General features: G+C 68.7%; 56 protein-coding genes. 33 read left to right on the top strand and 23 right to left on the bottom strand.

Features of this window, described 5'->3' with window-relative positions; translation table 11 throughout:
- On the bottom strand, positions 1-556 hold a 556-nt coding region (locus WFM69_RS18770; protein ID WP_337007292.1), incomplete at its 3' end, for an ABC transporter substrate-binding protein.
- 91 nt (positions 557-647) lie between these two features.
- Between WFM69_RS18770 and WFM69_RS18765 the strand changes: the two genes are divergently transcribed.
- From WFM69_RS18765 to WFM69_RS18735, 7 genes are all read left to right on the top strand, one after another.
- Positions 648-1,181 carry a hypothetical protein gene (locus WFM69_RS18765; protein WP_337007290.1) on the top strand — a complete coding sequence of 178 codons (534 nt, stop codon included), beginning with the start codon at positions 648-650 and terminating at the stop codon, positions 1,179-1,181.
- On the top strand, positions 1,178-2,113 hold the full coding sequence (locus tag WFM69_RS18760; protein ID WP_337007288.1) for a hypothetical protein: 936 nt from the start codon (positions 1,178-1,180) through the stop codon (positions 2,111-2,113). Before WFM69_RS18765 ends, WFM69_RS18760 begins: the two co-directional genes overlap by 4 nt.
- Before the next feature lie 2 nt (positions 2,114-2,115).
- Positions 2,116-2,394, top strand: coding sequence for a hypothetical protein (locus tag WFM69_RS18755; protein ID WP_337007286.1), 279 nt, complete (start codon positions 2,116-2,118; stop codon positions 2,392-2,394).
- Positions 2,395-2,569: 175 nt separating this feature from the next.
- On the top strand, positions 2,570-3,229 hold the full coding sequence (locus tag WFM69_RS18750; RefSeq protein WP_337007284.1) for a type IV toxin-antitoxin system AbiEi family antitoxin domain-containing protein: 660 nt from the start codon (positions 2,570-2,572) through the stop codon (positions 3,227-3,229).
- Entirely contained in the window at positions 3,222-4,283 is a 1,062-nt protein-coding gene (locus tag WFM69_RS18745) for a nucleotidyl transferase AbiEii/AbiGii toxin family protein (protein WP_337007282.1), read from the top strand. Before WFM69_RS18750 ends, WFM69_RS18745 begins: the two co-directional genes overlap by 8 nt.
- A gap of 87 nt (positions 4,284-4,370) precedes the next feature.
- Positions 4,371-4,727 carry a DUF3846 domain-containing protein gene (locus WFM69_RS18740; protein ID WP_337007280.1) on the top strand — a complete coding sequence of 119 codons (357 nt, stop codon included), beginning with the start codon at positions 4,371-4,373 and terminating at the stop codon, positions 4,725-4,727.
- Positions 4,724-5,158, top strand: coding sequence for a hypothetical protein (locus WFM69_RS18735; protein ID WP_337007278.1), 435 nt, complete (start codon positions 4,724-4,726; stop codon positions 5,156-5,158). The genes WFM69_RS18740 and WFM69_RS18735 overlap by 4 nt, the downstream gene beginning before the upstream one ends.
- A gap of 7 nt (positions 5,159-5,165) precedes the next feature.
- On the opposite strand, the gene WFM69_RS18730 is transcribed toward WFM69_RS18735, so the two are convergent.
- The 16 genes from WFM69_RS18730 to WFM69_RS18655 all read right to left on the bottom strand — a co-directional run bounded on the left by WFM69_RS18730 (position 5,166) and on the right by WFM69_RS18655 (position 20,113).
- Complete coding sequence (locus WFM69_RS18730) at positions 5,166-5,768, bottom strand: hypothetical protein (protein ID WP_337007276.1); 603 nt, start codon at positions 5,766-5,768, stop codon at positions 5,166-5,168.
- A gap of 2 nt (positions 5,769-5,770) precedes the next feature.
- Complete coding sequence (locus WFM69_RS18725) at positions 5,771-6,307, bottom strand: hypothetical protein (protein WP_337007274.1); 537 nt, start codon at positions 6,305-6,307, stop codon at positions 5,771-5,773.
- Positions 6,307-7,116 (bottom strand): hypothetical protein, encoded by an 810-nt coding sequence (locus WFM69_RS18720; RefSeq protein ID WP_337007272.1) that lies wholly within the window; start codon positions 7,114-7,116, stop codon positions 6,307-6,309. Before WFM69_RS18720 ends, WFM69_RS18725 begins: the two co-directional genes overlap by 1 nt.
- Entirely contained in the window at positions 7,113-7,655 is a 543-nt protein-coding gene (locus tag WFM69_RS18715) for a DUF6611 family protein (RefSeq protein ID WP_337007270.1), read from the bottom strand. The genes WFM69_RS18720 and WFM69_RS18715 overlap by 4 nt, the downstream gene beginning before the upstream one ends.
- Entirely contained in the window at positions 7,655-7,819 is a 165-nt protein-coding gene (locus WFM69_RS18710; RefSeq protein WP_270367103.1) for a hypothetical protein, read from the bottom strand. The genes WFM69_RS18715 and WFM69_RS18710 overlap by 1 nt, the downstream gene beginning before the upstream one ends.
- Positions 7,819-8,388, bottom strand: coding sequence for a hypothetical protein (locus WFM69_RS18705; RefSeq protein WP_270367102.1), 570 nt, complete (start codon positions 8,386-8,388; stop codon positions 7,819-7,821). The genes WFM69_RS18710 and WFM69_RS18705 overlap by 1 nt, the downstream gene beginning before the upstream one ends.
- A gap of 4 nt (positions 8,389-8,392) precedes the next feature.
- Positions 8,393-8,686, bottom strand: a complete 294-nt coding sequence (locus WFM69_RS18700; RefSeq protein WP_337007266.1) for a hypothetical protein — start codon at positions 8,684-8,686, stop codon at positions 8,393-8,395.
- 97 nt (positions 8,687-8,783) lie between these two features.
- Entirely contained in the window at positions 8,784-11,225 is a 2,442-nt protein-coding gene (locus tag WFM69_RS18695; protein ID WP_337007264.1) for a DNA translocase FtsK, read from the bottom strand.
- 299 nt (positions 11,226-11,524) lie between these two features.
- Positions 11,525-12,040, bottom strand: coding sequence for a hypothetical protein (locus WFM69_RS18690; RefSeq protein ID WP_337007262.1), 516 nt, complete (start codon positions 12,038-12,040; stop codon positions 11,525-11,527).
- Positions 12,041-12,218: 178 nt separating this feature from the next.
- Positions 12,219-13,388: a M23 family metallopeptidase gene (locus WFM69_RS18685; protein ID WP_337007260.1), complete on the bottom strand. Its 1,170-nt coding sequence runs from the start codon at positions 13,386-13,388 to the stop codon at positions 12,219-12,221.
- Positions 13,388-15,391, bottom strand: a complete 2,004-nt coding sequence (locus WFM69_RS18680) for a hypothetical protein (RefSeq protein WP_337007258.1) — start codon at positions 15,389-15,391, stop codon at positions 13,388-13,390. Before WFM69_RS18680 ends, WFM69_RS18685 begins: the two co-directional genes overlap by 1 nt.
- Positions 15,388-17,955 carry an ATP-binding protein gene (locus tag WFM69_RS18675; protein WP_337007256.1) on the bottom strand — a complete coding sequence of 856 codons (2,568 nt, stop codon included), beginning with the start codon at positions 17,953-17,955 and terminating at the stop codon, positions 15,388-15,390. The genes WFM69_RS18680 and WFM69_RS18675 overlap by 4 nt, the downstream gene beginning before the upstream one ends.
- Positions 17,956-17,960: 5 nt before the next feature.
- Positions 17,961-18,560: a hypothetical protein gene (locus tag WFM69_RS18670; RefSeq protein WP_337007254.1), complete on the bottom strand. Its 600-nt coding sequence runs from the start codon at positions 18,558-18,560 to the stop codon at positions 17,961-17,963.
- Positions 18,561-18,593: 33 nt separating this feature from the next.
- Positions 18,594-18,827 carry a hypothetical protein gene (locus WFM69_RS18665; protein WP_298866736.1) on the bottom strand — a complete coding sequence of 78 codons (234 nt, stop codon included), beginning with the start codon at positions 18,825-18,827 and terminating at the stop codon, positions 18,594-18,596.
- A 23-nt stretch (positions 18,828-18,850) separates the two neighbouring features.
- On the bottom strand, positions 18,851-19,876 hold the full coding sequence (locus WFM69_RS18660; protein ID WP_337007253.1) for a conjugal transfer protein: 1,026 nt from the start codon (positions 19,874-19,876) through the stop codon (positions 18,851-18,853).
- 3 nt (positions 19,877-19,879) lie between these two features.
- Positions 19,880-20,113: a hypothetical protein gene (locus WFM69_RS18655; RefSeq protein WP_139340552.1), complete on the bottom strand. Its 234-nt coding sequence runs from the start codon at positions 20,111-20,113 to the stop codon at positions 19,880-19,882.
- Between the two features lie 281 nt (positions 20,114-20,394).
- Here WFM69_RS18655 and WFM69_RS18650 point away from each other — a divergent pair, with 281 nt between their 5' ends.
- Positions 20,395-21,168, top strand: a complete 774-nt coding sequence (locus WFM69_RS18650) for a hypothetical protein (RefSeq protein WP_077049463.1) — start codon at positions 20,395-20,397, stop codon at positions 21,166-21,168.
- Positions 21,169-21,343: 175 nt separating this feature from the next.
- Here WFM69_RS18650 and WFM69_RS18645 read toward each other — a convergent pair whose 3' ends face one another.
- Together WFM69_RS18645 and WFM69_RS18640 are read right to left on the bottom strand one after the other, a co-directional pair.
- Positions 21,344-21,802: a hypothetical protein gene (locus WFM69_RS18645; protein WP_337007252.1), complete on the bottom strand. Its 459-nt coding sequence runs from the start codon at positions 21,800-21,802 to the stop codon at positions 21,344-21,346.
- Positions 21,799-22,797: a ParA family protein gene (locus WFM69_RS18640; RefSeq protein ID WP_270367081.1), complete on the bottom strand. Its 999-nt coding sequence runs from the start codon at positions 22,795-22,797 to the stop codon at positions 21,799-21,801. Before WFM69_RS18640 ends, WFM69_RS18645 begins: the two co-directional genes overlap by 4 nt.
- A 529-nt stretch (positions 22,798-23,326) precedes the next feature.
- On the opposite strand from WFM69_RS18640, the gene WFM69_RS18635 reads away from it, so the two are divergent.
- The 19 genes from WFM69_RS18635 (at position 23,327) to WFM69_RS18545 (ending at position 38,443) form a co-directional block, all read left to right on the top strand.
- A complete protein-coding gene (locus WFM69_RS18635) occupies positions 23,327-23,785 on the top strand; it encodes a hypothetical protein (RefSeq protein WP_337007251.1) in 459 nt (152 codons plus the stop codon).
- A 29-nt stretch (positions 23,786-23,814) separates the two neighbouring features.
- Positions 23,815-24,498, top strand: a complete 684-nt coding sequence (locus tag WFM69_RS18630) for an SAF domain-containing protein (RefSeq protein ID WP_077049465.1) — start codon at positions 23,815-23,817, stop codon at positions 24,496-24,498.
- A 2-nt stretch (positions 24,499-24,500) separates the two neighbouring features.
- Positions 24,501-25,301 carry a hypothetical protein gene (locus tag WFM69_RS18625; RefSeq protein ID WP_337007250.1) on the top strand — a complete coding sequence of 267 codons (801 nt, stop codon included), beginning with the start codon at positions 24,501-24,503 and terminating at the stop codon, positions 25,299-25,301.
- Positions 25,298-26,890 carry a CpaF family protein gene (locus tag WFM69_RS18620; RefSeq protein ID WP_337007249.1) on the top strand — a complete coding sequence of 531 codons (1,593 nt, stop codon included), beginning with the start codon at positions 25,298-25,300 and terminating at the stop codon, positions 26,888-26,890. The genes WFM69_RS18625 and WFM69_RS18620 overlap by 4 nt, the downstream gene beginning before the upstream one ends.
- Positions 26,887-27,765 carry a type II secretion system F family protein gene (locus WFM69_RS18615; RefSeq protein WP_337007248.1) on the top strand — a complete coding sequence of 293 codons (879 nt, stop codon included), beginning with the start codon at positions 26,887-26,889 and terminating at the stop codon, positions 27,763-27,765. The genes WFM69_RS18620 and WFM69_RS18615 overlap by 4 nt, the downstream gene beginning before the upstream one ends.
- The gene (locus tag WFM69_RS18610) at positions 27,762-28,646 is read left to right on the top strand and encodes a type II secretion system F family protein (RefSeq protein WP_077049468.1); all 885 of its coding nucleotides are present in this window, start codon (positions 27,762-27,764) and stop codon (positions 28,644-28,646) included. The genes WFM69_RS18615 and WFM69_RS18610 overlap by 4 nt, the downstream gene beginning before the upstream one ends.
- Positions 28,647-28,706: 60 nt before the next feature.
- A complete protein-coding gene (locus WFM69_RS18605) occupies positions 28,707-28,898 on the top strand; it encodes a hypothetical protein (RefSeq protein ID WP_077049469.1) in 192 nt (63 codons plus the stop codon).
- Positions 28,899-28,903: 5 nt separating this feature from the next.
- On the top strand, positions 28,904-29,314 hold the full coding sequence (locus WFM69_RS18600; RefSeq protein WP_337007247.1) for a TadE/TadG family type IV pilus assembly protein: 411 nt from the start codon (positions 28,904-28,906) through the stop codon (positions 29,312-29,314).
- Positions 29,311-29,763 (top strand): TadE/TadG family type IV pilus assembly protein, encoded by a 453-nt coding sequence (locus tag WFM69_RS18595; protein ID WP_337007246.1) that lies wholly within the window; start codon positions 29,311-29,313, stop codon positions 29,761-29,763. Before WFM69_RS18600 ends, WFM69_RS18595 begins: the two co-directional genes overlap by 4 nt.
- Entirely contained in the window at positions 29,760-30,182 is a 423-nt protein-coding gene (locus tag WFM69_RS18590) for a pilus assembly protein TadG-related protein (protein ID WP_337007245.1), read from the top strand. The genes WFM69_RS18595 and WFM69_RS18590 overlap by 4 nt, the downstream gene beginning before the upstream one ends.
- Before the next feature lie 9 nt (positions 30,183-30,191).
- Positions 30,192-30,812 (top strand): hypothetical protein, encoded by a 621-nt coding sequence (locus WFM69_RS18585; protein WP_337007244.1) that lies wholly within the window; start codon positions 30,192-30,194, stop codon positions 30,810-30,812.
- Entirely contained in the window at positions 30,806-31,837 is a 1,032-nt protein-coding gene (locus tag WFM69_RS18580; RefSeq protein ID WP_337007243.1) for a hypothetical protein, read from the top strand. Before WFM69_RS18585 ends, WFM69_RS18580 begins: the two co-directional genes overlap by 7 nt.
- A gap of 11 nt (positions 31,838-31,848) precedes the next feature.
- Positions 31,849-35,154, top strand: coding sequence for a LysM peptidoglycan-binding domain-containing protein (locus WFM69_RS18575; RefSeq protein ID WP_337007242.1), 3,306 nt, complete (start codon positions 31,849-31,851; stop codon positions 35,152-35,154).
- A gap of 7 nt (positions 35,155-35,161) precedes the next feature.
- Positions 35,162-35,755 (top strand): prepilin peptidase, encoded by a 594-nt coding sequence (locus WFM69_RS18570; protein ID WP_337007241.1) that lies wholly within the window; start codon positions 35,162-35,164, stop codon positions 35,753-35,755.
- Between the two features lie 15 nt (positions 35,756-35,770).
- Entirely contained in the window at positions 35,771-36,142 is a 372-nt protein-coding gene (locus WFM69_RS18565; protein WP_337007240.1) for a hypothetical protein, read from the top strand.
- Between the two features lie 4 nt (positions 36,143-36,146).
- The gene (locus WFM69_RS18560; RefSeq protein WP_337007239.1) at positions 36,147-36,365 is read left to right on the top strand and encodes a hypothetical protein; all 219 of its coding nucleotides are present in this window, start codon (positions 36,147-36,149) and stop codon (positions 36,363-36,365) included.
- Positions 36,362-36,763 carry a hypothetical protein gene (locus WFM69_RS18555; protein WP_337007238.1) on the top strand — a complete coding sequence of 134 codons (402 nt, stop codon included), beginning with the start codon at positions 36,362-36,364 and terminating at the stop codon, positions 36,761-36,763. The genes WFM69_RS18560 and WFM69_RS18555 overlap by 4 nt, the downstream gene beginning before the upstream one ends.
- A gap of 111 nt (positions 36,764-36,874) precedes the next feature.
- On the top strand, positions 36,875-37,702 hold the full coding sequence (locus WFM69_RS18550; protein WP_337007237.1) for a hypothetical protein: 828 nt from the start codon (positions 36,875-36,877) through the stop codon (positions 37,700-37,702).
- A 33-nt stretch (positions 37,703-37,735) separates the two neighbouring features.
- Positions 37,736-38,443 (top strand): SOS response-associated peptidase, encoded by a 708-nt coding sequence (locus WFM69_RS18545; RefSeq protein ID WP_337007235.1) that lies wholly within the window; start codon positions 37,736-37,738, stop codon positions 38,441-38,443.
- 14 nt (positions 38,444-38,457) lie between these two features.
- On the opposite strand, the gene WFM69_RS18540 is transcribed toward WFM69_RS18545, so the two are convergent.
- Positions 38,458-39,999, bottom strand: a complete 1,542-nt coding sequence (locus tag WFM69_RS18540) for a hypothetical protein (RefSeq protein ID WP_337007233.1) — start codon at positions 39,997-39,999, stop codon at positions 38,458-38,460.
- A gap of 425 nt (positions 40,000-40,424) precedes the next feature.
- Between WFM69_RS18540 and WFM69_RS18535 the strand changes: the two genes are divergently transcribed.
- The 5 genes from WFM69_RS18535 to nrdH all read left to right on the top strand — a co-directional run bounded on the left by WFM69_RS18535 (position 40,425) and on the right by nrdH (position 47,093).
- A complete protein-coding gene (locus WFM69_RS18535; RefSeq protein ID WP_337007231.1) occupies positions 40,425-40,727 on the top strand; it encodes a hypothetical protein in 303 nt (100 codons plus the stop codon).
- A gap of 230 nt (positions 40,728-40,957) precedes the next feature.
- Entirely contained in the window at positions 40,958-45,904 is a 4,947-nt protein-coding gene (locus WFM69_RS18530) for a telomere-associated protein (protein WP_337007229.1), read from the top strand.
- Between the two features lie 19 nt (positions 45,905-45,923).
- Positions 45,924-46,580 carry a helix-turn-helix domain-containing protein gene (locus WFM69_RS18525; RefSeq protein WP_337007227.1) on the top strand — a complete coding sequence of 219 codons (657 nt, stop codon included), beginning with the start codon at positions 45,924-45,926 and terminating at the stop codon, positions 46,578-46,580.
- Between the two features lie 40 nt (positions 46,581-46,620).
- Complete coding sequence (locus WFM69_RS18520) at positions 46,621-46,854, top strand: hypothetical protein (RefSeq protein WP_337007225.1); 234 nt, start codon at positions 46,621-46,623, stop codon at positions 46,852-46,854.
- Between the two features lie 5 nt (positions 46,855-46,859).
- Positions 46,860-47,093: a glutaredoxin-like protein NrdH gene (gene nrdH, locus WFM69_RS18515; protein ID WP_077049486.1), complete on the top strand. Its 234-nt coding sequence runs from the start codon at positions 46,860-46,862 to the stop codon at positions 47,091-47,093.
- Positions 47,094-47,127: 34 nt separating this feature from the next.
- Here nrdH and WFM69_RS18510 read toward each other — a convergent pair whose 3' ends face one another.
- The 3 genes from WFM69_RS18510 to WFM69_RS18500 are packed head-to-tail and all read right to left on the bottom strand — an operon-like array spanning position 47,128 to position 48,450.
- Complete coding sequence (locus WFM69_RS18510) at positions 47,128-47,805, bottom strand: hypothetical protein (protein ID WP_337007220.1); 678 nt, start codon at positions 47,803-47,805, stop codon at positions 47,128-47,130.
- Entirely contained in the window at positions 47,795-48,010 is a 216-nt protein-coding gene (locus WFM69_RS18505; RefSeq protein ID WP_337007218.1) for a hypothetical protein, read from the bottom strand. The genes WFM69_RS18510 and WFM69_RS18505 overlap by 11 nt, the downstream gene beginning before the upstream one ends.
- The gene (locus tag WFM69_RS18500) at positions 48,010-48,450 is read right to left on the bottom strand and encodes a hypothetical protein (RefSeq protein WP_337007216.1); all 441 of its coding nucleotides are present in this window, start codon (positions 48,448-48,450) and stop codon (positions 48,010-48,012) included. Before WFM69_RS18500 ends, WFM69_RS18505 begins: the two co-directional genes overlap by 1 nt.
- A 153-nt stretch (positions 48,451-48,603) precedes the next feature.
- Between WFM69_RS18500 and WFM69_RS18495 the strand changes: the two genes are divergently transcribed.
- Positions 48,604-48,864 (top strand): hypothetical protein, encoded by a 261-nt coding sequence (locus tag WFM69_RS18495; protein ID WP_337007213.1) that lies wholly within the window; start codon positions 48,604-48,606, stop codon positions 48,862-48,864.
- Positions 48,865-49,180: the final 316 nt, after the last annotated feature.

Raw genomic sequence — 49,180 nt, 5'->3', positions numbered from 1 at the left:
CGGGGAAGCGCACGAGCTCGGTGTCGGTGAAGTTCTTCACCGCGTACGCCTCCTGCAGAGTGCCCTGCACGACGCCGAGACGCTTGCCAGCCAGGCTGTCCTCGTCGGTGATGCCGCTGTCGGGGCTCGCCATCACGGTGAGGTAGCCGGCGAGGTAGCCGTCGGAGAAGTCGACCGTCTCCTTGCGCTCGTCGGTGATGCCGATGGCGGCGACGCCGACGTCGAACTGGCCGTTCGCGACGGCGGCGAGCAGGCCGGAGAAGTCCTGACCGGTGAAGACCACCTTCTCGATGCCGATGCGGTGGGCGACGTCGGTGAACAGCTCGACGTCGAAGCCGGTGAACTCGCCGGACTCGTCGGTGAACGTGTACGGCTTGGCGTCGCCGAGGCTCGCCACGCGGATCTCGCCCGGGGTGATCAGGCCGTACGGGTTGTCGGTCGCCTCGTCGCTGGTGTCGCCTCCGGAGGCGGCGGGCGAGCAGGCGGCGAGCGCGATCGCGGCGGTGGCCGCGACGGCGGCGAGGGCCGTGCGACGGAGTGTGGAGCGGATGCTCATGGTGTTCCTCTCTGAACTCTGTTGACTATCTCGTATTTGTTGCCTATATTGGTACATGTCAAGTCAACTATAAATTGAGAGGGGTTCCGCCATGGCTATCCTCCTGGCACCCAAGGACACCATCGACCTCATCGTCACCGCCGCGGTGCTCGGCACCCGCAGGGACGACGACGCAGACCACACCCGGCAGCTCGTGCAGCGCGCGGACCAGATCGGTCAGCAGCTGTGGGAGGCGAACTACGCCTCAGCGAGCTATGCCCGCGGGATGGAGCTGCCGGCGCCGGCGTACAGCTGGGAGCCGGTCTTCGACCTCATCTGGCAGGCGTCGACCGACCAGTCCGACTACTCGCTCACACCGCAGCAGACGCTGCAGGTGGAGCGCTGCCGGCTGTTCCTGAGCGAGAACTCCCGCGAACACCCCGACTGGGACGACTCCGCGGCGCGGCTGTTCCTCGAGCAGCTCGGCGCGGCCGTCGAGTCCCGACTGCGCGGGTGGCCCACCGGCCCCGGAGAGGATCCCGGCGTGCTCGAGTTCCGTGGGCTCAGCAACGCGCTGCCGCGGTGGACGCGCAGCTCCGGGTTCCCGCAGCTCACCTCGTCGACGACGCAGGAGCAGGCATCGTGACTGCGCTCCCCCAGCACAGGGCGAACGAGGCCCAGCAGCTCGCGCTGCAGTCCTGGATCCGCAAGACCGGCACCACGGCGATCTTCCTGATCACCGCGGCGGTGAGCATCCTGCTCGCGCTCGTCTTCGGCACCGACATCTGGCGCATCGTGCTCGCCGGCATCCTGCTTCGTCATCCTGATCGCCTGCCTCGCGCTGATCATCATCAGCGCGACGAGCTTCTTCCGGGACGACCCATGACGGCGCTCACCCTCACGCACACCGCGACGGCAGGCACGCTCCTGGACGGCGCCGAGAGGAACGGCCGCACCTCGGAGATCCTGCACGCGACCGGATGGCGGTGGTCAACCCGGCTCGCGAATTGGTATGTCCCCCGATCGCGTGATCGGGCGCCGAGCCGTCATCTGATCGCCCGGACTGTGCAGCTGCTCGAGGAAGCCGGATTCACGGTGGCGGTCAAGATAGACGAGGCCCCGCACGCTGCCGACGACGTCGACCATCGCGCGGCGGCGACGGCGGCCGCGGATGCCTCCCGCGTCGAACCGCAGACCGTCGCTCATCGGGTCGTGATGCTCGAGACGCAGCGGCGGAAGACCTCCCGTGCGATCGCGGGCTACCGCGACCACCTCGGCCGCGAGTTCCCGCCGGCGGCCGGCGATCAGCTGATCCGCCTGAAGGACGAGCTCGCTCACGTCGACGAGGATCTCGCGCACTGGACACGGGTACGCGCGCAGCAGGTCGCCGACGGCGCTGCACTCACCCTCAGCCGCGACGACGTCGCCCGCGGAGATCTCGTCGAGTATCGCGGCGAGTGGTTCCCGGTCCTGCGCGTCAATGCGAAGTCGGTCTCTGTCCCAGGTGGCGCCGGCGGCTCCTGGGCGGAGACGGTCCCCTATCACCAGATCAGCGGGCACCGGCCGAAGCAGGTGTGATCATGCACGTCACCATCCGATGGGAGACACGACAGGAGCACACCGCCTCCGTCGACGTCGACGAGCTCGCGATCGCGACGTGGGCGCTTCGCTCGCTGCCGATCGGGACGCTGGCCTCTGACGACGAGTCTCGGCCGCCGACGCTCGAGGAGCTGCAGTCGGCGATGGCGCGGAACGGGCATCTGCGGATCCGGCTCACGCAGCTGTACGTGATCGCTCATGGCGGCGGTGAGCCCGACCCCGCGACCCGTCGTGACGGAACGCCCACCGAACAGAGTTGACCCCCGAGAGGATGCAGCGCCTCTCGGGGGTCTTGGTAATGAATGGGCTCTCAAAGTGTCTCATATGTCTTACGGGTCCTCAAGCCCCCGCTGCCGATCCGGCGCCCGCTGACGACTCCCAGCTCCCTGAACTGAGCTACAGCATTTGTTACCCTTTTACGGTACAATTGCCGACATGGCTGGAAAGACGATCGCGGAGCTCGGTGAGCTCGCTGCAGAGCGGTGGGGCATGTTCACCACCGCTCAGGCGGCGCGCGCCGGCGTCTCACGCAAGACCCTCTCGGGTCTGAGCTCCTCCGGGGCGATCCATCGCGTCGCGCAAGGCGTCTACCGGATGGCCGGCGCGCCGGAGCCCGAGCACGAGTTCATCTACGCGCCATGGCTCGCCCTCGGCGGCGCGACGCTGCCGCCGGCCGAGAACGGCGTGCCGGCGGTCGTGGTGGCCGGCGAGAGCGCGGCGATCGCGCACGGCATCGGCGACTGGTTCCCCGGCGTCGTCGACGTGATGACGCCGGCGCGGCGCACCACTCGACTTCCGGACGTCCGGCTGTGCACCCGTCGCCTCTCCCCCGACGAGGTCGTGTTCCGCAACGGGCTGCCCACGCTCACCGTCGAGCGCACGATCGCTGATCTCCTCGAGCAGTGGGCAGATCAGTCTCTCGTCGTCGACGCGCTGCGCCAGGCCGCCGAGCAGGGCAAGCTGCTCTCGCCTCGTCGGCTCGCGGAGTTTCTCGAGCCGATCGCGGCCGCGCACGGCGCCGAGTCCGGCGCCGTGTTCGCCGCGCAGCTGATGGAGGAAGCCGGCCTGGTGACCGGGGCGGCGTCGCGTGGCTGACGAGGGCGGCTACCGCAGCTGGCAGGGCATCGCGCAGGCGATCAAGTCGGAGGCTGGCCGTGCGGCGAAGGCGGGCGAGAGCAGCCTCAACGTGAACGAGCAGATCGTGCAGGCGAACCACGACAGGTTCCTCTCCCGCGTCTTCGCCGACGGCGCCGACTCCGAATGGCTGCTCAAGGGCGGGACCGCGATGCTCGCGCGCGTGCCGAAGGCCCGGGCCACGAAGGACCTGGACCTGGCAGCGACCAATGCCGCCGATCTCGACGCCGCCCAGGAGGCGCTGCAGCGCGCGGCTTCCCGAGATCTCGGCGACCACATCCGGTTCCAGCTGACCGGCGCCCGGGAGACGGGACTGGGACAGAACCAGCCCGGAGTCGAGACCCGCCGGCTGGTGTTCACCGCACAGGACGCCGGCACCGGCCGAAAGCTGTTCGACGTGCCGATCGACGTCGTCGTGGGCCCTCCCCCGATCGGGACCGTGGAGACCGCGGATCCGTCGAACCGGCTGCAGCTGGGGCGCCCGATCCAGACGCACCCCTACCGTCTGTTCCCGATCGCCGATCAGATCGCGGAGAAGGTGACCGCGACGATGGACACCTACGCCGGCCGCCCCAGCAGCCGGGTGAAGGACCTCGTCGACCTGGTCACGATCGCCAACACCCAGACCGTCAACCTGCGGGAGCTGCAGATGGCGATCGACGCCAAGCGCGCCCTCTCCCGCACCCCGGCGTTCGACGAGTTCGCCGTGCCCTCCGACTGGGAGCGCAGCTATCGCCCGCTCGCGATGAAGACGCCGGCCGCGCGCGACGTCGACGCACAGCAGGCCGTCGCGCTGGCCAAGCAGCTCGTCGACCCGGCGCTCGTCGACGAGCCCGTGGCCGCCGACACCACATGGGTGCCCGGCCGCGGCTGGACCGATGACCCCGACGCCATCGCCGAGGGCCGGCCTGACCCCGCGCCGCCGGGTGGCGACGTGCACGTGACCAGCCACGTCCGAGGCGGCCATCCGGTCACCGAGCACTGGCGTGGGGCGCGCGGCTCCGGGCAGAGCTGACCGCGGATTCTCCAACCGGGTTGACAGTCGAATCAACTATCCCTATATTGGTTCACGTCAAGTCAACTACCGGATAGGAGTTTCATCATGAAGGTCATCAAGCTCAGCACAGACGGCACGGTCGAGCAGCTCACCATCGACGACGAGCACAAGCTCACCGGCCTGCAGCAGCTCGTCGGCGGAGACGTGCAGTCGATCGCTCTCACCGAGAAGGTCGACCTCGTCATGCACGAGGAGGCGAAGTTCATCCGCGGGCACAAGGCCAACCCGGTCGCGGGCCGACTGCTGCGGCACTTCGACATCCCGCTGCTGCCCGGCGATTACATCGCCGGCGACACGGTCCTCGTCGGGGTCGACGGTCCGGACTGGATCTCGGTGCCCGACTCCACCGCGGGAACCATCGAGTTCCTCGGCTACCAGATCACCCAGAAGGACGACGCATGAGCATCGACACGACAGCGCTGAGGTCGCGGCTTCGCGGCCTCAGCGCCACCCTCAAGAAGATCGACGACCAGCAGCGGGCGCTCCGCGAGGAGCAGCTCGAGCAGCTGCGGGTCGCACTCACCCACCGGGGCACCGTCGGCGAGGTCGCGCAGGCGAGCGGGCTGAGCCGCGCGTACCTGCACAAGATCGAGCTGCACCTGCAGCGCGGATCCGTCAACGACCCGGCGACGCATGACAAGGCGATCGCACGCGCGGGCGTAATCCGCGACCAGATCGCGCAGCTCGAGCAGGATGCCGGCGACGCTCGAGCGGAACGGGATCAGGTGATGCGTGAGCTCGGGCCGGCGATGAGCACGGCGGAGATCGCGGCGGATGCCGGGATCTCCGGCGAGCGGGCCCGGCTGATCCTGCAGCAGCCCGCCAAGGCGTAGACGAGGTTCAGTTCTCGCAGGCGCGTTCGGCAGCGTCCAACTGCAGCATCGCCGTCACGATGACGCGCTGCGCCCCGTCGAGCAGCTCGAGCACGTCGTCTCGGGACATGGTTCCGCCGAGCGCCGCGGCAGCGCGGCGCAGTTCGTCGGCCAGGTGGAAGAGGCGTGAGCTCTGGGCAAGGCCGGACAGTGCCGCGGCGCGGGCAGCTTGCCGGTCGGCGGACTGCGCGAGGTCGGCGACCGTCTCACGCAGGGAGGAGTGCTCCTGGCGGCGGCGTTCCTGCTCGAGCTCCGTGGGGTGGGTCTGCCGCCACGGCTCGAGGGTGTCGTCGGTGAGGATCATCAGTTCCCATCTTGAGTGATCGGGCTTGGGACGGACCAGGTCATGCACGGCGATCTGCACCAGGTGCCGGGCGCAGAAGAACAGCTCGCAGCCGTCGTCGACGCCATGAGCGGTGCAGCGGAAGTCGCGGCCACGGTTGATCTCCGCGGCGCAGGTGGGCCAGTCGCAGTAGGCCGGGACGCGCGAGCCGGCCCAGCGGTCAGCGGACCAGTCTCGATAGATCTCATCGCTCACGGCCGCGGCGGCCGAGTGGTGAAGGGCGGACACGATCATCTCGCCGGCTCGAAGGTCAGGGCGCCGGCCGTGCGCATGGTCTGGGCCAGCGCCGCGGCCTCGGCGAGGACGTCGACCGCGACGCCGACGGCGCTGGTGTGCTCGACCTCGGCGACCAGCTGCTGCAGCGTGCGGTCGCCGTCGACCAGACGCAGGATGCGGCCACCCATCGCGGACACGACCGTCTCCTCGCCGGCGTCGCCGAACCTCACGGTGCAGTTGGCGCCGAGGTGCTCGGCCAGGGTCAACTGGCGGCGAGCGACGGGGACGACCGGCAGCCCGTCTGAGATCGGGCACACCGCCACGATGCTGCTGTCGTGCAGCGCGCCGAGGAGGTCACGGTCGGTCTCGGTGAGATCTCGGTAGAGGGCCCGGATGTCGAGCGCAGTGAGGTACTCGTCGACGTCCGGGCTGATCGTGTACTCGTGCTTCGTCGCGCCGGGGCGATCGCCGATCGTGAGTCGGATCCCGGCAGCGGTGCGGGTGGTGTAGCCGAGGGGCACGACCCGCATCGGCTCCGTGAACGTCGTCATCAGAACAGCGCTTCCGCTTCGACGCGCTCCTCCACCACCGGGCGCATGAGGGTCTGGAATCGGCGGTTGCGGATGCTGCCGGCGGTGCGGAGCTCAGCTCGGATCGCTGTCATCACCAGATCGTCGGTCTCGTCGAGGATCGTGCGAGCGCGCTGTGCAGCACTCGTAATGATGGCAGCGGCGTCGGCCGTGGCCGACCCTTCGGCGGCGCGGCGGATGACGATCTCCTCCGCGGTACGCGAGATCACCTCGAACCAGGTGCGCCGCTGGTCGTCGCCCAGGAAATCGGTGGCGGTGAGCGACGGGTTGGCAAGTTGCACGGTGAGGAGGTCGAACGCCTGGTCGGAGGCCGAGGGGCCCCCGACGAGTGAGATGCTTCGGGTCCAGCGCAGATCGCCACCGTCGAGTAGCCCCAGCCGAAGGTCGACGGACTCAGCGCCGATTCGGTGCGCGACAATGGCCTGCGCGACCAGATCGCGGATGATCACAGTGCGGTTGCGATGTTCGGACGGGTCGGTGCGAACAACGCGCATGAGGGTGCGGATCAGACCGACGATCGCTCCGGCGATAGCGCCTAGCCAGAGGAAGCCGGCCCACGATCCCCAGACCGCGTCGATGGAGGTGAACGGTATGGGGCCGGCGAGGTTCACGACCAGGATGAGCACCCCAGCCGCGACTGCGCCGAGGATCGCGAAGCCGACGGTGAAGAGACCGACGTACAGCAAGGCTGCGAGGGATGCCGCCGTGATGCGGCCGGTAAAGCGAGTGCGTGGGTGGATGTCCAGCCAGGTCTGAATGCGGTCGATCATGAGTTGCTCCCTGCTCGGTTCGTGATGGTGGAGAGGTCGTCGTAGAGGCGCGCCCACTCGGCCTCGTGGTCGACCGGGCTGAGGTCCGCGGACTCGAGTGCGATGAGTCGGTTCGCGTACTCCTCGAGGAGATCCATGTCGCCTGATACCTGCGGGCCGCGCCGGGACGACCGGACTCCGACACGGATGCCGTGAGCATCGGCGAGTGTCGGCCTGGCCAGCAGCCACGCACCGACAACAAGCGCAGCTGTGACGAAGACGCCAAACCCGATGCACCATCCGAGTCCGCCGGAACGGATGAGCTCCGGAGTGAGGACCGCCGCGATGATCGTGACAACAGGCCACATCCCTCGGGCAATGAGCCAGCTATAGACGCTGACCTTCACACGCTCCGCTGTGGTCGTGCCCGGCCGGAAGATGAGCAGCCGGACGGTGGTACTCCCCGCCTGGGCCATGAGGATGTCGAAGTCAATACGGCCGCTGCGGAAAGCGGCGATCGGCTCGGCTGGACGGGGGACGCGGTTGTGATAGGTGACCATCAGCGCACCGCCCCTGCGAGCGCGAGCTGTGCCTCGTCCGACCGGCGAGCGGCTTTGCAGTCCTCGCAGGTGACGGTGTCCCAGCTGTGGTCGATCGCGGAGTCCCGCCGGCCGCACGCGGCGCGGCTGCCCTCCATGGGCCCGTGGATCTTGCTGTCGCTCATCAGTGCTCTCCTCGGTGAATGGCGACCTGGTCGCCGGTCTGGGCGTCGTAGAAGGTGGCAATGCCGGCGGTAACCGCGGCGGCGCGGGCGGCGCCGGCGTCTGTGTAGCGGTCGGGGCCGGAGTCGGTCAGGACGTAGAACCCGAGTGCCGGCGTCTCGGTGATCTCGGCAGGCGGTGCAGGGTGGCGGAGCCGGCGCAGCGCCTTGTCGGCTTCGCGCGCCTCGTCGACGGCGGATCCTCCGCGGGCGTGGGCGAGGGCTCGCTTCTGGTCGACGCGCGTGATCCGCCCGGCGGCGAGGCGGGTGCGCAGCTCGTCGACGTCGACCGCGGAAGGGTCATCGGCGGCGGTGATCGTGACGCGCAGGTCGGACTGGCCTCGAGGCGAGGAGTCGTAGGCGGCGAGCTTGCGAGCGACCTTCTCCTCCGCCAACTGCAGACGCTGCTGGGCGTCGACGTCGCCGGGGTGCTGGGTCGCCTCGCGCTGCGCCGCAGTGCGGCGCTCTTCAGCGGCCTGCAGTTCCTTGATCGTGTCGGCGCTGCAGCGGGCTCCGGGGCGCGGGTCGCACATCGAGTTACCGCCCTTCACGGCGGCGGCGGGAGCGGGCGATCGCGATCGACCCGGCCACGAACAGCACGAAGATGCCGGCGAGGATCAAGGTTCGCCAGATGTCGAGGCCGACGCCGTCCATGAGTGGGATCAGCACGGCATCGCCGCGGACAAGGAGACCCCACTGGACGGCGAGCTCGCGAGCCGGGGCGACGAAGGTGCCGAGGGAGAACAGGCCCATGCCAGACACTCCGGTGAGGAGCATCAGGAGGGCGATCCAGTCGTCTGTGGTGTCAGGCTGCTGCTGCGTGGTGGCCATGATCCGTTCTTCCTCTTGGTGGTGAGGTCGCGTGGTGCGACTCACCACCCATAGGTGCGCGGATCGGCTCAGATCGGACAGCAGGTTTCGTCTTTTTTCAGGAGAGGATCGCGGAGACGCTCTCGGCCTCGGGGACGGTCATCGTCCGGCCGTCGCCGTCCTCGGTGATGTAGGAGATCGAGAGGCAGTCGGGCGCGTTGGTATCGACGTCGATGGCGTCGATCGTGGCGCGGCAGGAGATCCCGTCGACGTCGACGAGGATGTCCATTCCCACTTCCAGCTCTGCGACCGCGACGTCAAACGTCTGGATGTCGGCGCCGCCGCGGTCGGTGATCTCCTCTGCCTCTGTCGGCACGAATCGCACGTTCTCGGATGGGCGGGGGCGGCGTCGCTTCGCCGGCGGATCAGCGGGCACCGGCGTTCCGATGGGTGCCGCAGGTTCGGCAGCTGGTCGTGGTGCTTCGCCGCGCAGCTGGGCGAGAACGCTGGGGAGCTCGTCGGGGCCGACGAGGACCTCGCGCCCCTTCGACCCTCGAGCGCGGCCGAGGATCTTCTGCTCCTCGAGCAGCTCCGTGATCCGGGTGGCCTTGGCGAATCCGACGCGGAGCTTGCGCTGCAGCATGGCGGTAGATCCGAACTGTGACGTGATGATGAGCTCGGCCGCGGCGAGCAGCAGCTCGAGGTCTTCGCCAGTGGCGACCGGTTCGGTGCTCTCCTGGTCGTCGACGTCCTGGTCGGTGTCCTGGTCACCGGCGTCGATCTGGTCGTCGAGCTCGTCGACGTCGTCGAGTTCGTCATCCTCGAGCTGGTCGTCGACGGCCACACGTGTGCGGGGGTCCACGAACCCGGGATCGTCGGGAAGCAGGATGCCGAGACCGTGGAGGATCTCGCGGTCGGCGTCGTTGATGCCAGGCGCCAGCTTCGGGGTCCAGTAGATCTGCGCGTGCTCGGGTTGCATACCCATGCCGACGCTGACCCAGGCGCGGCCGGGTCGGTTCTCGAGGCCGGAGACGGCGGCGAGGCTGCCAAAGGTCATCATGGACGTGGACTGCTCGAGGTTGCGCAGCGCGATGCGGACCGCGAACTGGGAGCGACTCGAGGTGCTCAGCCAGGACGATGCGGCCTGCTGCGAGGCGAGGATCACGTGCACCCGGCCCTCGCGGCCGAGGCGGAGGATCGAGCCGAACGCGGTCATCACCGGGTGGGTGCTGCCGGTGGGTGCCTTCTCGAGGCCGAACCGCATCATCCAGTCGAGCTTGCCGTCGCCGGATCGCCACCAGTCGTTGAGCATGTCGACCATCTCCTCGCCCTCGTCGACGACGAGGATGAGCGGGTTGAGCTCTGCGCGCAGGTGCGGGCCGTTCTTTTCGAGGTACTCGTACCGGTCGTCCATCTTCTGCTTGACGCCGAGGATGTAGTCGACGATCGCGGACTCTCGGGTGGCGGCGCGCTTCGCGCCGGGGATCAGGTCGAGGTTGAACAGGCCGAGCCTCTTCGGGTCGATCGGCCAGACCTCGGCGGCGATCGCTTCCTCGTCACGGACCCATTGTCCGAAGGCGTTGCGGCGGAGCCCGTTCGGGAGGGCGGTGAGGATCGACAGCAGCAGGACGGTCTTGCCACCGCCGGTGCCGCCGACGATGAGCACGTGCGGAAGCGGGTCGTCGAGGTTCCAGATGCAGGGGGTGCCGTCGCGGAACTGCCCGAACGCGACCTTCATCGGCTCGGCCTCATCGCGGGCCGGGTGCGGGATGACATCAGGGAACGGGACGAGCGGCGCGGACACGGCGCGCTCCTGGGTGAAGTCGAACTCGGTGTCGAAGGGCTGGCCGACGCCGAACTGGATCGCGTCGGTCAATCTCCTCTGGATGAACTTCGTGCTGATGCGGGAGGTCTGCGACGGCGGCCACCGCAGCTGGATCTCGGAGATCTCGTCCTCGGCGTCTCGGGTGATCTCCTTGACGGTCATTCCGGGCACGATCGACTGGACGATGCTCTCCATCTTCGAGTGGTCCCGGTCCGGGGCGGCGGAGTCCTCCGTCGTGTCGAGCTCGAGGGTGACGACGCAGGTCTTCGAGTTGTTCTTCTTGATCCGGTAGGGGATGCCCATCCGGTTCGTGACCTGGCCGACGAGGGACTCGAGGAACTTTGGGTCGGCGTCGACGACGTCGGCGGGGTAGGTCACTCTGATGCGTGTCGGGTATCCGATCCATCCGCCCTTCCATCGGGACGGGCGGACCAGGTCGCGGGTCGGGGCGGCCGCCCGGACGACGGCGTTGACGGCCTCGATCATCTTGTCGATGGAGCGGCCGCGCATCCACCGTCGCACACCGAAGACGATCACCAGAGCGGCGACCGCCACCGTGGCGGCGATCGTGATCGGGATCATCTTGTCGTTGCCGGTGACACCGTAGATCCCGATCACGATGACCGCGGCGCCGAGGATCAGAGCGAGTCTGCCTGGCCAGATCCATGGACGCCGCGGCAGCGCTCGGACGGCGATCTCCTCGACCACTTCGGGCCGGATCTCGGTGCGCAACATCGTCTCCTCGCATCCCGACGCCAACGTGGCGCCTCATAGATGCATAGGTATCGCCAACCCGGCTAGATCGGACACGCCAACGAGAAATCAGGGCTTGCCTACTTGGCACCTACTTGACAACTGTGTTACGCTCGCCTGCGTTCGAAGATAAGCGGAGCGAGCGAATCCCAGCAGCAAGAGAGATAGAAGCGAGACGCCTCCCAAACGTTCAAGGGTCGCCAGGTTCACGCCAACTTGCTGCATACCTCGCATCTGCCAGGCGTAGGCCCTCTCGCCTCGTCTGAGACGGGGATCCCCGGCTACTTCTCGGAGCGCCGCTTCTGCCAGATCTTCGACATGGTCTCGCCCTGCTGACGGGCGACGGCCGGGTCGACGCCACGCGCACCAGGCGGCGCCGGCGGGAACGCCTGCCCGTCATTGAACGCTCGCTCGAGCCGGGCGGCTTCCGCCTCGAGGAGCTCCGCGGCGCGGGCGGACACGGACGCCGCAGCGTCCGGCTGCGTGCGGGTGCCCGCCCAGGCGGAGACGAATCTCTCGTGTACGGCGAGGGGCAGGTAGTACGTGTGGCTTTCCCCGTTGACGCCGCGAGCTCGCGGCCCGAGGGGGGCAGTCGCGATCGGGAACGGCTGCCCGTCGTTGTGCTCGCGCTCGAGTCGGTCGGTCTCGCTCTCGAGCACGGAGGACACCACGGCGCTCAGTGTCGGGTGCTCACGGGTCGCCCACCATCCGGCCTTCAGGCGCGCGTGCAGGCCCTTGGGTAGGTAGTAGGTCTTGCCGGCTTTGGCAGCGGCTTGAGGGGAGCCATCGGCGGGCATCCGTGCACGGCCTCCTTGCAGGGAGTCTGGAAATTTTCGGATCGGACGAGTCGGGTTTCGTCTTTTTTCCGTGAGGATGTCCAGGATACCGAGCCGCCCGCGGATCCCTATGATTCCGCGGGCGGGGGTGGTGTCATCGAGAAATTTCGAGAGCCTCGACACGCCGATTTCCAGAGGCTCACGGCCGTCGGCAGCTGTCTGGTGGGCAGACCTCGATGCCGTAGAGACGGAGGAACTCTTCGGGGTTGACGTAGCCGGCGTACATCGCCGGGGCGCCGAGATCCGTCGCTTCCTGCAGTGCTGCGACGGCGGAGTTGGTGGTGCCGTTCTTGTTGATGCGCAGGTCGAGGTGGCAGCCTCCACTGGGCTGCACGTTCCCGGTGACGCCGATCTGCTGGCCGGCTTGGATCTCGTCGCCGACGTCGACGAGACGCTGGCTCTTGTACATGTGCAGGTAGCTCACGATGAAGCCGTCCGGGTGGCGGATGGATAGCCACAGCTCGGTGCTGACGGTGACCGTGCCGGGGAGGATGGCGTAGACCGGGTCGTTGCAGTTGTTGGGCCAGTGCTGCAGGTCGATCGCGGTGTGCCAGGTGGACGCGCCGGGGACGTCGATGTCGCGGGGTCCGTATCCCGATGTCATGTTGTAGCCGGGAGAGAGCGGGTAGGCGGCCTGCCCGATGATCTGGCCGCCGTCGCAGCTGATCGAGCCCGACATGCTGTTGATGATCGTCTCGGCGGCGCCTTCCCACTGGTCGTAGGCGTCGGGAAACGCGCTCACCTGGACCTTCTGCGCGGCCTGGCCGGGAGGCATCGTGTCCCAGCCCTTGATGTCGAGCAGGCCCCGAGGAGATCCCGCGTTGGGGCCGTTGGGGCCGCCGAAGAACGCGCGGATCGAGTAGTTGGCGTCCATGAGGTCCGCGAGCTTTCCCCAGTGGGGGCGCTGCTGGAACATGTTGACCGAGTCGTGGTCGCTGCCGACGCCTTCGTGTGGGTAGTCGAGCGATGCGGGGACCGTGGAGTTCGCGAGCATCCGCAGCTTCGACTCCTGCAACGCGGTCATCAGCGCGATCTTGATGCCGGCGGCGGAGACCCCGCTCTGTGTGCCGACGGTGATGATCTTCGCGGCGTTGGCGAGCTGCTTCTCGTCGAGAGTGAGGGAGTCGCCGCCGGTGGTGGTGACGGTCAGCGCGGTGCCGGCGTCTCCGACCGTGCAGGCTCCGGTGCCGGCGTTCGCGGATGCGGCCTGTCCGCCGATGATGGCGAGCAGGCCGAACGCGACCCCGCCGATCACGAGCACCGGGACCAGGACGATGGCCGCGATGATCGAGAGGAGGCGGGGGGTCATCAGGCGGCCTTCGCGTCGGCGAGCCGCGCGCGGAAGGCCTCACTGCGGGCGGTGCGGGCAGAGTCCGGTGGGAGCGAAGTCACATCGGCGACGCCGTCGACGATCGGGGCAGGGCGCACGATGTGGCCGGTGCCGGACTCGTCGACGACGATCCGACGAGACGGGACGACGAAGCTGGCCGGCTGCGCGGGCTGGGTCTGAGGGTGCGGCTTGGGACCGGCTATCGAGCTCAGCGCCCGGTTGCCGGCCTTGGAGGCGACACGACCGCCGACCTCGAGCGCCGCGGCGCCGACCAGGCCGGGGACGCCGCCTGCGGCGCCCTTGGCGAGCCTGGTGGCCGTGAACGCGACATCCGCGGTCTTACCGACCTTGCCAGCTGCACCCGGTCCGACGGCACGGGGTGCACCCCCGGAGCTACCGGAGGGCAGTGGTGTCGGGGCGGGGCCTCCGGTGGGCGGCGGGGTCATCGGGGTCATGGGCGTGGCGGGTCCGCCGGCGTTCGCGCCGCCGGGGCCGAAGAAGTTGATCGAGCGGCCGTCGACGGCTGTGCTGCGGTCGGGGCGGCGCAGCGCGGCCGCGGCGACCGTGGCGCCCATCGACATGATCGCGAGGGCCTTGGTGCCGTCACGCTGGCTGCCGCTGCTGCCGCTGGACAGGCCGACGCGGGAGAGGTGGTCGGCGAGGCTCTGCCCGACCTTCTTGGCTCGGATCTTGGCGCGGATGAGCATCACGATGAGCACCAGCAGGAAGATGCTGGCGAGCATCATCACGGCGGTGATCGGGACGCCCATGCCGTTGAGGCCGGTGAGGAACGCGACCATGAGCCGCAGCGAGGCGGCCATCAGGACGATCAGGAAGACGATCGTCGCGGCGCCGACGAACATGCCGCCGAGCGAGCTCCACAGGGCGTGCCGGTTCACCGGCAGGATGCCCCAGTAGACGTTCCACATCGTCTTCAGAGCATCGAAGAGGGTCTTGATCGCGGTACTGAAGAACAGCACGAGCAGCGCGATCGGGAAGCCGAAGATGACCATGCCGCCGGGGGCGATCATGAGCGCCGAGATCACCTGTCCGAAGTTCGGGTGCTCGACGAAGTTCTTCGCGGACTCGTCGCAGGCGCTGACCGCGTCGCGGACGTCGTTGCCGTTGCTGATGACGGGGGCCTTGGTGAGCATGGTCTCGTCGAACTTCGCAGCGCACTCGCCCTGCAGCGTGTGGCCGAAGGTGAGGGCCTGCGCCGGGATCTTCACGAACACGTCGACGAGCTGCATGCTGACCGTCTCGGAGAGCACGTCCTCGGTGTTGAAGTCGACCGTGTCGAGGTCGTCGGTGGCGACGGCCGCGGCGAGGGTGTTGCCCCAACTGCGTGCGGTGTCGAGCGCGCCGCCGGCGCCGGTGAGGGTCGCAACGGGGTTGGCGAGCATCCCGACCGCGAGGAAGGCGAGGAAGGCGGAGACGAGCATTTCGACCCACCCGGAGGCGACCTTCTTGCCGGTGAGGATCGCGAGACCGGCGATGCCGGCGGTGATCGACAGGGCGAACGGGATCCAGTTCAGGCGGCCGAGGGCGCTCTGCAGCAGCTCGGCGAGGGCGTTGAACGGGACGGTGAGCAGCTGCAGCCACTCGAAGCTGATCACCCAGTTGCACAGCCAGATCATCCAGGCGAAGGCGCCGATGTGCCCTGTCCAGATGAAGTCGAGCGGTGCGGTGACGATCGCCTTCCCGAAGTCGAACACTCCCCCGCGGTCCAGCGGCAGCACGATGTAGTTCGCGAGCGGGATGCCGGAGCTGTCGTGGATGGAGCCGCCGGGCAGGAACGGCGCGACGATGCCGTTTCCGCCGTCGGCGGCGTGTGCTGCGACGTTGCCGAAGATCATCAGCAGCAGGTCGAGCGCGAGCACGGTGAGGATGCGCCGCCACCACTTGTGCTCGGCGAACCAGACCCGCGACGACCACAGAAGCCGGGAGACGAGATCGAGCGAGGACAGCGCGTAACGGATCATGCGGCAACCGCCTCGCTCGGGGTCGAGAGGACGGCCGCGCGCCGCTCGGGGCTCTCCGGGAGGGTCTTCTGGAAGATGCCCATCCGGCCGGCGACGTCGAGCATGAGGCCCTCGCCGCGACGGTGCGGGGGCACCTTGCCGGTCGACGGGTCCAGCGGGCTCAGGTTCTTGGTGACCAGGTCGAGCATGGCCTCGTCGTTCTCGAGGCCGTCGGAGAACCAGTGCAGGGCGCGGCGTGCGAGGTTCCGGTCGCGCTGACGCATCAGGTAGCGGGTGGCGATTAGGCCGCGGGCGCGCTCATCGCCGAAGTCCTCGGGGTCGTGGGAGCCGACTGCCGCGAAGGCGTTGTGCTTGCGGTCGTCGCGGTAGAAGTCGGTGAGCTCGGCGGCACCCTCGGGGCTGGCCGTGATCGCGTGGCACTCGTCGAAGAACGCGCCGGTGAGGGTGCTCTTGTCCCGGAAGCACAGCTGCTTCACGACCGCGGTCAGCATCGCGTAGACGGCGCGGCCGAATCGCTTCTCGATCGGCATCTCCTGGAACAGGTGCTTCTGCTCGAGCTCCATGCTCTTCGGCAGCGTCAGGCCGGCGGTGAGGAACACGATGCCGGTCGCGCGGGTGTCGACCGGGGGCAGGGCGTCGTTGAAGAGCACCTCGCCGATGTCCTTGCTGGCGATGACCTTGATGAGCATGCGCAGCTCGTTGGCCTCGGGAGATCCCGACAGGTCGCGCTCGAGGTGCTGCAGCAGCTTGCGGGTGCTGGTGATGCCGTGGCCGGCGAGGTACTCGCCTTCGAGGAGGCTGGACAGGAACACGCCCTGCTCGCTGAGGACGGGGATACCGAGCATCGCCGCGAACAGGCTCTGCAGGATGCGGGCGCCCTGGCGGGGGCCGAACATGAGCAGCGGGTCGATGTTCCACTCGGGGCGGACCAGGGTGCCGTCCTCGTCCTCGAACTCGAGCAGGTTCGCGATGACGGTGTGGTCGGGGCGCAGCGCCTTGGCGAACGTGCCGTACTCGTGGGCGACGGTCCGGTCGATCGCGTAGCCGCGGCCGCCGCGGTCGACGGTGGTGCCGAACTCGCACTTGAGGAGCACGGATTTGCCGGCGCCCTTCTCGGCCACGACTCCGAACGACCCGCTGATGTCGGACTTGTTGTTGCCTTCGATGTCGCGGAAGATCTGGCCGCGGCGGCCGTTGGTGATGTTCACGCCGAACCGGGTGCCGCGGATGTCGCCGAGCTCGCTCGAGACGATCGGGGTGCCGGAGGCGAGCTCACGGCCCGTGGTGATCTGCGCGAGCTCGCGCACGAGCCGGGTGGTGGGGACGCCGGGCTGCATCGCCCACCAGAGCTCTTCCTGGCCGCCCAGAGGAGCCTCGAGGAGGAAGTCGTGGGCCTTGTACTGGTCGGCGAGAACTCGGGCGCGCAGCTTGGCTTCCTCGGGCGTGGTGCCGGCAACGGCGAAGATCACCGTCACCTGGGCCTCGACCTCCTTGTCAGAGTGGTTGAGGCTCTCGTGGTACGCCTTCAGGGTCTCGGCGACCTCTGCCAGGTCGTTGCCGGTGCCGGTGATGCTGTTGGTGCCCTCCTGCTGCGAGACCTGATCCTTGAGGGCGTCCTCGGCGCGCTTGTTGCGCTTGCGGACCTCGGCCGCCGGCGAGATCTGCAACCGCAGCGCGAAGTCGACATCCATCGGGAGGTTGTCGACGGCGCTGATCCACTCGACGCCCGGGGTGCGCCATCCGGCCTTCGGGCCGGTGACGATCGCCTGCAGCACCTGGTAGCTGGCCTCGTCGGCGTAGGGACTCTGCACCTTGAGGTACTTCCGCTTGAACGGGAGGAACTGCTGACCCTTGGCCAGGTCGCTCTGCCCGCCCTCGTCGAGCCACGGGTTGGGCATGCCTGCGGGCAGCTGGAACTGGGTGAGGTCGGTCTCGAACAGGCGTGCGTCCTCCTTGGCTGCGGAGGGCAGCGGGACGGAGCCGTCGACGGCGAGGCCGCGCTGCTGGTTGTGCAGCGCGATCCAGATGCTCTCAGCAGGCGTCGCAGGTGTGGCCTCGAAGATCGCGGGGATGCGCTCAGCGATCTCGTTCGCCATCCGGCGTGCCGCGGCGACCTCGGCCTCGCGGGGCAGCACGCGCGGGAGCGCCCCGATGTCGCGGACCTTGTTGTCGGCGGCGCGGATCATCGACCACGCGCGGTCCTTGATGTTGGCGGAGGACATCGGCACGGACAGCCAGAAGGCCCGCTCCCCCATCGGAACCTGCTCGAGCGCGTCGAGGGTCCGCTCGACCTCGTCGACCCAGTCCTTGGTGTCTTCGTTGATCTTGACGCCCTCGAGCATCCGCTCGACGATCGTGACTGGGTCGAGGTCTGCGCACAGCCCCAGGAGCAGAGCCTCGCCGCGCAGCTCCTGGAACAGGGCCTGGTGATGCAGCTTGGTCATCGACTTCATCTGACGGGTGCCGAAGCCGCCGGAGAGCGGCTTCAGCCGCCACGACGCCCAGGTGATCCCGGACCGGGTCCACATCAGGTGATCCGCCATGGCGGTAGTGGGGATACGCACGATCTCTACTCCTTCTTCGATCCGCGGGCCTGGGCGAGCAGTCGCTCGACGCCGGTGACCGGCGTGCGAGCCGAGGTGGCGCCTGCGGGCACGAGCTCGGCGGCCGGGGCGAGGGTCTCCTCAACGGTGGCGATCGCCACAGTGGGGGTGACCGGTACCGGCGTGACGGTGGTCGTGGGGGTGGTGGTGACCGGCGTCGAGGCGACGCTGATCGTGGTGGTGCCGCCGGCGAAGTGCGGCGGGCGGAGCTTGACGGTCTGCTCCTGGTACTTGCCGGCTGCAGGACTGAACACGGCGCCGAACGCTCCGAGTACGAGGCTGGCTACGTTGCGGCGGGTGGTGGGGAGGCGACCGGCGCCCCAGGCGCCTCCCCAAGCCACCAGCAGCACGATGGGGATGTCGACGAGGATCGTCCCCATCCCCCACAGCCCTCGGGTCACCAGACCGAGGGCGAGCAGGACGGCTGCGACGATGCCCTGAGTGACCGTGTATGGCCCGCCGGGGATCTTCGTGCCGTCGTGCAGGCGGCCGATGAGGCGCGGAAACTTGCGGCTGCGCGTGTAGAACCGCGCGACCTCGGTCTGCTGCTGCTTCTCATCGCTCATGGCCGTCCTCCCGTCGTCGTAGCTACGTGTCGGCTAGTTCGCGGTCTGGACGGTGTTGCCGAGCATCCCGGAGACCCAGTCGAGGCCGCCGGCGACGAAGAAGATCACGGCGGCGGCCATGATCCCCGTGAGGAGGGTGGTGCCGACGGCCCAGCGGACCTTGGAGGCGACGACGAAGAAGACGATCGCCGCGCCCAGTCCGACGACGCCGCGGAAGGCGACGCCGGCCTGGCTGACCAGGTTGTTGATGGTGTCGAAGATGTTCATTGCAGTGTTCCTTTCAGGTGACGTCACCGGGACGGCGACGGGGTCGGTGCGGGAGTCTCGGCGGAGGTGGACTTCGGGATCTCCGCCGGGGCCGGGTCGATCGCGGAGACTTCCCAGCGCGTAGCGCGGGCGGTCAACGTGAGGGCATAGGTCGAGGTGACGGACTGCTTCGTCTGCGTGGTGAGCGTCACGGTGGCGAGCACTCTCAGCTGCGTGCCGTCCTTCGGCGTCTTCGGCGCGTCGGTGTCGACGCGGAGGTCGACGGCCTCGACCGTCATGTAGGGAGCCGGAGTGATCGGTGAGATCTCTGATCCCGGGGACACATAGACACTCAGGTCGCCCTTGCCTGTGGTGTAGGCGCCCAGGAACGCCATCACGGCCTGCGCGGCGGGGTCGGCCGACGGCAGCGGCTTGGCATAGGCCAGCTGCACGGTGCCGGTCGACGTCGGCGCCGCCACCGGCACGGGCAGGCCCACCGGGCGCATACCGGCGTCGGTGACGACGATCGGGACCTGGAAGTACCGGCGCGGCCAGATCTCGATCGTCTCGGCGTTCTGCGTGGGGTCGAGTCCGAGATCCTTCACGCTCGCCGAGACGACGACCGTGACGATGTCGCTGTCCTTGTTCGGCTCGATCGTCGCGACGGCCAGATCGCGGTACTCGGCTGGCGCCTCGGACAGGCCACGCAGGGTGTTCACGTCGACGTAGTCGCCCAGCTGGCCGGGGTGGTCCTTCCACGCTCCGAGCCACTCCGACACGAACCCGGCGGCGTAGGCACCGGCCTCCTGCTGCGAGACGGTGAGCCCATCGGACGAGACGACCGGGGCCGCGGCGACCGGACGGGACATCGCCTGCCACGACATGAACAGGCTGAACGGGGCGCAGACGATCGCGGCGAGCATCAGGATCGAGATCACGTGCGCGCCGGTCTGACGCCCCTGGGTCCACGTCGAGCCCTGCGGTGCGACCTCGGTCTTAGCCGGCTTCGGCTCACCCTTGGGCTTCTTCGCCTTGGGTGCGCTGCTCGGGTTGTTCGTCCAGAAGCCCATGAGTCAGACCCCCTCGTCCGCGCTCACCCGAAGGCTCACGATTCGGCCCGCGGCCGCGTTGACCTCGTCCATCGAGGACGGGTCCAGCGCCCGACGCATCCGCTCCTGCGCGGCCTGGTCGAGCGGTCGGTCGGCGAGGACGGCTGCGGCATGCGGGATGTCCTCGATCGCGCGGATCACCCTCGCGGTGTCCCGGACGAAGCTCTCCGGAAACTGCTCCTCCGCTGCCTGTGCCATGGCTATCTCCTCGGTCCCAAAGGTCTGATCGGCGGGCCGGTCGGCACGCTCACAGACCATGGGTGCGGAAATCAGCCCAGATCGGACAAGAGCTCAGAGATTTTTCTTCCGTCTTTTTTGGGACGCACCTTGAAACCGGCTCGCATCAGGTGTTTTCAAGCGCGTTCGAGAGGCGTTTCCAGGCCCTCGAACGACGCGGCCGCGAAATCGTTCAAGGATTCACACCAGAGCTCGTGAGGAGCGTGCCCTGTGTCCATGCATCGACACAGGGAGCTCCGCTCATGTCCACCACCACCCCCACGCAGACCGGTCTGCTGGAAGCACTCCGCACCGAATGGTCGGGATCTCTCACCGACCGCGAACACGACTTCGCCGGCATCGGCATCCGCACCTGCAGCGAGCTCGAGCTCGAGCTGAAGGCCGCCGCCGGCCGCGAGCAGGACCGTCTGCTGCACGCACTGCTGACCGCCGGCCACGACGGCGACGCCCTCGCCGAGCGAGTGGTGCTGCAGCACATGCTCCCCAAGGCCGTGCACCTCGCTCGCACCTGCCGCGGCCTCCGTGCTCTCACCCTCAGCGACCACACCCCCGTCGACGCGGTCTCGACGGCGATCGGGGCGATGTGGGAGTCGATCCGCCGCTACCCGCTCAACCGGGTCGAGAAGGTCAAGGCGAACATCGGCATGGACGCGCTGCTCATCGTGAACAAGTCGATGAGCCCCGGCGACCCCAGCGAGCACGTCACCGAGGACGTCTACCTCGAGCAGGCGCTGCAGGAGCAGGGCAAGTCCGCGACGATCGAGCCCGAGTGGGGCGACGACACGTTCCACGACCTCGTCACGGTCCTCACCTGGGCGATCGACACCGAGGCGCTCACCCCCGACGACGTCCGCCTCCTCGCCCGGTTCGACCTCGGCGAGCTGCACGAGCGCGACGAGCTGGCCGAGGACCTCGGCATCGGGCGGGCGAGCCTGACCCGCCGGGTCTACCGGATCCGCGTCAAGCTCATGGAAGCTGTGCAGGCCCACATCCGGGAGAACGGCACCTGGGAGTAAAGCCGCAGACGGCGCTCTGAGGGCCTCAAAACCCCCCGGACGGCCCATGGCAGCCAGACGCCCCTGTTAGGCGCTCCACGGCCCCGCAGCGCCCCTCCCCCGATGCATAGACGAACGAAGGGCCCTCCACCGGATCAGGTGGAGGGCCCTTCGTTCGTGGGAGGACAGGAGCCGGTCAGAGGCCGACCGAACGGCGCAGGTCGGCTTCCGTGGTGCCCTGCAGTTCGTCGACGCGCGAGAGCAGCAGGTCGATGGCGACACGGATCAGCGTGTTCTCCGTGATCCTGGGCGCCGGTCCGGTCTTGGCCTTGTTCAGCCGTCGGGCGTGGGCGGTCAGCTCGCCGATCTGCCCCTCGCGCAGTCGCGTCTCCTTGCGCTCGAGGGCGAGGTAGCCGGCCTCGTCCTCCTCGACGGATGCCGCGGCCGATCGACGCGGGGTCTTCGGCTGGCTGGGCGCCGGCGCCGGCGGCGCTGCGACCTCCGCGACCGGAGTGGGCTCGACGCCTGCCGGCTCGACCTCGGCCGGCTCGTCGACGGGAGTCTCCTCGGTCTGGCGGTTACGGGCGAGCATCCGCTTCGGGTCGACGCGGCGGGTCGCGAGGTTCGCGATGCCGCGGGATGTGGTGTCGCTCATGCGCTTGCTCCTTCCAGCTCGACGCTCTCCGCCTCGAGGAGGCGGTCGTTGATCTCCTGTGCGATCGTCTGCAGGTCGTCGGCGACGGATCCGGCGGTCGCGCTGGTCAGCTGCTTGTTCTTCAGCTCGCCGCTGCGGATCTTCCACCAGGCGATGCCGGCCTTCGCCTCCTGCTTCGCGCGCTCGTCGAGCTCGTGCACGAGAAGTCCGGCGCGGCCGGACTGGCTGGCCACGGCCTCGCTGTGGCGGATGGACTGGGTGAAGACGATCTCGCGGCCGATGCCACCCTCCTCCCCCACCCCGAACATCGCGTCCAGGTCGGCGCGTGCGTCACGCTCGGCGTTCTTCATCACGACCGTGCCGTCCTTGCGCTCGGAGGCCGTGCCGACCGCGAAGAGGACGACGCCGAGGAGGTCGATTGCGCGGTTGACGTCGAGGACCTGGTCGATGCGCTCGGCGACCTTCGCGACGCCCTTGATGTCCTTGGCTCCGGTCCTCGTCGGCACAAGGACCCAGCGCGCTGCGGCGAGGGCCGCGAGCTGCAGGACGCCGTCACCGGGAGGGCAGTCCAGGAAGATGAAGTCGTAGTCGTCGACGACGGGCGCGAGGATCTTCGCGAGCGCCAGCTTGGCGTTCTTCGCGTCGCTGCCCATCTTCGAGCTCAGCACTGCGGTGACGTTGTGGAGTGCGCTGCCTCCGGTCCACACGTCGAGGTTCTCGCGGACGTTCTTGATCCCGTCGACCTTGCCGCCGAACATCAGTGCCTTGGCCAGCGACTCGCCCTGGTCGTTGCGCTCGTCGTCGGCATAGCCGAGGTCGTCTTCGAGGTTGCCCTGCGGGTCGAGGTCGACCAGCAGCACTCGAGCGCCCGACAGGGCGAGGTAGCCACCGATGTTCGCGGTGATCGTCGTCTTCCCAACACCTCCCTTGAGACTCTCGACGGCGATGACTCGTCCGAACGAGTCCCGGTCGATCGTGGGCTCCGTAGCTGCCATGTCTGTTCCCCTCTCAGGTCGAACCAACTCTGTAAGTCCGGAACTTCCGGAGTCTGCAAGCTTCGGGTTGCCGCCCTACTTACAGACTTCCGAACTTCCGATCTTCCAGACCTACAGAGTGCGTAAGTTCCAGACTTCGGATGTTCGGTAGTTGCAGAGTAACAGACTTCGGAACTTCGGCAACTACAGAGTTCGGAACTAACAGACTTCCGACCCTCTGTAAGTCTGTCAGTTCCAGACTTCGGATCATCGGGAGTTCGGGAGTTCGGGAGAGTCGATGGAGGGGTGCTGATGTCTGGTTGGCATGTACTGCGCCCCTCTTGCCGTTTATTGCGTGGATATGGGCGTATTCAGCGGCGTTGCAGGCTTGTTCTCGCGTCTGATTGGCGTCATCTTGGCGTCCTGTTGGCGTCTAGTTTACGTCATGGGTACATCTGTTTGCTATGGTGCTCGCGCGTGGTTGGTGTTATCATGCCGTCATGCAGCAATCAACTGGGCAAGTAGTGAATGGATGCGAGGTGGCGCGGTGATGGCGACGGACGACGTCGGCGCAGCTGACACCTCGAAGGACGATCGGGCAGCGAAGCCTGGGCGTGCCGACAAGGGCGTGCAGGTGACGCTGGAACAGCCCGTCATGGACATGCTCACCGAGTACAAGGCGCGCACCGAGATGTCGCACCCGAACATCCTGTTCGACGCACTCGAGTACAGCTACGACGAGCTCCCGAACCTCATCAAGGACCGAGCGACGCGGCTCGAGCCCGATCGGAAGAAGCTCTTCGAGCGCCCGTCGTCGCCGGCCAAGCACGACGACGTCGAGACGGAGACCTTCGTGGTGCGCATGACGCAGGCCAACAAGGACGTCATCGAAGACATGTGGAAGCAGCTCGAGGCGCCTAGCCGGACCGCGATGCTCGCGGCCGCGTACAAGCACTATCTGACCGCGATGACCAAGACCGACGACACCGAGCGGAAACGCTCGAAGTAGACCAACGAAGCAACCGGAGGAGAGCAGCGATGAGCGACACAGCAGTCAAGGAGAAGCGGGGGCGGCGCCGGGGGGAGAAGCCGACGCCGGAGGCGTCTTCGCCGGCGGTGCTGCCGCCGACGAAGAGTCGCCGTCGGCCGATGCTGATCGCGGCGGGCATCGCCCTGGCCGTCGTGGGTGGCCTCGGATCCTGGTACTTCTTCACCACGGTCGGGAACACCACCACGGTGCTGACGGTGAACAAGGACGTCCCTCGCGGCCAGCAGATCACTGCGCAGGATCTCGGGACCCTGCAGATCTCGGGGGACCAGGCGACGAACGCGCTGAAGGCGACCGAGACGCAGGATGCCATCGGGGATGTCGCCCTGGTCGACCTGCCGGCGGGATCGCTCGTGACGTCCACGAACGTCGGTGAGAGCCTGGTGCTCGCAGACGGGAAGAGTCTCGTAGGCGTTGCGCTGACGTCGGCGCAGATGCCCAGCCAGGCACTCGTCGCCGGCGACAAGGTCCGGATCGTCGACACTCCGATCTCGCAGGGTGAGCCGCCGGCGACCACGCCGCAGACGTTCACCGCGACGGTGTTCTCGGTCCGCGAGGACGCGCAGAACAGCCGGTGGATCGTGGACCTGCTCGTCTCGCCGGAGAAGGCGCCGGACATCGCCGCCCGTGCCGCGACGGGTCGCGTCGCGCTCGTACTCGATTCGGGGGAGTGACCGTGGCTGTCGTCTACCTGACCAGTGTCGCCGGGTCGCCCGGCGTCACAACGGCGAGCGTGGGTCTGGCACTGTCGTGGCCGCGGCCCGTGATGCTCGTCGAGGCTGACATCTCCAAGCCTTCGGGGATCCTGCCCGGTTACCTCCGTGGGCAGATGGATCACTCGCGCGGGCTGACCCCTCTGTCGGTCCAGCACCAGCGTGGTCAGCTGACCCCGCGCGCCGTCTGGGAGCAGAGCGTGCAGCTGGGCGAGGACCGGTTCCTCGTCCCCGGGTTCTCCAACATCGTCGCCGCTGCAGGCGCCGGGGCGTCGTTCTGGAACACGCTCGGCAGCACCCTCTCCGCGATCGCCGCGCAGGGCGCCGATGTCCTGATCGACGGCGGCCGGTTCGGCATCCGCGACGATCGCACCGCTCTGATGCAGCTGGCCGACATAGTCGCCCTGGTGGCACACCCGGTGATGCCTGACATCGCCACGGTGCGTGCTCGTCGACGCGATCTCAGCGAGACCCTGGCGCACGTCGGGCACGACGACTGGCTGGGCCTGCTGCTCGTCGACGCGCACGACGAGGCATTCCGCGACGGTGAGGTCTCCAAGGCTGTGCAGCTGCCCGTGCTGGGCCGCCTGGCCAATGACCCGCGTACCGCCGCAGTGTTCTCCGTCGGCGCCGAGCCGACCCCCAAGACCAAGAAGAGCGCGCTGTCGCGGGATCTCACCCTCCTGCCCAACGTGCTCGAGCAGGCCATCCGTGAGCGCCGCAACAAGCTCGGCGCGATTCCCTTCGAGGAAGTGAACGCATGAGCAACGACTTCGACATCACCCGGCTGCCGTTCTTCAACGACGCCGCCCCTGACGCGATCGAGATCCCCGACGCACCGCCGGCGACCGGCCCCGCGCAGCACCTGCTCGCCGCCGCCGGCGGCCAGCCCGCGCCCGCCGTTGACGCGTCGCCTGCGCCCGAGCCGGAGGTGCCGGCGACGTTCAAGCGCCGCGCGGTGCAGAAGGTGGACGCGACCCGCGCCTACGAGCTGTCCCGCCGCCTCGACTGGGACGTGATCACCCGGCTGCGCGGCGAGGTCTCCGACATGCTGACCGCATCGGAGCAGGCCCGTGGCGGGATGTCCGACGCGGACCGGCATGAGGTCGCTCGCGCACACATCGCCGAGGTGACCTCCCGGCACGTCGACGACATGGTCACGCACGCCGGTGAGAAGGGCGCGTGGGACGAAGAGACGATCGGCGCCGCGCAGCGCGCCGTCTTCGACAGCCTGTTCCGTCTCGGTCGGCTGCAGCCGCTCGTGGATCTCCCCGAGGTCGAGAACATCGACATCTACGGGTACGACAACGTGTGGGTCAGCTACGCCGACGGTCGCATGATCCGTCACGACCCGGTCGCGACCAGCGACGCGGATCTCGTCCGCGAGATCCAGTTCCTCGCCGCCCGCGGGGGAGAGGACGGCCGTTCGTTCACCACGACCAGCCCGATCCTCGACATGGACCTCCCCGGCGGGGCCCGTCTCGCCGCCGTGCACACGCCGATCAGCCCGCGACCCAAGGCCGTGATCCGTCTGCACCGCTTCGTCGACATCCTCCTCGAGCACCTGGTGGAACAGGGCACGCTCACCCAGGACGCCGCCGACTTCCTCTCCGCCGCGATCGCAGCCGGCCGCTCCCTCGTCGTGGTCGGCAACCCCGGCGCCGGCAAGACGACCCTGCTGCGCGCGCTGGCGAACGTTATGGACCCGCTCGAGAAGATCGTCACCATCGAGAAGGAGCGCGAGCTCTACCTCGACCGGATGGGCGATCGCCACCTCATCGTCACCTCGCTGCAGTACCGCCCGGGCCAGGGCGAGCGGCTCCCCGACGGCAGCCGGCCCGGCGAGATCACCCTGATCGACTGCCTCGAGGAAGCTCTCCGCCTCGACGCGCAGCGCATCTTCGTCGGCGAGGTCCGCGGTGGTGAGATCGACGCGATGTTCCAGGCGATGCAGGCCGGTGTCGGCTCGCTCAGCACCCTGCACGCCAACGGGACGACCGACGCGATCGAGCGTATGGCCACGCTGACGCAGAAGAACCTCGGCACCACCGACACCTACGCCTACCGGCAGATCGCCCGCCACATCGACCTGATCGTGATGATCAAACGCGTCGTCTACAAGGACCCCGAGACCGGGGCCCGGCGCATCCGCCGCGTGGTCACCGACATCAGCGAGGTGCAGGCCGGCGAGTCCGTGGAAGGTGCACGGCCGATCGCCGCCCCGATCTTCCAGGCGCACCCGCGCACCTACGAGCTCGGCCGCGGCGACGGACGCCCCACACCGGAGCTGCTCGAGGACCTCAAGCACGCCGGGTTCGACCAGCGGATCCTGCTGAGGGAGGACGCGGCATGAACGGCGTCATGGCGGCTCTCGCCACCACGATCGGGATCCTCGGTCTGCTCGTCCTCGTGCTCGGGCTCCTCCCCGCCCCGGTGTCGCAGGGCCCGAAGCCGCCGAGCCGGCTGCAGCTCGCGTTCCTCGAGGCGCGAGGCCGCTTCGGCAAGCAGCGCATGATGCTCGCCGGCGCCGGCTTCATCGGCGGCGTCATCCTGTGGCTGTTCACCGGGTGGATCGTCTGGATCGTGATCGTGCCGCTCGCCGCGGTGGGCGTGCCCTGGCTGCTCAGCAGCGGGGGAGAGCAGCGCAAGCTCGATCGACTCGAGGGGCTCGAGACCTGGACCCGCGGCCTCGCCGGCCTCACCGTGGCCGGATCCAGTCTCGAGCAGACGATCATCGCGTCCGTGAACAGCTCGCCCGACTCCATCCGCGAAGAGGTCGCGCTGCTCGCTGCCCGGCTCAACGCCCGCTGGCCGACCCGCTCCGCGCTGCGGAAGTTCGCGGACGACCTCGCAGACCCCACCGGCGACCTCATCGTCGCGCACCTGCTCCTCGCCGAACGGGTCCGCGGCGCCGGCCTCGCCAACGCGCTCGAGGACCTCGCTCAGAGCATCGCCGAGGAAGTCGGCGTGCGCCGGAAGATCGAGGCCGACCGGGCCAAGCCCCGCCAGGCCATCCGGATCACCACGATCGCCACGGTCGTGCTGCTGGGCCTGATGCCCTTCATCAGCCAGTTCATGGCCCCGTACAAGACGCCCCTCGGGCAGCTGCTGCTGGCCGTCTGGATCGCGCTCGACGTCGTCATGCTCCTCTGGCTGAAGAAGATCACCGCCGGGAAGCCGACCCCGCGCATCCTCGCCGACCTCTCCGACGCGAAGGGGGCACTGTGAACCCGCTCCTGTTCCTCATCCCCGGCGTGATCGTCGGGCTCGGCATCGCCGTGGCGATCGCCGGCCTCCTCCCGCAGCGGCCCGCGCTGAGCGCAGCGCTCGACCGCCTCGGCAACACCACGCCCACCGAGCAGACCGCCGGCCAGTCCGTCGAAGTCCGCGTCGGCACCTGGGTGCACCGTCAGCTGCCCTCGGACGTCCGGTTCCTCACGATCCCGACGAAGGACCTCGCGCTGATAGGCACCCCGGTCACGAAGTACCTGTACGACAAGGCGCTGCTCGCCGCCGTCGGACTGCTCGCACCCCTCATGTTCGGGCTCGCCATGCAGGCCATCGGAATCCTCCCGTTCTGGCTCCCCGGGATCCTCGGCATCCCTCTCGCGATCGCGCTCTGGTTTGCTCCCGACCAGGAGCTCAAGAGCAAGGCCCGCGACGCCCGCGAGGAGTTCTCCCGCTCGATCGCCGTCTACCTCGAGCTCGTCGCCGCCGAACGCCGCCGCGGTGCCCCGGCCGGACGTGCGCTCACCAGCGCCGCCGAGGTCGGCAGCACCTGGGTCTTCACCCGCCTCCGCCAGGAGCTCAACCGCGCCAACTACGCCGGCGTCGCACCCTGGGACGCCCTCACCACGTTCAGCGAGGAGATCGGCGTCCCGGAGCTCGCCGACGTCGGCAAGATCGTCCGCCTCGCGGGAGAAGAGGGCGCTAGCACATATGAGACACTGAGGGCACGGGGGAAGTCGCTCCGGGTGCAGCTGCTCAACAACGAACACACGAAGGCGAACGAAGCATCCGAGCGAATGGTGCTCCCGATCGTGGGCTCAGCACTGGTCTTCGTCGGGATCATCCTCACGCCACTGGTGATGAACCTTTTCAGCATCTGATGTCCGATTAGCCGCGAAAACCGTACCTATGGTCAACAGCACACACAGATTGGAGCTCACATGAGCACTCTCAGCCGTCAGTTCGTTTCCGGTCTCCGTCGGCGCGCCATCGCGCTCAAGGCGACCGCCGAGAAGGGCCTGCAGACCGTCGAGTGGATCTTCCTCGTGGTCGGCATCCTGGTGATCGCCGGCATCGTCATCGCCGCCGTCACCGCCTTCGTCAACACCCAGATCGGTCAGCTCCCCGGGTGAGCCTGATGAGCCGCGTTCACACCCTCCTGCACACTGCGCGCCCCGCACGCGGTGAGCTCGAGCGCGGCTCCGCAGCGGTCGAGGCGATCATGATCATCCCCGTGGTGCTCCTGATCTTCTTCGGCCTCATCCAGGGGGCCGTGGTCCTGCAGGCGAACAACGTCGCGCAGGCCGCAGCCTCCACCGCCTACAACTCGGCACGGCTCTACGACGCCTCGTCCGAGGACGGCGTGAGCGCCGGAGAGGCCGCCCTCACCCAAGCCGGCTCGATCGTGTCCGGCTCGAACGTCGTGGTGCAGCGCACCGCCGAGACGGTCACCGTGACCGTCACCGGCACCGTCGCGACGCTCCTGCCCGGCCTCCCGGTCACGGTCTCGCGCACCGTCACCGGCCCCACAGAGAGGTGGGTGCAATGAAGCTCCGCAGCGCCCTCCGCTCGCTCCTCCACCGCAAGGAAGAGGGCAGCATGTCCGTCGAGCTCGTGATGCTCGCCCCGGTCATGGTGCTCGTGATCCTGCTCCTGGTCGCCGGCGGCCGCATCGCCCTCGCCTCGAACGCTGCAGAGGCGGCAGCGAACGCCGCGGCCAGGGAGGCATCCCTCTCCCGCACCACCGCCGAAGCACAGCAGGACGCGAACGCGGCCGCGCAGACGTCGATGGCGCAGAGCGGATACGCCTGCAACACCCTCGACGTGCTGATCGACGACAGCGGACTCAACGTCCCGCTCGGACAGGTCGGCACCGTCTCCGGCACCATCACCTGCACCCTCAACCTCTCCGACGTCGCCCTGCCTGGCCTGCCCGGCACCTGGACGATCGAGCGGAGCGCGACCTCACCCGTCGACGCCTACCGGGAGCGGCCATGAACAAGATCCGCCAGATCCTCGACCAGCTGCGCAACGACGAGCGCGGCTCCGTCTCCGTGATCTTCCTCGCCTGCGTCGTCGTGCTCGTCGTCGTCGTCGGACTCGTCGTCGACAGCTCCGGGAAGTACCAGTCCACGCAGAACGCTCAGATGACCGCGGCATCCGCCGCCCGCGCCGGCACCAACGCCGTCGCCGGCCAGGCCGTCGTCGACGGAACGCTGCAGCTCAACGGCAGCGCCGCCCAAGTCGCCGCGCAGAACTACATCGCCGCTGCAGGGATTGAAGGCAACGTTTCTGTCGTCGGCGACACGATCACCGTTAGCGTCGAAGACACGTACACCACCCGATTCCTCTCACTGATCGGGGTAAACAGCCTCCCGGTCGGCGCGACGAGCTCGGCCCGGATCATCACACAGTAGGAGCTCCCCATGACCAGCAAGCGCATCATCACCGCACTCACGGCCGTTGCACTCAGCAGCATGCTCCTCGCCGGATGCACGACGACCAACGGACCGACCCCGACCCCGTCGACGGCATCGCCGACCCCCACCGCCACCGCGCCGACGTCGATCACCGGCGAGGCACCCAAGGACGAAGATGAGGCGATCGACAAGGCCAAGGCCACGATCGACCTGCTGCTCGCCACTCAGGCTCAGATCAGTGCGGCGGGCGGCACCGACGCCAGCGCATACGAGGCCGTCGCCACGGGCAAGACGCTCAAGGAGTTCCAGGAGGATGCTCTCCGGATCTCCAAGGGCCCGATCCTCAACGCGGACGGCGACAGTATCGAGGGTCAGTCGAAGGTTGAAGGGTCGCTCGTGTTCGAGCCCAAGACGGCTTACGGCCAGGAGTACGAGGGTGTCGAGAACGGCCTCGTGATTGTCCCCGGCTGCCTGGACGGCTCGCAGCGCAAGATCACGACCGCTGACGGCAAGCCCGCCATGGAGAACCCGAAGCCTCGTAACGAGGTCGAGTTCCACGTCATCTACAACGCAGAGACCAAGACGTGGCTCGTCAACGATCGCATCAGTCTGGGGACGACATGCTGAGACGAGCACTCGCTGCATTCGCCGCGATCCTCGCCCTCGCGGCAGGATCTCTCGTAGCCACCGCGCCTGCTCAGGCAGCTGGTGGCGTGTACTGCAATGACCTCAGTGTCTGCTATCTCACGATCTCTGTGCCTTCGGATCCGGCGCCGAACCCCGACAGCAACGGGTGGACCCCTGGCGCGCCGACTTGCTACTACGAGAATTCCGAGTCGGGTCTTCTGCAGCTCGGGTGGACGGCCGACGACATCCGCGTCTTCGACGGCGGCACCTACCAGCGCTTCTACGCGATCATCGACTGCGGCGGGTCGACCAACTACTGGTCGAACGTTCGCCAGTGCTACGTCTTCATGAAGGACGGCGTCTGGCCGGCACGCCCTCCGGGGTACTCACCCGAGGCCGGCTACTACGGCTGCATCATGTTCAACCCGTCGCCGGGCGGGTCGCCTGGGCTGGGCCAGGAGACCCAGTTTTGGAGCGAGACCGTTCCTCCGGGCCTGAAGGTGCTCACCCCTGGCCGCGCAGCTGCGCAGCTCATCGCGACCTTCCAGCTGCGCGGCGTCGACATCGGCATGGCGCCGCAGGTGAACCCCGCCTGGGGCCACCGCCGCAGCTACGTCGGCATCCCGGTCTGGCTGTGGGTCGAGAACCCCCAGCCTCTGACCTGGGGCCCCTACACCGAGACTGCGACGCTGGGCGGACAGACGATCACCGCGACCGCCCAGGTGACCGGCATCCGCTGGAACATGGGCGACGGCCGCGAGGTCGTCTGCGGCAGTACCGGCACCGCCTACTCGGTCGGGTACGGGCTCAGCGACAGCCCGACGTGCGGGCACCGGTACGACCGCACCTCGCAGAACCAGCCTGGCGATCGCTACACCGTGACCGCGACAAGCCAGTGGCCCGTCACCTGGACGTCGCTCTCCGGCGCCAGCGGCACCGTCAACCTCACGACCTCGAGCTCGACCCAGCTGGAAATCAACGAGATCCAGTCGGTGAACGTCAAGCCCACCACGCCGAACGGCTGAGGAGGAACACCATGAAGCGCGTACTCGGAGGCCTTGCCTCTCTGGTCGTCCTGATCGGGCTGCTGGTGGGGATCCCCGCCGCGCTCGTGTTCTTCGCCGGCAACCCGTTCCCCACCGGGGACGAGTTCGCCCGCGTCCTGTCCGGCCCGGATGTCGGCGGAGTGTTCTTCGTCGGCACCGTGCTCCCGCTGATCGGCTGGCTCGCGTGGCTGTCGATGGCGATCGCGATCCTGGTCGAGATCCCGGCACAGATCCGCCGGATGCCCGCGCCGAGGATCCCGGGCCTCGGTCTGCAGCAGAAGGGCGCATCCGTCCTCGTCGGCGCGATCGTCGCCATGGTAACGATCGGCGGCGGCGCCACCGCAGCGACGGCGGCCGAGCTCCCTGCAGCTCCGACGACGGTCATGTCGCAGTCGTTCGTGCAGACGTCGACCGTCGCAGCCGACGCGAGCTCGCACGTCGACGAAGCGGCGCCTGCCGCTGTGCAGGAGGCGGGGCCGACGTACACCGTGCAGGACGGCGATTCGCTCTGGCAGATCGCGGAGAAGCAGCTCGGTCAGGGTGAGCGGTGGCAGGAGATCGCGGATCTCAACTACGGCGTCGAGCAGGCCGACGGGTGGGCGCTGGACGGCCAGCACTGGCTCAACGCCGGGTGGGTGCTCAAGCTCCCCGCGGATGCCGCGTCACCGGCTGCAGAGTCGGCGCCGGCGGCCGCGGCCGAGCAGCACACCGTGGTGGCCGGCGACACCCTCTGGGACATCGCGGAGGACGCCACCGGTGACGGCGCGAACTACCACGAGATCTTCGAGGCTTCGAAGGACACCGTCCAGCCCACGGGCCACAAGATCACCGACCCGAACCTGATCTACCCCGGCGACGTCGTCACCATCCCGGGCGCCGCGGCATCCGTCGCGCCCGCGCCGACGGCCGCTCCCGCCCCGGTCGAGCAGGCGCCGGCCGAGGCGCCCGTCGAAGCGCCGGCCGAGCAGGCTGCGCCGTCCGCTGAGGGTGCTCCTGCAGCTGACGCGCCGGCCGCGGATGCTGCCGCGCCCGAGAGCGAGCAGGCGGCGGTCCCGGACCTGTCGGGTCTGGGCCTGGGCACACCCTCTACCGAGACGCAGACGCCGGCGGAGGAGAAGTCGGCGCCGGCCGCGGCCGAGCAGGCATCGGTCGACGAGGGCGACGACTGGATCGACGAGCTGTTCAACGTGCGCACGATCGGCGGGCTCGGCGCGATCGCCGCGGCGGGTCTGCTCTCGTTTCTCGGCATCAAGCGGATGAAGCAGCGCCGCCGTCGCCGTCCGGGCCAGCGGATCGCGATGCCGCAGGGCGAGGCCGGGACGATGGAGCTCGAGCTGCGCGCCGTGGAGAACCCGATGGGCATGGAGCACGTCGACCACGCGCTGCGCCACCTGGCCATCTGGGCGCAGGACACGAACAACCAGCTGCCGCAGCTGTACGCGCTGCGCCTGTCCGATGCGGAGATCGCCCTCTACCTCGAGGAGCCGTTCGACCTGCCGGCGCCGTTCGCTCCGGTCACCGACGACAAGACCGCGTGGACGGTCGACCCGGAGCAGCTGCCCGAGCTCGAGCGCATCCCCAGCTCGCCGTGGCCGGCGCTGGTCACCATCGGCCAGGACCAGGGCGACGCGCACCTCATGGTCGACCTCGAGCACATCGGCGCTCTGAACCTCACCGGCAACCCGTCGACGATCTCCGGTGCACTCACGGGCCTGGCCGTCGAGCTCGCGACGAGCCAGTGGGCGGACGACCTGTCGGTCACGCTCGTCGGGATCGCCCCGGGCCTGCCGGCAGCGCTCGACACCGGCCGGATCCGGCACATCGACGACGTCGACGAGCTGATGCGCGTACTGCGCGCTCAGGCCGCGTCGACGAAGGCCACGCTCGACGAGCTCGGCGTGAACTCGATCGAGGAGGCCCGCTCGCTCGGGATGTTCGCCGAGGCGTGGACCCCCGAGATCGTCATCCTCGGCGAGATGCCCGACGAGGCCACGAAGGCGGAGATCGCTGACCTGGTCACGCGGGTCCCGCGCGTGGGCGTCGCGGCCATCGCCGCCGGTGAGCTCGCAGGGGAGTGGACGCTGCACCTCACCGACGACAAGACCGCCAACCTCAACATCCCCGCCGCCGGCGCGAGCCTCCCGCTGACCCCGCAGATCGTGAACGAGGACGAGCTGCGCCGGATCATGGAGCTGTTCGCCACCACGGAGGAGGCACCCACCCAAACCTCCACGTACACCGAGGCGGAGATCTCGCTCGAGGACATCCCCGCGGCCGCGGCCGTAGCCACGCTCGTCGCCGAGACCCCGGCCGCATCGGCGGACTGGCGGGCCTCGCTGGGGCTCGACGAGCTCCCGGCGCAGACCGACATGGTCGACGTCGACGAGGAGCCCGCCGAGACGGCCGAGGAGGCACCCGCCGCCGAGGCCTGGATCGCCGAGGCGGCCGCCGAGACCGTCGTCGACGTCGTCGAGGAGCCCGTCGACGAGGAGCCTGCTGTGCCCGCCGTCGACGAGATCTTCCCGGCCGACGTGCCGTGGCTGCAGATCCTCGGCCCGGTGACGCTGCACAACGCGCAGGGACCCGAGCCGCGCACCCCGCAGACCTCGGAGATCAACCGCTCCGCCGTCGTCCGCTCGACCGAGCTGCTCGCCTTCCTCGCGCTCAACCCGGGCGCCTCAGCGATCAGCGTGCACGACGCGCTCTGGCCAGGCAAGCTCGCCACCGGCAAGCAGGCCCAGCAGAACCGCAACGGCCTGGCCTCCAAAGCCCGCAAGTGGATCGGCGTCTCGGCCGACGAGGAGGAGTGGTTCCCGAAGGTCGGCGCCCAGGGCTACCGCCTCCACGAGCTCGTCCGCACCGACTGGGACGTCTGGAAGGAGCTCATCGGTGACGATCTCTCCAAGACCTCGACGGAGAACCTGATCGCCGCACTGCGCCTGGTGCAGGGACAGCCGTTCAGCGGCGTCCGCGAGAAGTACTACCGCTGGGCCGAGGTCCTGCGCACCGAGATCATCCAGGCGATCGGCGACGCCGCACACGAGCTCGTCACCCGCTCGCTGCGCACCAGCCGCATCGCGGATGCCCGCCTCGCCGCCACGGTCGGCCGCCAGATCGACCCGGTCAACGAGACCCTGTGGCGCGACGCGATGCTCGCCGAGTCCCTCGCCGGCGACAAGGACGGCTTCGAGCGCATCGTCAGCCAGCACGAAGACGAGCTCGACAGCTTCGAAGACGGCTACGAGCCCGAGCCCGAGACCGTCGAGCTCATCGACCAGATCCGCGGCCGATTCTGAGCAGCCGATGACAGCGACCAGCCCCGCCGACGTGCCCCAGACCCGGAACCCGAACCCGGCCATCTGGGCGCTCACCGGAGCCGCCGGCGGGGCAACCGCTCTCATCGCCACCGCGATCACCACCATCGCCGCCAACCCCCTCCCGATCCTCGAGTGGCTGCTCATCGCCGCAGTGGCCACCATTGGCGCCTGGCTGGCCGTCTACGACTTCCGAGAGAGCCGCCTTCCCAACCGGCTCGTCTGGCCCCTCTACGCCGTCACAGGCGTCCTGGTGGCCTCCTGCGGCCTCGTCACCGGCGACCTCGGTCACGTGGGCATCGCCGTCCTCGCCGGCGCCGCCCTCTGGGCGATCTACTTCGTCCTCGGCCTCCTCGGCGCCGTCGCCTACGGTGACGTCAAGCTCGCCGGCGCCCTCGCCCTCGCCCTCGGCTGGTGGGGCATCATCCCCGCCCTCCTCGGCGCCGCGGCCGCCTACGTCCTCGCCCTCCCGCACGCCGCGATCCACGCCGCCGGCCGCCGCGGCCGCCAGATCCCCTTCGGCCCCTACATGGTCGCCGGCACCGTCGCCGTCGCCCTCTGGCAGATCCTCACCACCAGCTGAACGGAGCACCCCGCCATGACCGACAACGTCACGATCCCGTACACCCAATACCGCTCGTTCTTCGAGAACTCCGCCGCCCACTTCGGCCAGCTCGACGCCCGCCACACCGCACACCTCGGCGCCTACCACCCCAGCGACAACATCGGCCGCCTCCTCTGCCGCGTCTGGACCATCCGACCCGACGACGCCGGCCTCGCGCTCGCCGCGTACATGGTGGCGCTGAACAACGAGTGCGATCGCCTCGAGGTGTCGCGGCCCGGTCTCAAGAAGGTCTCCTCGGGCCTGCCTCTCTCGGTGAATGAGAACGAGTTCCCCGACGTCGATGTCGCCAAGATGGTCGCGACGGTCACGCGCGAGGTCCCCGGCTACTACAGCGACGCGGCGTGAGCTCATGATCGCGGAGATCCCCGTCGACGTCCCCGAGGGCAGCGAGCTGCTCGCCGTGGCGACGTTCCTGCGCGCAGCGGACGGGGAGATCACGATGCGCATCGCGAACGTGACCGGCGTCGAATCGCCGTGGACGCCAGCTGCGCAGGCGCGGGCGCTGCGGATGCTCGCCACCGGCGTCGAGGCCGAGGCGATCGCGCAGCCGGCGGGCGATCGCGCATGAGCGAGATCGACTTCGACACGTACCTCGAGCGGCTGCGGAGCACCGGGAGCATCGCGCTGCTGCAGCAGGAACTGCCGGCGCCCGTCGACGAGTTCCGCCGCGGCCTGCGCCGTGCAGCGCGCGCCGCCGGCATCCGAGTACTCACCTCGCGGCAGGGCGGGTCGTTCATCGCGTGGGACCCGGCGTTCGAGGTGCCGGCCGAGGCGCTGCGCGCCGCGATGGACGCGCTCACGATCCTCCCGTCGACGGTCGCGACATGCCCCGACGACCTGGTCGTGATGCGCGATGCACCTGGTGGCGGATGGGTCTGCCCCGAGTGCGGCCGCCGCGTCGAGCTCCCGCCGTCGACGAGGCCGAAACCGGACGACACGGGGATCCCCGGGATCAACGGCGGCTGACGAATTGGTCCAGCAGCCGGCTGGACGATTGCCGATCGGCATTTGCGCAACGGCTCGTTGCGCAAATGATCTCGTCCAACGATCCGTTGGACTATTGACCAGAGGAGGGCCATGGACGCAGCGCTGGATGCTGAGGGGAACCCGGTCACGATCGACCAGGTCCGCGGTCTCGCCGTGCTTCCGGATCTCTGGTGCCCGGGTGAGCTGCGCGACGGCTCCGAGTGCGGCGCCAAGGTGTGGGCGACGTCGCTGCAGAGCACGAAGCGCGCCGCGGCGTTCGCCGCTCACCATGGCGAAGGGTGCGACGAGGGATCGGAGCGGTCGAAGGACCGCCCGGGCGATGCCGGCCACGAGCACCCGCAGGGCACCCGGCCGGTCCGGTGGCGGATGCGCCTCGGCATCGCTGAGCCCTCCACTGGCCCGGACGGTCGTCGACGTCCCGACTCGAAGCGGCCCGGGCAGCTGACCCGCCGATACCGCACCGAGCCGAGCCAGCAGGAGGCGGACAGCGCCGACCAGCGCTCGTTCTCGACGATGCTGGTGAACCTGCTCGCCGACACGATGCCGGCCGGCCTCGAGCTCGTCATCGGCACCCAGGATCCGGTGCCTGCCGACCAGGTCATCGTGCATGCCCGGGATGCCGCGATCACCACCCGGCTCGACACGGATCTCATCATCTGGGGGAAGGTCGCCGGCTACACGCGCACGCAGTGGGACGGGCTCATGCTGCGCCTTGTCGACGCGGCCGACCAGGTCGCGATCCTCGTCGACAAGAAGAACCTCGCCCGCCTGCAGATCACCGACGCCGGCACCCTCGTCGGCCGGCACGTGATCGCCTACGGCCGGTACACCCTCCCGGAAGGCTCCCGGCGGCCGCACGTGCGCGCCGCGCACGCCTCGGTGGCGTTCAACCCGCGGGTGGTGCGTCGACGCCGCTGAGCGGCCGTCTGTGGCCGGTGAGAGGATCGTCGCATGTGCGGACGATTCGCCAGCGACCGGCCAGGTCAGCAGCTGCTGCAGGACTACGCCGCGACCGCGGCCGACGACGCCCAGGAGTGGCGCGGGTCGTACAGTATCGCCCCGACGAACGCGATGCCGATCGTGCGGGAACGGGTCGACTCGAGCAGCGGTGAGCTGCACCGCACCCTCGATGTCGTGCGGTGGGACTTCTGGCCGTCGTTCATCGAGAAGAAGACCAAGCCCAACTTCAACGCGAGGATCGAGCGGCTCACCACCAGCGGACTCTGGCGCGGCGCGTTCGCGTCCTCACGGGCGCTCGTGCCGATGCGCGGCTACTACGAGTGGACCGGGCCGAAGGTGGACCGGCAGCCGCACTTCCTGCACGCCGAGGACGGCGAGCTGCTCACGGCCGCGGGGATCTACACCGCCCGTCGCGTCGGCGACGACTGGATGCTCTCGGCCGCGATCATCACCAGGCCGGCGCGCGACGCGAGCGGCGAGATCCACGACAGGATGCCGGTGTTCCTCGAGCGCGACGTCTGGGAGGAGTACCTGCAACCGGGCAAGCTCAACCAGGCGGGCCAGGAGCACATGCTCGAGCTGCTCACCGCCGAGTCCGACCGTGTCGCCGGCAGCATCGCCACCTACGAGGTCGACCGGAAGGTGAACTACACCACCCGCGTCGACCCGTCGGACGCTTCGCTGATCGACCCTCTCTGAGCTACCGCGCGCTGTCAGAAGGCTTCACGCCAGTGCCCCTCGAGGAACGAGAGCGGGAGGTTCCAGACCCGCATGCCTTTGCCGTCGAGGCGGCGGAAGACCGTCCACGCTCCGTCTATCGGCCGCTCGATCCACCCTGCTTGTCCCAGGGCTCTCCCGATCGTCTTCGGGCCCACATTTCGCACCTGGTGCCGCTGCAGGAGTTGTCTCGCCGCAGACGGGATGATGAACACGCGGTCACCCTTCACCCTCCCAAGCTCGACGGCATCCTGCCCCTCGACGGAGGGGGCCTCGAGCACCGCCTCGCCAGAAATGAGCGCCGCTCGGATCACGCTTTGGATGTCGGAGATCACTTGCACGTCCATCCGGTACTCCCGCACGGGGTAGCGCGTCGGCGCGAACTCGTTCTCGTGCACGCTGCCGAGGATCTCGATGGGCAGGCTCCACACCCGGGTCAGATGGTCGTCGACGCGGCGGGGGATCGTCCACGTGCCGTCGGCTGGCTGGTGGAGCCACCCTGCCGCGTTCAAGGAGCGTGCGATCTGCAGCGTGGATCCGCTCATCAGGCCCGAGCTCTCGACGAGCTCGTGAGCGACCTTGGGCACGACGTAGAACGCATCGTCGTGAACACGACCCAGAACGGGGAGGTGGGCGAGCTCAGGACCGCTCTGGTGACTGAGGCGCACCCGCCCCGTGGCGATCGCGTCGATCATCAGATCTCGGGTGAATGTGCCGAGGGAGGCATCGACCGCTGCTGGCGGCCGCCGGCGTGACTTGGTGGACTTGGTGCTTGTCGCCTCGCTCGCGGGCACCATGTGCACCGAGCGCGCCGGCCAGGGGATCTCCGTCTGGACGTGCTCGGCCGAGAGGAACCTCGCGAGGATCTCCCGGCCGACTGAGAGCGCATCGACCGGGGTGAGCGTCAACGCGTCGAGGCTCTGGAAGTACACCGATTCGCGCTCCACCCAGATCCATCGACCGATCCGCCTGCCGAGCTCTCGACGCGCAGCTGCAGCCGACGGTGTAGCCACCTTCAGCTCACGAGGCCACTCGTTCGTCTTCAGCTCGATCGGCAGAGCACGCTCGAGGTACTTCTGCGGGAGCGGCTGCGCGCCTGTGATGACGGAGAGCCGGATCCGCTGATCCGGGTTCGGCACGTAGCGCGGCAACTGCGACAGCTCCATCGCCGTCAGGATGTGAGGCAACCAGCGTCGCCACTCACGGTGCGTCGTTCTCTCGAGGTACGGCGGGACGATGTAGGGGAACAGCAGCGGATCGGGCCCTTCATACGCCGCCGGGCGGCCTTCGAAGTCGATCCAGTCTCCATCGAAGTCCCCGTTGCGCCCCGCCAGCTCCGTGGTCGCTCGAGCGAGCGTCCCCGGTGCCGACGGCAGAGTGGGGTCGATGGCGTCGTGGAACAGGTAGATCGGCATGGGGAACGGCTGCAACCACGAGAACACCGCGGCGTCCAGCATCGGGCGCCACTCGGCGATCCGACTCGCAACACCGAGAGCACGGTCGTAAACCTCGACCGTCGACGCCGTCACCAGGTCCATCTGAGCCTCGAATCCTTCGGATGGGGCGCTTCCCGCCAGCCTGATACGGCGGTCTGGCAGCCCGCCCCACTGCATCTGCCCCACATCGAGGCAAGTTGAATACTCCTGATCAGAGGCTATATCGCCGAGCCGCAACGAGTCAAAGTTACATTTATCTGCAACGGCTGAAACAGTCAGGTCGGATCAGTCAAAATCACTCTGACCTGGGGTTTTCCTCCGCTGATACGGTGATCCGGGTCTGGCGAAACAGCTCTTCATATGAGAAAAATCGCACCATCGGTGCTGCGCCCTCGAAAAACTTCTGACCCCGATGTCCGATCTGAGGCTGCGGGCGCACCTATGGAGGTCATGGGCACTTGGATGACTGCGCGACGCGCCGGGGTAAATCTGTTTCTGTTTCAGGTCCGGGGTGCTATACATGACGCATGGTCGATGAAAGGAAGCCCGGTCGTCGCGACCGGGGCGCGAGGAAGAACCTCCTCTCGCGCGTGCCTGACGATCAGTACGCCGTCTACGAAGCCGCAGCTGAGCGCCTCGGCATCCCGATCGGCTCGTACAGCACGATGCGTCTGGCAGAGATCCACAACCTCCCCGTGCCGGACTACATCCTCGAGGAGATCCGCGCAGCTGCCGATCGACGAGCAGCTGCAGCAGCCAAGGCTTCCCGCGACCAGATCGCAGGTTTCGACTCTCTTGAAGGAGGCCGGCCTTTGGCACGCAGCGCCTAGAACGAGGAAAGTCTCCCGGTCGGCAAACCGAGAGACTTTCGAAGAGTGTGGTTCGAACCTTGCTGTCCAGGCGTCCGGTTCGAGGTTTTGAGTTAGCGACCCGCGAGGGGCGTTTCACGTACCTGAAAGGAGGTGCGCACGTCTATGGTAGCCCAACTTCGTCTTTTTTCGGTCTCTGATACTGAATTTCCCAGCATCCGCCGTCGCGCACCTCGCGCGGGTGGATGCTCATGACCCTGATCTCGACCCCTGAATCCGCACGCAGCGCGTTCGACCGCGTCTGGGACGCTCTCGACGTCAACGGCTACAAGCCGGAGTCTCGCCGCGGCGACCAGTTCATGGCGCTGTGCCCCGTGCACGGCGACAGCCACCGCTCCCTGTCGGTGAAGAACGACCGCGCCAACGAGAAGGTGCTGCTGAACTGCTTCACCTGCCACGCCGACGTCCGCGAGATCACCGCGGCGATCGGCCTCGGCGTCAAGGATCTGTTCGACTCCCCGCTGCCGGAGCGCACTGAGGGCCAACCCCGCCGCAAGCCGAAGGTGCGGTTCACCGCAGCACCGAAGCTCCCGCCTCGCCTGACCAACAAGTCGACCGCCAACGTCGACAAGTTCAAGGGCGCGAAGTGGGAGCGGGTCACGACCTACCCGTACTTCAACGCCGAGGGCACCCTCGTCGAGGAGGTCATCCGCGAGACGGCCACCGTCGACGGCGAGACCCGCAAGCGGTTCAAGCAGCGGTTCCTCGGCCCGAACGGCCGCATGGTCGCGAAGAAGCCCGATGACTTCGTGTCGGTCCTGTACAGGCACCCCGAGGTGCTGCAGGCGATCGAGGCCGGCACCCGCGTCTGGCTGCTCGAGGGGGAGAAGGACGTCGAGAACGCCGAGGCCGCAGGCCTCGTCGCTACCACGAACGCGCAGGGCTCCGGATCCTTCCCCCGCGAGCTCGCCGAGATCTTCCAGGGAGCCGACGTCGCCGTGGTCGCTGACCGCGATGTCGCCGGCTACTCCCGGGCCGCCGAGCTGCACAAGCTGCTCGGCGGTGTCGGCGCCACCGTCACCCTGTACAGGCCGGCCGTCGACGACGACAAGGCCGACCTGACCGACCACCTCGAGGCCGGCTACACCGTCGACCAGCTCGAGCAGCTCACCCCGAACGCGGCGCAGCTGCTCGCCATGCTCGGCGAGCTCCGCAAGATGCTCACCGGTGAGGGCCGCAGCGACACCGTCCAGGTCTGCCGTGACGAGATCGACGCGCAGCTGGCATCCGGCGCTGACTCCCACGAGGTGCAGCGCAACGTCGAGCTGTGGGCGGGGGAGTCCGTCCGCCGTGTCGCGAAGATGCGGGATCACCTCGAGCACACCGTCGCCATGGTGCCGGCGTCGACGCCGCTCGAGCGCGCGGCCGTTCACGATGCCCGTCACGTGATCCAGGACGCCGTCGTGATCGCTCGTGACGCGCACGAAATCGCGGATCTGCCGATCCCTGATGCCCTCGCCGCCCCGGTCACCCCGCTGCAGCCGGGCGGATCCGGCAGTGGCGACGACAGCGAGCCGCCCCGGTTCGACGGCAACCAGTTCTTCCCCGGCGACGACGGATCCGCGAACGAGGGAACCCGGTTCGGTGTGCGCCTCGGTCAGACCGTGCAGATCAAGGTCGAGCGCGACGGCGACGATTTCCGCAACCGGTACATCCGCGTCTTCGACGGTTGGGGCGAGGTCCTCGCCGCCAGCTACGAGGACTCCGGCCACGAGACCCACTCAACCCCGCCGACCACCGAGATCACCGTCGCCTTCCACCGTTGGGTGCGCGATCCCGAGACCGGTAAGCCGATGCGCGACGACAACGGCGACATCCTGATCGAGGACGCCACGGTCGTCTGGGATGACGAGCAGATCCGCGACGGCTCCTGGGCGAACTCGCTGCCGTGGCTCGGCATGCTCGAGTCCACCTCCCGCCGCGGCAAGGACCTGTTCTGGGATGCCCTCTACGGCGCCCGCCCGACCCCGTCGCAGCGCTCCAAGGTCTACACCGGCACCGGATGGCGCGAGGACAGCGCCTTCGGCCCGTACTTCGTGCACGCCGGCGGGGCGATCACCGCCGAGGGGTCTATCCCCGTCTCCACCCGCCTCACCGGCGGTCTGCAGCGCCTGCACCTGCCCGACCCGACCGCGGATGCGCAGCTGCTGCGTGAGGCTTGGCTCGAGTCGACCGAGATCTTCCGTGGGCGGATTCCGGCGCGCGTGATCGCTCCGCTGCTGGGCCTGGTCTGGCAGGCTCCGTTCAGCCCTGTCCCGCTGATCACCTACGTTTACGGCCCTCCCGGCGCCGGTAAGAGCTCGAGCGCTCGCTGCGCGATGCACTTCCTCGCTCCGGAGCTCACCCAGGAGAACAGCGAGGCGCCGAAGACGATCCTGTCGGCCACGAGCGCCGGTGACTCCGCGATCGCCATGACCCGCATCCTCGCCAACGCTCGGCACATGGCCGTCCTCGCCGACGACTTCGTCGACACCGACATCCGCAAGGCCGTCGCCAGGTTCGAGTTCCTCGTGCGCGCCGTGTTCGACCGTGAGGGCCGCAAGGTCGGCGGACAGCGCGGCGGGGTCAAGGAAGCACCCGCGATCGACGCCTCGGTCATCGCCACTGGACAGATCGGCCTCAACGGATCCGCGCTGCAGCGCACGTTCTCAATCGGCCTGAACCCGGGTGAGATCGAGGAGCCCGACCTCACGTTCGGGCTCCTCGAGCAGAGCGGTCGCCGCAACAGCCGGGCGCTGCTCGGCGCGTCGCTGATCCGCTGGCTCGCCAAGCACCGGGAAGCTCTCCGCGAGCACTACTTCAGCGGCTCGGAGGACGCCATCCACACGAAGGCGCAGCTCGCGAAGCTGTGGCGAGAGCGCACTGCCCCGCTCCCGCACGATCCCGGCGCCAAGGGGCGCATGAAGGACGCGGCGGTCAACGCCGATCACGGCATCCGGCTCATGCTGCGCATGCTCGTCGAGGTCGGCGCGATCTCGACGGAGGAGGCCACCGACTTCCACAAGTGGGCCGATCAGGGTATCTGGGACGCTCTCGTGCGCCAGGAGGGCGGTCAGAGCAACCCCGGCGTCATGGCGATCGAGCTGCTTCGCGAGGCCCTCGCCTCCGGCGCCGCGCACCTAGTCACCACGACCGGGGAGATCCCCGAAGAGGCGGAGCAGCTGGGCTGGACGCGCCGCGGCATCCCGCCGCAGGACACCTGGTCTCCGAACGGTGTCCGCGTCGGTGCGATCAAGTACAACCGTGACGGCGAGTCGCGCCTCTACCTGCACCCGAAGGTGATGATCGACGTCATCACGCGCATCGCCGCCGGCACCGGGGAGCCGATCACCGACTCCGTCCACTCCATCGGTGGAAGCTTCATCGCCCACGGCTGGACGAAGGCAGACGGCGAGGGCAACCAGACTCTCGGACGCCGTGTCGAGGGCCGTTTCACTCGTGTCTGGGACATCCCGCTCAGCGTGCTGCTCGGCGACGACGGCGACTGTGAGGACGACGACGAGACCGGCGACCACACCCCGCAGACGCCCATCGGCGGCCCCAGCGCTACCCTGTTCGACGTTCCGCCGACACGGCCGGCCCCACCGTCCCCTCCGGCAGCTGAGCAGCCCGCTCCGGCTCCGGAAGGTGCTCCCGCGGCCGAGGCGCCCACGACGGCGGCTCCGGCCGCTCAGAAGCCTGCAGCGCGCCGCGCAGCGGCGGGCGAGTTCGCCGCGGCCGCCGCGGTGCTGGACACCGATGGACTGTGGCTGCCGGACGGGACGCTGGTCCCGCTCGAGCGGCCGATCGAGCACCTCGGCAACATCGCCGAGCTCGTCGCGCAGCTGCGCCTGGGCACGAAGAACCAGTGGAAGAACGAGGCTGGCCAGATCTACGCCACGGCGGATGCCGCCCGTGCGCTCGGGATCCCCGTCGACGAGCTGCCCTCGCCCGAGCGCCGTCTCGGCTCGATCCTCCACGACCTCACCGTCGACCACCCCCTCGTCCTGGGTGCGCGTGAGGCCGGCTACGAGGTCGGCGGGCAGGACAACGCGCTCAGCGCGACCACCCGCATCTGGAAGCCGGGCGAGAGCCGGCTGCAGGCACGGTTCGTGATCATCCCCGCGCTGCGCGACGACTTCCAGCACCTCATCGGCGACAACCCTGCCCCGGCCGTCCTCGCGCACCGCCTCGACCTGTTCGCCAGCGCGCTGCAGACCCCGTATGCGGTGAACGCCTCCACGACCGGCCAGGACCTCATGTTCCACCTGGCGCCCTCGAAGGAGGAGCGCATCGCCCGGTTCACGCCGCACAAGCCCGTCGAGCCCGCGACGATCCCGACGCTCGAGATGGACATCAACTGGCACCGTCAGCCGACCGAGGAAGAGCTGCAGCACCGCTGGCTGCACGCCTACGACCGTGGTGGCAGCTACCTCGCCGGCGTCAGCGGTTGCGAGCTCGGGATCGGGGAGCCGTCCTATCACCCGAACGGCGTAGCCTTCGATCGCAAGCTGCCCGGCTACTGGAAGGTCAACCTGCCCGAGCGTGCCGAGTGGCTCGTGCCCAACCCGCTCGACCCGATCAACCGCGACAAGAGCCTCGCCGGTCTCGAGTCCTGGGTCTCGACCCCGACGCTCGAGCTCGCGATCGAGTGGGGCTACGAGTTCGAGATCCTCGAGGCGTGGACGTGGGAGAACCACACCCGCCTGCTGGACACCTGGTATGAGCGGATCCGCAACGCCCGCACCGAGCTCGACACAGCTGACCCGGATGCGCAGGCGGCACGCGATCTCCTCAAGGAGGTTTACGTCCGCAGCCTCGGGCTGATGGCCAGCTTCGAGCACCACGAGGGCAAGCCCGGCTTCGCCCCTGAGCGCTACCACGCGATCCAGGCCCGCGCCCGGGCGAACATCCTCCGCCGTGTCAAGAAGATCGGCGACGAGACCGGCCGTTGGCCCGTCGCGATCACCCGTGACACCGTCCTGTACACGTCGCCGCTGACCGACCCGGACAAGGCATGGCCGGGCGACGAGCGCAACTACGGCCGCGGCCTGGGCCAGTTCAAGTACGAGGGTTCGGCCGACCTGCAGGAGCACCTGCCGTTCCTCACCGGCAAGGGCCGCTACGAGGGCAAGTCCCACCTCATCGAGCTCATCTGATCCACGAAGGGAGTAGACCATGGCAACCGACGACGACGCGCTGAAGCAGCGCAACACGCTGTTCCAGGCGATCAGCTGGCTCGGCTCTGAGTCCGAGCCGTCGACCCCGGGGACCGGAGGAGCTGAGGCATCCGACGTCGCGAAGCACCTGCGCACGCTCTACTCGACGACCCGCACGATCACTACGCCGGGTGGCGTCAAGAAGTCGGTCACGAAGATCTCCACCGCCGAGGCCGCGAAGGCGCTCGGCGTCAGTCAGCGCACGGTGCAGCGGTGGCTGAAGGGCGTCCACAACCCCAAGCAGACCGTGATGAACAACCTCAAGAAGAAGGCCCGCCAAGCCGTCACCACCAAGCGCGGCCGCCAGCAGATGGTGCGCCGAGCTCGCGCGAACCAGCGCATCCCGATGGGCGGCGTGAAGGTCTCCGTCACCGGCACGCAGGGACCGCGCGACTACTCCCGCGATCGCACCATCCAGCAGAAGCTCACGCCGGAGGAGTACGAGAACTTCCGCAGCGCCTGGGCGATGGGCGGCGACGTCGCCGCCCGCGAGTACCTTGAGGCCGTCCTCAGCGAGAAGTACGTCGACGACTGGAAGATCGGCAAGATCTCCGGGATGAGCATGAACGGCATCGACGCCGGCGACGACCGCAGCGACCCCCGCGCCTCCCGCTGACCCCGAACTTCCGAACTTACAGAGTAGAGAGGATCCACCGATGACCACCGCCACCGCAGACCCGGCGCACGACCTGTTCGCGGCGATCGGTCGTGAGATCGACGTCCACGACGACACCGCAGTGCGCGAGCTGCTCTTCGACGAGCTGCAGCTGCCGCAGACGCCGGCGACCGCCGCCGGCCCGTCCCTCGCGATCGCCGATCTGCGCAAGCTCCACCACGAGACCTTCAACGCCCTCCTGGGCTCGATCATCACGCTCCGAGAGAGGAGGTGAATCGCATGACCGTCACCGTCTACACCAAGCCTTCCTGCGTCCAGTGCAACGCGACCTACCGCGCGCTGGATGCCAAGAGCATCGACTACGAGATCCACGACCTGTCCGAGGATCCCGCAGCGCTCGAGAAGGTCAAGGCCCTCGGCTACCTGCAGGCGCCCGTCGTCATCACGGACGAGGACCACTGGGCGGGCTTCCGCCCCGACAAGATCGACGAGCTCGCAGCCCGTCTCACGTGAGCTGCAGCTCACAGGGGAGAGCCCCGGTCCGGATTCACTCCGGCCGGGGCTCTTTCTTCTTCCGGGGCTTGGTCACCGGGATCTTCACCTGCGGGTGATCTCGCAGCCACTCGAGCGTCGGCCGCGGCGCCGGCGCCAGCCAGGCCTGGGTGCGGCCGCGGCTCATCCGCCCCGAGGGGACCATCACCCGGTAGGGGCCGACCGCCTCGAGCAGCTCGCCCTTGGCGACCTGGGCGCGGAACCTGTTGCGGAACTCGACCTCTTCGAGGACCTCGCCGCCGTCGGCGCGCAGCCGCCGGCTCATCTCGCCGCTGTCCGGGTTGGTCAGCCGCACCACAAGGACACCACGGTCGCGCAGCTGCACCACGGTGAGCAGGTGCGGCCGCAGCCAGCCGTCCCGCTTCCAGGCGTCGCTGATCGGCGCGCCGCGGCCGGCGATGTCCCACAGCGCCTCACGGGCGAACAGCAGCTCACGCCGCTCACGCTCGAGCACCGCCGTCTCGGGAGCCACGAGAGCCGCGACCTGGTCGCGGCGCCGCTCCGGGATGCCGTTGCGGACCCAGCGGCGCACCGTCGACGGGCTGACGCCGAGCTCCTTCGCCGCCACGTTGGCGTCCAGCCGTGTACGGCGCCCGAAGGCACCCAGAGCGTTCGCGAGGACGCTCGCGAGCTGTCGGTCCGCCCAGGGGTCCGGGGTCGCCTCATCGGTCACGAGGGGCCTCCGATCGGCGCACCACGACCCCTGCAGGGCGGCGCCGGAGCATGCGGACGATCGTGACGATCGCCACGACCAGGATGCCCACACCGCTCGTCGCGACCAGGATGATCGCGAGGATCGGCCATCCGCGCATGCCGACGATCGCCACGAGGACGATGACGCACACGGCGATGGCCACGAGCGGGATGAGCGGGGACATCAGCGACGGATCCCCGTGAGCTCGTCGAACGTGGTGCCGAGCCGCTTCGCGAACCGCTCGAGCTCGACCTCACGCCACGTCGTCTTGCCGGAGAAGCGCTGACGCAGCGCGTTGTCGGAGATCTCCGCCAGCGCCACGAACTCCGCGAAAGTGCCGGCAGCGCGGATCCGCCGCTCGATCTCCTCGTTCACCTCGGCCGGCAACTTGTACCGCTTGCTGCCCACCGCCGGCGGGCGGCCGCTGCGGCCGGCGGACTTCGCACCGCGCTGGTCGACGTACTTCTGCATCACCTGCCGGTCCCAGCCAGGAGAGCGCATCGAAGGCGGCGTGATCGGCTTCGGGAAGCTCGGGTCCGTGCGCGCCGCCTTCATCACACCGGGCACGGAGATCTTCATCATGTCGGCGATCTCCGCATAGCCGACGATCTCTGTCTTCGCCATCATCACTCCTAGTTTTAGGCGGTTTACATGCACCAATATAGGGCATCCGTCCGACACCCGCACTAGAATCGGCTCAACACACGGCATGGATCAGCGAGACCGAGGACCTCTGCTCGAGCTGCGCACCCGCCTCGAGCACGCAGGCGGCCGACCATGGCTGAGACCGCCGGCGGATGGGGCAACGAACCCGGCGGCCGCGAGCTCTGGCGCCTCATCGGCGATGCCTTCGGGCGCGCAGCGGCCGCAGACCCACCACGGCAGCCGGATCCGGAGATCTGCCCTCACCCCATCCGCGTCGACGGCCCCGCCCACTCCTGGATCTGGGACGGCGATGACCCCCGAATCGAATGCGCCGGATGCAAGGAGCTCAGGGACGCCCACAACGGCCACATCCTCCGGCCCGGCCAAGCCTGAAACACACGCCCCCGATCGCCCCGGCTCTCACCACCGAGAGACCGGGGCGATCTGCTGCACCCTTCCCTGACGGGGGCGGGGGAGCCCAGGGGGAGGCGCGCAGCGCCCGGGGCCGATCGACCGATGCGGGCCAGGCCCGGCCGGGGTGGCCCGGCACCGAGCCCGGGGGCGATGGCCCGGGGGCCAACCGGGGCGCGCAGCGACCCGGCTTGCGGGGCGGGACGGGACCGCCACGAGAAGAGCAACCACGAGAGGCCGGCGGCCTGCCGCCGGTGGCTATGGGTCGAGCGCGCAGCGCTGAGACCGGCCTAGCCGG

The sequence above is a fragment of the Microbacterium sp. LB12 genome (assembly GCF_037150835.1).
Classification (GTDB): Bacteria; Actinomycetota; Actinomycetes; order Actinomycetales; family Microbacteriaceae; genus Microbacterium.
This window is presented reverse-complemented; position numbering and strand designations above follow the sequence as displayed.

Coding starts and splice junctions, on each gene's coding strand:
- WFM69_RS18765 (WP_337007290.1), top strand. CDS start 648: ATGGCTATCCTCCTGGCACCCAAGGACACCATCGACCTCATCGTCACC.
- WFM69_RS18755 (WP_337007286.1), top strand. CDS start 2,116: ATGCACGTCACCATCCGATGGGAGACACGACAGGAGCACACCGCCTCC.
- WFM69_RS18750 (WP_337007284.1), top strand. CDS start 2,570: ATGGCTGGAAAGACGATCGCGGAGCTCGGTGAGCTCGCTGCAGAGCGG.
- WFM69_RS18740 (WP_337007280.1), top strand. CDS start 4,371: ATGAAGGTCATCAAGCTCAGCACAGACGGCACGGTCGAGCAGCTCACC.
- WFM69_RS18735 (WP_337007278.1), top strand. CDS start 4,724: ATGAGCATCGACACGACAGCGCTGAGGTCGCGGCTTCGCGGCCTCAGC.
- WFM69_RS18725 (WP_337007274.1), bottom strand. CDS start 6,307: ATGACGACGTTCACGGAGCCGATGCGGGTCGTGCCCCTCGGCTACACC.
- WFM69_RS18720 (WP_337007272.1), bottom strand. CDS start 7,116: ATGATCGACCGCATTCAGACCTGGCTGGACATCCACCCACGCACTCGC.
- WFM69_RS18715 (WP_337007270.1), bottom strand. CDS start 7,655: ATGGTCACCTATCACAACCGCGTCCCCCGTCCAGCCGAGCCGATCGCC.
- WFM69_RS18710 (WP_270367103.1), bottom strand. CDS start 7,819: ATGAGCGACAGCAAGATCCACGGGCCCATGGAGGGCAGCCGCGCCGCG.
- WFM69_RS18705 (WP_270367102.1), bottom strand. CDS start 8,388: ATGTGCGACCCGCGCCCCGGAGCCCGCTGCAGCGCCGACACGATCAAG.
- WFM69_RS18700 (WP_337007266.1), bottom strand. CDS start 8,686: ATGGCCACCACGCAGCAGCAGCCTGACACCACAGACGACTGGATCGCC.
- WFM69_RS18695 (WP_337007264.1), bottom strand. CDS start 11,225: ATGTTGCGCACCGAGATCCGGCCCGAAGTGGTCGAGGAGATCGCCGTC.
- WFM69_RS18690 (WP_337007262.1), bottom strand. CDS start 12,040: ATGCCCGCCGATGGCTCCCCTCAAGCCGCTGCCAAAGCCGGCAAGACC.
- WFM69_RS18685 (WP_337007260.1), bottom strand. CDS start 13,388: ATGACCCCCCGCCTCCTCTCGATCATCGCGGCCATCGTCCTGGTCCCG.
- WFM69_RS18680 (WP_337007258.1), bottom strand. CDS start 15,391: ATGATCCGTTACGCGCTGTCCTCGCTCGATCTCGTCTCCCGGCTTCTG.
- WFM69_RS18670 (WP_337007254.1), bottom strand. CDS start 18,560: ATGAGCGATGAGAAGCAGCAGCAGACCGAGGTCGCGCGGTTCTACACG.
- WFM69_RS18665 (WP_298866736.1), bottom strand. CDS start 18,827: ATGAACATCTTCGACACCATCAACAACCTGGTCAGCCAGGCCGGCGTC.
- WFM69_RS18660 (WP_337007253.1), bottom strand. CDS start 19,876: ATGGGCTTCTGGACGAACAACCCGAGCAGCGCACCCAAGGCGAAGAAG.
- WFM69_RS18655 (WP_139340552.1), bottom strand. CDS start 20,113: ATGGCACAGGCAGCGGAGGAGCAGTTTCCGGAGAGCTTCGTCCGGGAC.
- WFM69_RS18650 (WP_077049463.1), top strand. CDS start 20,395: ATGTCCACCACCACCCCCACGCAGACCGGTCTGCTGGAAGCACTCCGC.
- WFM69_RS18645 (WP_337007252.1), bottom strand. CDS start 21,802: ATGAGCGACACCACATCCCGCGGCATCGCGAACCTCGCGACCCGCCGC.
- WFM69_RS18640 (WP_270367081.1), bottom strand. CDS start 22,797: ATGGCAGCTACGGAGCCCACGATCGACCGGGACTCGTTCGGACGAGTC.
- WFM69_RS18635 (WP_337007251.1), top strand. CDS start 23,327: ATGGCGACGGACGACGTCGGCGCAGCTGACACCTCGAAGGACGATCGG.
- WFM69_RS18630 (WP_077049465.1), top strand. CDS start 23,815: ATGAGCGACACAGCAGTCAAGGAGAAGCGGGGGCGGCGCCGGGGGGAG.
- WFM69_RS18620 (WP_337007249.1), top strand. CDS start 25,298: ATGAGCAACGACTTCGACATCACCCGGCTGCCGTTCTTCAACGACGCC.
- WFM69_RS18615 (WP_337007248.1), top strand. CDS start 26,887: ATGAACGGCGTCATGGCGGCTCTCGCCACCACGATCGGGATCCTCGGT.
- WFM69_RS18605 (WP_077049469.1), top strand. CDS start 28,707: ATGAGCACTCTCAGCCGTCAGTTCGTTTCCGGTCTCCGTCGGCGCGCC.
- WFM69_RS18600 (WP_337007247.1), top strand. CDS start 28,904: ATGAGCCGCGTTCACACCCTCCTGCACACTGCGCGCCCCGCACGCGGT.
- WFM69_RS18595 (WP_337007246.1), top strand. CDS start 29,311: ATGAAGCTCCGCAGCGCCCTCCGCTCGCTCCTCCACCGCAAGGAAGAG.
- WFM69_RS18590 (WP_337007245.1), top strand. CDS start 29,760: ATGAACAAGATCCGCCAGATCCTCGACCAGCTGCGCAACGACGAGCGC.
- WFM69_RS18585 (WP_337007244.1), top strand. CDS start 30,192: ATGACCAGCAAGCGCATCATCACCGCACTCACGGCCGTTGCACTCAGC.
- WFM69_RS18580 (WP_337007243.1), top strand. CDS start 30,806: ATGCTGAGACGAGCACTCGCTGCATTCGCCGCGATCCTCGCCCTCGCG.
- WFM69_RS18575 (WP_337007242.1), top strand. CDS start 31,849: ATGAAGCGCGTACTCGGAGGCCTTGCCTCTCTGGTCGTCCTGATCGGG.
- WFM69_RS18570 (WP_337007241.1), top strand. CDS start 35,162: ATGACAGCGACCAGCCCCGCCGACGTGCCCCAGACCCGGAACCCGAAC.
- WFM69_RS18565 (WP_337007240.1), top strand. CDS start 35,771: ATGACCGACAACGTCACGATCCCGTACACCCAATACCGCTCGTTCTTC.
- WFM69_RS18560 (WP_337007239.1), top strand. CDS start 36,147: ATGATCGCGGAGATCCCCGTCGACGTCCCCGAGGGCAGCGAGCTGCTC.
- WFM69_RS18555 (WP_337007238.1), top strand. CDS start 36,362: ATGAGCGAGATCGACTTCGACACGTACCTCGAGCGGCTGCGGAGCACC.
- WFM69_RS18550 (WP_337007237.1), top strand. CDS start 36,875: ATGGACGCAGCGCTGGATGCTGAGGGGAACCCGGTCACGATCGACCAG.
- WFM69_RS18545 (WP_337007235.1), top strand. CDS start 37,736: ATGTGCGGACGATTCGCCAGCGACCGGCCAGGTCAGCAGCTGCTGCAG.
- WFM69_RS18540 (WP_337007233.1), bottom strand. CDS start 39,999: ATGGACCTGGTGACGGCGTCGACGGTCGAGGTTTACGACCGTGCTCTC.
- WFM69_RS18535 (WP_337007231.1), top strand. CDS start 40,425: ATGGTCGATGAAAGGAAGCCCGGTCGTCGCGACCGGGGCGCGAGGAAG.
- WFM69_RS18530 (WP_337007229.1), top strand. CDS start 40,958: ATGACCCTGATCTCGACCCCTGAATCCGCACGCAGCGCGTTCGACCGC.
- WFM69_RS18525 (WP_337007227.1), top strand. CDS start 45,924: ATGGCAACCGACGACGACGCGCTGAAGCAGCGCAACACGCTGTTCCAG.
- WFM69_RS18520 (WP_337007225.1), top strand. CDS start 46,621: ATGACCACCGCCACCGCAGACCCGGCGCACGACCTGTTCGCGGCGATC.
- nrdH (WP_077049486.1), top strand. CDS start 46,860: ATGACCGTCACCGTCTACACCAAGCCTTCCTGCGTCCAGTGCAACGCG.
- WFM69_RS18505 (WP_337007218.1), bottom strand. CDS start 48,010: ATGTCCCCGCTCATCCCGCTCGTGGCCATCGCCGTGTGCGTCATCGTC.
- WFM69_RS18500 (WP_337007216.1), bottom strand. CDS start 48,450: ATGGCGAAGACAGAGATCGTCGGCTATGCGGAGATCGCCGACATGATG.
- WFM69_RS18495 (WP_337007213.1), top strand. CDS start 48,604: ATGGCTGAGACCGCCGGCGGATGGGGCAACGAACCCGGCGGCCGCGAG.